General features: G+C 52.2%; 39 protein-coding genes. 19 read left to right on the forward strand and 20 right to left on the reverse strand.

The window, feature by feature from the left end; all coding sequences use genetic code 11:
- Positions 1-279: 279 nt before the first annotated feature.
- The 12 genes from ACTS3T_RS11750 to ACTS3T_RS11805 form a co-directional block, all read right to left on the reverse strand.
- A complete protein-coding gene (locus ACTS3T_RS11750; protein ID WP_377965211.1) occupies positions 280-1,833 on the reverse strand; it encodes an eCIS core domain-containing protein in 1,554 nt (517 codons plus the stop codon).
- A gap of 55 nt (positions 1,834-1,888) precedes the next feature.
- Positions 1,889-3,076: an eCIS core domain-containing protein gene (locus ACTS3T_RS11755; protein WP_377965209.1), complete on the reverse strand. Its 1,188-nt coding sequence runs from the start codon at positions 3,074-3,076 to the stop codon at positions 1,889-1,891.
- Positions 3,077-3,406: 330 nt separating this feature from the next.
- Positions 3,407-3,625, reverse strand: a complete 219-nt coding sequence (locus tag ACTS3T_RS11760) for a hypothetical protein (RefSeq protein ID WP_377965207.1) — start codon at positions 3,623-3,625, stop codon at positions 3,407-3,409.
- Positions 3,626-3,746: 121 nt separating this feature from the next.
- Positions 3,747-4,631, reverse strand: coding sequence for a hypothetical protein (locus ACTS3T_RS11765; protein WP_377965205.1), 885 nt, complete (start codon positions 4,629-4,631; stop codon positions 3,747-3,749).
- Positions 4,628-4,894, reverse strand: coding sequence for a hypothetical protein (locus tag ACTS3T_RS11770; RefSeq protein WP_377965203.1), 267 nt, complete (start codon positions 4,892-4,894; stop codon positions 4,628-4,630). The genes ACTS3T_RS11765 and ACTS3T_RS11770 overlap by 4 nt, the downstream gene beginning before the upstream one ends.
- A complete protein-coding gene (locus ACTS3T_RS11775) occupies positions 4,891-6,828 on the reverse strand; it encodes an ATP-binding protein (RefSeq protein WP_377965201.1) in 1,938 nt (645 codons plus the stop codon). The genes ACTS3T_RS11770 and ACTS3T_RS11775 overlap by 4 nt, the downstream gene beginning before the upstream one ends.
- 9 nt (positions 6,829-6,837) lie before the next feature.
- Positions 6,838-8,061, reverse strand: coding sequence for a Pvc16 family protein (locus ACTS3T_RS11780; protein ID WP_377965199.1), 1,224 nt, complete (start codon positions 8,059-8,061; stop codon positions 6,838-6,840).
- 2 nt (positions 8,062-8,063) lie between these two features.
- Entirely contained in the window at positions 8,064-8,792 is a 729-nt protein-coding gene (locus ACTS3T_RS11785) for a hypothetical protein (protein ID WP_377965197.1), read from the reverse strand.
- Positions 8,789-9,514: a T4 family baseplate hub assembly chaperone gene (locus ACTS3T_RS11790; protein ID WP_377965196.1), complete on the reverse strand. Its 726-nt coding sequence runs from the start codon at positions 9,512-9,514 to the stop codon at positions 8,789-8,791. The genes ACTS3T_RS11785 and ACTS3T_RS11790 overlap by 4 nt, the downstream gene beginning before the upstream one ends.
- A gap of 2 nt (positions 9,515-9,516) precedes the next feature.
- Complete coding sequence (locus tag ACTS3T_RS11795) at positions 9,517-10,041, reverse strand: phage tail protein (RefSeq protein ID WP_377965194.1); 525 nt, start codon at positions 10,039-10,041, stop codon at positions 9,517-9,519.
- A gap of 12 nt (positions 10,042-10,053) precedes the next feature.
- Complete coding sequence (locus ACTS3T_RS11800) at positions 10,054-12,696, reverse strand: phage tail sheath family protein (RefSeq protein WP_462935016.1); 2,643 nt, start codon at positions 12,694-12,696, stop codon at positions 10,054-10,056.
- Between the two features lie 328 nt (positions 12,697-13,024).
- A complete protein-coding gene (locus tag ACTS3T_RS11805; protein ID WP_377965190.1) occupies positions 13,025-13,381 on the reverse strand; it encodes a HesB/IscA family protein in 357 nt (118 codons plus the stop codon).
- Between the two features lie 318 nt (positions 13,382-13,699).
- Between ACTS3T_RS11805 and ACTS3T_RS11810 the strand changes: the two genes are divergently transcribed.
- From ACTS3T_RS11810 to ACTS3T_RS11825, 4 genes are all read left to right on the forward strand, one after another.
- The gene (locus tag ACTS3T_RS11810) at positions 13,700-15,394 is read left to right on the forward strand and encodes a DUF6930 domain-containing protein (protein WP_377965188.1); all 1,695 of its coding nucleotides are present in this window, start codon (positions 13,700-13,702) and stop codon (positions 15,392-15,394) included.
- Between the two features lie 73 nt (positions 15,395-15,467).
- Complete coding sequence (gene zds, locus ACTS3T_RS11815) at positions 15,468-16,904, forward strand: 9,9'-di-cis-zeta-carotene desaturase (RefSeq protein ID WP_377965186.1); 1,437 nt, start codon at positions 15,468-15,470, stop codon at positions 16,902-16,904.
- A gap of 8 nt (positions 16,905-16,912) precedes the next feature.
- Positions 16,913-17,365 carry an SRPBCC family protein gene (locus ACTS3T_RS11820; protein WP_377965184.1) on the forward strand — a complete coding sequence of 151 codons (453 nt, stop codon included), beginning with the start codon at positions 16,913-16,915 and terminating at the stop codon, positions 17,363-17,365.
- A 7-nt stretch (positions 17,366-17,372) separates the two neighbouring features.
- On the forward strand, positions 17,373-19,418 hold the full coding sequence (locus ACTS3T_RS11825) for an Eco57I restriction-modification methylase domain-containing protein (protein WP_377965182.1): 2,046 nt from the start codon (positions 17,373-17,375) through the stop codon (positions 19,416-19,418).
- Positions 19,419-19,524: 106 nt separating this feature from the next.
- Here ACTS3T_RS11825 and coaE read toward each other — a convergent pair whose 3' ends face one another.
- Entirely contained in the window at positions 19,525-20,109 is a 585-nt protein-coding gene (coaE, locus tag ACTS3T_RS11830) for a dephospho-CoA kinase (protein WP_377965180.1), read from the reverse strand.
- Positions 20,110-20,194: 85 nt separating this feature from the next.
- Here coaE and ACTS3T_RS11835 point away from each other — a divergent pair, with 85 nt between their 5' ends.
- From ACTS3T_RS11835 to ACTS3T_RS11845, 3 genes are all read left to right on the forward strand, one after another.
- Positions 20,195-20,644: an SRPBCC family protein gene (locus ACTS3T_RS11835; protein ID WP_377965178.1), complete on the forward strand. Its 450-nt coding sequence runs from the start codon at positions 20,195-20,197 to the stop codon at positions 20,642-20,644.
- A 5-nt stretch (positions 20,645-20,649) separates the two neighbouring features.
- Positions 20,650-21,282 (forward strand): HD domain-containing protein, encoded by a 633-nt coding sequence (locus ACTS3T_RS11840; protein ID WP_462935017.1) that lies wholly within the window; start codon positions 20,650-20,652, stop codon positions 21,280-21,282.
- 204 nt (positions 21,283-21,486) lie between these two features.
- The gene (locus ACTS3T_RS11845) at positions 21,487-22,161 is read left to right on the forward strand and encodes a response regulator transcription factor (RefSeq protein ID WP_377965174.1); all 675 of its coding nucleotides are present in this window, start codon (positions 21,487-21,489) and stop codon (positions 22,159-22,161) included.
- Here ACTS3T_RS11845 and ACTS3T_RS11850 read toward each other — a convergent pair.
- A complete protein-coding gene (locus ACTS3T_RS11850) occupies positions 22,158-23,039 on the reverse strand; it encodes a lysophospholipid acyltransferase family protein (protein ID WP_377965172.1) in 882 nt (293 codons plus the stop codon). The two genes, ACTS3T_RS11845 and ACTS3T_RS11850, sit on opposite strands and share 4 nt — an antisense overlap.
- 65 nt (positions 23,040-23,104) lie before the next feature.
- Between ACTS3T_RS11850 and rbsK the strand changes: the two genes are divergently transcribed.
- A complete protein-coding gene (gene rbsK, locus ACTS3T_RS11855; protein WP_377965170.1) occupies positions 23,105-24,046 on the forward strand; it encodes a ribokinase in 942 nt (313 codons plus the stop codon).
- Here the strand turns inward: rbsK and ACTS3T_RS11860 are convergent.
- Positions 24,027-24,458 carry a pentapeptide repeat-containing protein gene (locus ACTS3T_RS11860; protein ID WP_377965168.1) on the reverse strand — a complete coding sequence of 144 codons (432 nt, stop codon included), beginning with the start codon at positions 24,456-24,458 and terminating at the stop codon, positions 24,027-24,029. The genes rbsK and ACTS3T_RS11860 overlap by 20 nt on opposite strands.
- Positions 24,459-25,687: 1,229 nt before the next feature.
- Between ACTS3T_RS11860 and ACTS3T_RS11865 the strand changes: the two genes are divergently transcribed.
- Positions 25,688-27,409 carry an alpha/beta hydrolase gene (locus ACTS3T_RS11865; protein WP_377965166.1) on the forward strand — a complete coding sequence of 574 codons (1,722 nt, stop codon included), beginning with the start codon at positions 25,688-25,690 and terminating at the stop codon, positions 27,407-27,409.
- 92 nt (positions 27,410-27,501) lie between these two features.
- Here ACTS3T_RS11865 and ACTS3T_RS11870 read toward each other — a convergent pair whose 3' ends face one another.
- Positions 27,502-27,972: a tetratricopeptide repeat protein gene (locus tag ACTS3T_RS11870; protein ID WP_462935018.1), complete on the reverse strand. Its 471-nt coding sequence runs from the start codon at positions 27,970-27,972 to the stop codon at positions 27,502-27,504.
- Positions 27,973-28,372: 400 nt separating this feature from the next.
- On the opposite strand from ACTS3T_RS11870, the gene ACTS3T_RS11875 reads away from it, so the two are divergent.
- The 6 genes from ACTS3T_RS11875 (at position 28,373) to ACTS3T_RS11900 (ending at position 33,572) form a co-directional block, all read left to right on the forward strand.
- Entirely contained in the window at positions 28,373-28,720 is a 348-nt protein-coding gene (locus ACTS3T_RS11875; protein ID WP_377965162.1) for a slr0373 family blue light stress response protein, read from the forward strand.
- A 196-nt stretch (positions 28,721-28,916) separates the two neighbouring features.
- Positions 28,917-30,446, forward strand: a complete 1,530-nt coding sequence (gene ycf46 / locus ACTS3T_RS11880) for a stress-responsive protein Ycf46 (protein WP_377965160.1) — start codon at positions 28,917-28,919, stop codon at positions 30,444-30,446.
- A 153-nt stretch (positions 30,447-30,599) separates the two neighbouring features.
- Complete coding sequence (locus ACTS3T_RS11885; RefSeq protein ID WP_346291264.1) at positions 30,600-30,950, forward strand: DUF1257 domain-containing protein; 351 nt, start codon at positions 30,600-30,602, stop codon at positions 30,948-30,950.
- Between the two features lie 180 nt (positions 30,951-31,130).
- On the forward strand, positions 31,131-31,961 hold the full coding sequence (locus ACTS3T_RS11890) for a 3'(2'),5'-bisphosphate nucleotidase CysQ family protein (RefSeq protein ID WP_462935019.1): 831 nt from the start codon (positions 31,131-31,133) through the stop codon (positions 31,959-31,961).
- A gap of 264 nt (positions 31,962-32,225) precedes the next feature.
- Positions 32,226-32,915, forward strand: a complete 690-nt coding sequence (locus tag ACTS3T_RS11895; protein WP_377965156.1) for a Crp/Fnr family transcriptional regulator — start codon at positions 32,226-32,228, stop codon at positions 32,913-32,915.
- Between the two features lie 171 nt (positions 32,916-33,086).
- The gene (locus tag ACTS3T_RS11900; protein WP_377965154.1) at positions 33,087-33,572 is read left to right on the forward strand and encodes a tellurite resistance TerB family protein; all 486 of its coding nucleotides are present in this window, start codon (positions 33,087-33,089) and stop codon (positions 33,570-33,572) included.
- Between the two features lie 2 nt (positions 33,573-33,574).
- Here ACTS3T_RS11900 and nadA read toward each other — a convergent pair whose 3' ends face one another.
- Positions 33,575-34,540, reverse strand: a complete 966-nt coding sequence (gene nadA / locus ACTS3T_RS11905; protein WP_377965152.1) for a quinolinate synthase NadA — start codon at positions 34,538-34,540, stop codon at positions 33,575-33,577.
- Positions 34,541-34,804: 264 nt separating this feature from the next.
- Positions 34,805-34,984, reverse strand: coding sequence for a 50S ribosomal protein L32 (gene rpmF / locus ACTS3T_RS11910; protein WP_377965150.1), 180 nt, complete (start codon positions 34,982-34,984; stop codon positions 34,805-34,807).
- A 213-nt stretch (positions 34,985-35,197) separates the two neighbouring features.
- Between rpmF and ACTS3T_RS11915 the strand changes: the two genes are divergently transcribed.
- On the forward strand, positions 35,198-35,692 hold the full coding sequence (locus tag ACTS3T_RS11915; RefSeq protein ID WP_377965148.1) for a YchJ family protein: 495 nt from the start codon (positions 35,198-35,200) through the stop codon (positions 35,690-35,692).
- On the opposite strand, the gene ACTS3T_RS11920 is transcribed toward ACTS3T_RS11915, so the two are convergent.
- Together ACTS3T_RS11920 and ACTS3T_RS11925 are read right to left on the reverse strand one after the other, a co-directional pair.
- The gene (locus tag ACTS3T_RS11920; RefSeq protein ID WP_377965146.1) at positions 35,667-36,401 is read right to left on the reverse strand and encodes an alpha/beta fold hydrolase; all 735 of its coding nucleotides are present in this window, start codon (positions 36,399-36,401) and stop codon (positions 35,667-35,669) included. The two genes, ACTS3T_RS11915 and ACTS3T_RS11920, sit on opposite strands and share 26 nt — an antisense overlap.
- A 371-nt stretch (positions 36,402-36,772) precedes the next feature.
- Positions 36,773-37,117, reverse strand: coding sequence for a GIY-YIG nuclease family protein (locus tag ACTS3T_RS11925; RefSeq protein WP_377965144.1), 345 nt, complete (start codon positions 37,115-37,117; stop codon positions 36,773-36,775).
- Positions 37,118-37,162: 45 nt separating this feature from the next.
- On the opposite strand from ACTS3T_RS11925, the gene ACTS3T_RS11930 reads away from it, so the two are divergent.
- From ACTS3T_RS11930 to ACTS3T_RS11940, 3 genes are all read left to right on the forward strand, one after another.
- Complete coding sequence (locus ACTS3T_RS11930) at positions 37,163-38,008, forward strand: metal ABC transporter permease (RefSeq protein ID WP_377965142.1); 846 nt, start codon at positions 37,163-37,165, stop codon at positions 38,006-38,008.
- A gap of 103 nt (positions 38,009-38,111) precedes the next feature.
- On the forward strand, positions 38,112-38,750 hold the full coding sequence (lepB, locus tag ACTS3T_RS11935; RefSeq protein WP_377965140.1) for a signal peptidase I: 639 nt from the start codon (positions 38,112-38,114) through the stop codon (positions 38,748-38,750).
- A gap of 6 nt (positions 38,751-38,756) precedes the next feature.
- Positions 38,757-40,277 (forward strand): phytoene desaturase family protein, encoded by a 1,521-nt coding sequence (locus ACTS3T_RS11940; protein ID WP_377965138.1) that lies wholly within the window; start codon positions 38,757-38,759, stop codon positions 40,275-40,277.
- Positions 40,278-40,606 lie beyond the last annotated feature (329 nt).

A 40,606-nucleotide genomic window follows, 5' to 3' on the forward strand; every position in this document is an offset into this window, starting at 1 on the left:
AGTCTATTCCCACCGATTTAACCGAAGGGATTAAAACTATTCGCTTTCGATAAATATTGAACAGCCTTGGCTCTGCATACGTTTCGTCATTTTCATCTGTACCTTTTTTTTGAAGAATCGGTATTACGTGCAACCCAGTTTCGTAACCCTTACCTTAAATCTCTCTGCCAAAGTGGGAGAAGACTTTTAATCCGGTTCCCTGCCTGCCATTTTGCCGCAGGGGTTGGGGGACACTGACAAAAGGGGGGTTCACCCCAGCTTTAGCGGCTTCAGCCGGGTTTAGGGAATGCGCTGATCGATGCGATAGCGGCCATCCCGATTTTCCGGTAGTTGGCGGCGTAGCGCTTCGCAAACTTCTAGGTAAGTTTCAAACCCACGGTATTCGCCTTGTCCACTCTGCTGCCAGTGGGGGGGAGCGCTGCTGTCAGCGCCTCGTTCTCGCCAGAAAGATTCGCCGCAGTAGGGATCCCGCAGTCGGAAGCCTCGGGGATCGAGGTTATGTTCTTGGCGAATCAGGTTTTCGCGTTCTACGGTGCGAGAATGTCGGAGATATTGTCCGGCCTGGGGGCGCTCAACTACGGTTTCTAGCGCTCCCGATTCGGGATTGAATCGGCCTAAGGGAATGATGCTGGTTGCCCCGGTGGTTGTTTCTCGCTCAATGCCAGGAGCCTGATTTTCTAAGTCACCTTCCGCCTGGTCGCGCTCGTCTAACCAGGCATGGCCGCACAACTCATGACCCAAAATCAGCCAGGGAGGGTTTTCTTCTAAAGCGCCGCCCACCGTAGCAGACCCCCAAACCCGCCGACTGTTGGGCGAGGGCACAATCACCCGCTGATGGCCTTGCACGGGTCGTTGCTCGTCGTTGATTTCGATGGTCCAGGTATTGCTAAAGCCGACAAAGTCGCAGAGACAGGTTGAACCAGTTGGGGTACTGGAAGCGGCTGCGGGTGAAGGAGACTGTGCCCCAAAGAGTCCGGCAAAGAAGCCGCCGATCGCCCCAAAAAAGCCACCAATCGCGCCGACAATTGGCCCTAGCAGGGGCACCCGTCCACCGACGCTGCCAATGGTATTGCCCAGTTCGTAGCCCGCCCGTGCCCCTTGAATTAGCCCGCCTAGTGCCCCCGGGCAAAACCCGGTATCTAAGCTGACTTCACCGGAGGTACGATCGACGCGAGGATTGCCGCCAGCAGACAACGTTCTCAAATAAGTTTCTACGGTTTCGGCGTTGGTGGGTTGGCGGCCTGCTGCGTCGGGGGTGGGGATGGGCTGGCTGGGGCGATCGACGCGTAAACGCCGCATCAATAGCGGTTGATGGCTGGGGGTGAGGGTGGGTGGCGATGTCTGCCAGCGTTGGCCAATGCGATCGGCTTCTTGTTCGTAGCGATCGCCTGCTGACGAAAGGTGGGCAACGCTTTGGGGTGGGCGGTTCTGTTGCCCTTGCTGCAAAACATGAACTAGCTCGTGGGCTAGAAGCTGCTGGCTGGCAGCGCTTGTAGAGTATTGTCCGGGGGCAAAAACGATATGCGACCCTACGGTATAGGCCAGAGCGTTTACCGCCAGAGCCGACTGCTGGGCTTTAGTATCGGTATGCAGCCGCACCTGATGCAGGTCGGTGCCTAAGCGTGTAGACATTTCCAGGCGATCGCGTGGGGGCAAGGGCTGACCTGGCGATCGCAGCACTTCATGCACAATTGGCGGAATGGCCGCAGCGGGCGGGTGGCGACAGTTGGCACCCGACTTGGCTGCTGTCGCACAAGCGCAGCGCCGCTGAAGTGGGGCTGTCGGTAGCGTCAGCGTGGGTGGAGCGGTAATCGGAGGAGCTTTTGACCTCATGGGTAAACAAAACATCAGACCATCAACGAAGGCTTGGGTGCTAGCTCAGTTTCAGCTAGGTGACTTCACACTCGCCGACCAAAACGCGGTTGCGCTCAGGAGCGGCTGTGGAGGGAGCAATTTCTAAACCGTATCGACCCGGTCGTAGGTGTCGCAGGGTAACGGTTTGTTCGCTGCCAATGGCTAAGTTGCCCGACTGGACGGAAGAGGCTGGCCGCCCTACCCCTGAACCGCAATCATCAGCCCAGCCATTAAAGCTAAGAAAATATTGCGGGCTGTCGGCTCTTCTCCCTCGCTGATCGCGGGGTCTTTGGCTGGGGTCAGGAATTTGCTCTTCCCAACGAGCAGTAATTCTAATTTGCACTGAATCTCGCTCTACCAATAGCCCCCCCGGCCCAGGGTGGCCGTCTTCAGGAATGTGGGCAAAGCCGCGCTCACCGACAAAGGCTGTCCGTGGCCACGGCAACGCCTGACCGCGACCTTTAGCGCGACTACACGCTGGGCCTGTATCTAAGGGTTCTGCCCGATCGGGTTCAGTAATGGGGTCAGGCCGATCTGGCTCAATGCGTTGCCGTGCTATTTGCATTGGCTCTGTGGCTAAAGTTTGGGCGGGGGGCGAGGCTGCTGCTAGGGGTGGGTTGCCTGGTTGACGGGCAGCGCTGATAGACGTTTGCTGGATGATATGGGTTAGCTCATGAGCCAGCAAGCGCCGCCCGGTTAGCGTTTGGGGGGCAAATTGAGCCGCGCCAAAGACAATATGGTTGCCGACTGTATAAGCGTTGGCTCTGAGCTGGCTAGCCGATTGGGCGGCGATCGCGTCGGTATGAATGTGGACTTGCGCCAAACTTGCGCCAAACCGCGCTTCCATCCAGGAGCGTGTTTCAGCATCGAGTGGTCGCCCCGGCGATCGCAAAACATCATGCACAACGGCGGGAACGTTGCCGCCCCACCCCATAGCGTTGGGGGTGGCGGCAGGACTGGCGATCGCCCTAGGCGTCAGCTGAGCCGAGTTTTCTGAACTGGCTACGATTTGATTGGCGATGCGATCCGCTTCTTGTTCGCTGGGGTCGGCGGGCGGGCTGACTTTGAGCTGCGGCTGAATGATGAAAGCAGACGATGACAGCAATTCGTGGCTGACCGTAGGTGCCGATGTTAGCGGCTGAGGTGGCTTTGCCGATTTAGCCAAACCCAAAGCTGAAACTGCCACAGGCGATCGCTGGCAAGAAACTAAGCGTTGCTTCATTGGCTCCCCCACTCATAAGCGCGAGCTACCGCTATAGCCCCCTAGGGCTGAACCCCTTAAAGGGCTGAAAGCCTGTTACAGAAAGCTTTTATTTTGCCTGGTACCTTCAACCTTTTATCTAGGGTTAGACCTATAGCCGTAGCCCCAAGCGTTAAGATGCTCAAATAGCTACAAACCCCGGATAGAAAAGCTTTCCTGCTGCCCTTAGCCTTGGGCTATACCACAGTGATAGCCTAAGGCGGAAGGCGTTAGCCGCGATCGCAGCAAAGCTTTATACTGGCGCGATGGTCTTTGCCAGTGAAGGCTTAAAAAGCAACCCCATTTGGCGGCTTACTTTCCGGGGAAGAAAGCTTGAACGGTAGCAGTAGCTGAATTGACTAAAACTGTAAAAAAATCCCCAGGGCTGGGTTTGTCGCTGTCTAGGCGGCGTTGAAACTGTACTTGCCAATGTCCGCCCTGAACAGAAGCCCGAACTTGATAAAGAGAGACGTTATAGCCCTGTTCGCTGGCAAAGTGAATCGCCGTTTGAATCGCGTGGGTTTTTTCCATAGAAGAGTTATCCTGCAAGCGGTTTGTTGCTAAAGGCAAAAGCAAAACTTTGCTGTCAGCGGCTTGCAGCCATTGAAGGTCTTAACGCTTGTAGCGACAGCTATAGCGGTGTCAAGATGGCTCAAAGCAATCCCCCGGCAATGCCCCCAATTAAGGCACCAATGCCTGCGCCAATGCCTGCGCCTAAACCACCACCGATCAAAGCACCAATGCCTGCACCCGCCAGTGCCCCACCACCAATGCCTAGCAGCACCTTGGCAAGGCGACTGAGTCCTGGGCACCAGTTCGCTTTTTGGGTCTTGGTCAACCGAATATAGTCGTTGACGGTTTGGCGACAGCCGCCTGTTTTAGGCAACGCTTCGGCACAGGTCAAGTCAACCGTATGGGCTTTGCACTCACTTTCTTTGAGAAAAGCCTGATACTCAGCGACCGTCATTAAAGGATTATCGGGTGGATCTCCTTTCGGTAAATACCCTCTGGGTTGCCCCTGGCAGCCCGTCGGCCATTTGGCTTGCCAATCTGCTATGTGTGACTGCTCATGGGCCCGCACACAGCCTTCGGTGCCGCAAGCCGCGCCCGCCCAGTTGTTTAAGACTACCTCGTAGCCGCCACTGCCATTACACTGAATGGTGGCGCTGCCCTGCTCAGGCTCAGGTTTTTGGCGAGTGTCATGGGGGCGTTCGCCAGTGGCTTTGGTGGGCGCGGGCTGATTTTTGCGGTTCGTCTGTAAGCTGGGCTGAAGCTTTTCTAGCAAGCTAGAGCGACTGAGGGCTGGCGGCGAAAACAGCAACGGCCCTATTTCGTGTAAACGGGTCGGCTCTTCTGTCGTTTGAGATGAAGCCGACTGCGTTTGAGTCGCTAAGCGGCGCTGCTGGCAGGCTGAACATTTGCCGCTTAAACCAGCCGCTTTGCCACAGCCGCATTGAGATTTCTTCACCAGGGGCGAAGCGGCTGAGGCCAACGATTGCCCCGGCGGCTTGAGTAGCGCTTTGGTGCCACTACTCATGGCTGCAATCCCTGGTAGATAGATTGGGCAATGTGTTGGCCAATCGCTGAGGAAGAGGCGTCAGCCGCGATTTGCAAGTGACCGCCCTCTAATCGGCCAATTTGCTGGGTTTGGCTCAGGGTAGGGGGACAACCATGTTCGCTAAACAGGCGGGCGAGTTCTTGTTGAAGTGCTAGTTGCAGCTGATCGCGATCGACTGTAGTAAAGCCGTGCAGAATCAGGCGATCGATCGATAGCGAGAGGGGCGCTGTGTTTGAGTTCATAGCCAACCTCCAATTTCGGCGTCGGTTAACGTTTTATCAAGCTTGGTATATTCGGTTTTTGCTGCCCGCAGTAGATGAGACATTTGTAGCGGCACATTTTCATCGGCGGCGAGAAAAGCTGCATTGAGGGCTACATTGCGAATATTGCCCCCGGTAATATTGAGTCGGGCGAGTTTGGGATAGTCAAGGGCTTGGGTGGGCAGCGACGCTGGAAAAATGCGCCGCCAGATTTCTAGACGCTGGGCAACATCTGGAAAAGGAAACTGCACCAAAAAGCGCAACCGCCGCAAAAAAGCTGAATCAATTGATTTTTTCAGGTTGGTGGTAAGAATGGCTAGCCCTCGATAGGCTTCCATCCGCTGCAGCAAATAGCTCACTTCGATGTTGGCGTAGCGATCGTGGGCGTCTTTCACCTCGCTGCGTTTGCCAAACAGGGCGTCGGCTTCATCAAACAGTAAGATAGCGCCGCCAGCCTCGGCGGCATCAAAAACCTGCCGCAGATTTTTCTCGGTTTCGCCAACATATTTGCTAACGACCTGGCTGAGGTCAATGCGGTAGAGATCTAGCCGTAGCTCATGGGCTAGCACCGCCGCTGCTAATGTTTTGCCCGTACCGCTTGGCCCAGCAAACAAGGCACTAATGCCCAAGCCGCTGGCGCTGGGGGGCGAAAAAGCCCAGGTGTCATAGACTTTGGCTTGCTGCCGGACTTGAGCAGCAATCTCTTGCAGCATTTGCAGTTCCCGTTCGGGCAACACCAGGTCGGCCCAGGTCGCTACGGCTGTTAGCCGTTGAGCTAGGTGTTCTAACTGGGGGCGCGATCGCAGGCGGCAGCTATCCCAGAGCTGAGTGGCTAGTGCGGCGGTTGAGGTGAGCGGCTGTTGGCTGACTTCGGCCCACACCGACTCAATCGTGGCCGGACTGAGATTAAACTGCGATACCAGAGCGTCAATCTGGCCGTTGAGTTCAAGCGGTGAGAGGGTCTGTTGCCAGATCTGACGTTGCTCGGCCCAATGCGAACGGCTGACTTCTAAATATACGAGGGGGCGATCGCCTGTGAGTATTGGCGCTGGGCTGGCGATCGCCAGTCTGGCTTGTAAACTTTCCAGCCATGGCTTGACCGTTTGCTGCAAGGCGCTGGGCGTTAAGCCCTCACAGTCTAAAAACAAAGCACTGTGGCTCAAAAGCGCTTCTCGCTCCCACAGCCGCGCCAGGGCTTCTCGCTCACTAATGGCGGTAGGGATATCAATAGCTCGGATCTGATAGAGATGCGCCTCTAGCGTTTGGCAGGCAACAGCGGCGATCGCTTGGGGTTCTGCCGCTGTCTGGCTGCAAAATTGCACCAAGGGGCTAGGCTGAGCGCGCCAAACGTCAACCAGGCGCTGTACCAAGGGCTGACGCGAGGGTAACAGCCAATCGGGTGGGGCGACGAGCCGAATTAAACCTTGCAGGCGATCGTCTACGTAAGGCACGCCTGCTAAATAGTGCAGTACCCGCTCATCAATTCGTAAACGGCTTTGCGTCAGGCTATCGCTTTCAGTGACTTCAATTAGCCGCCAGCGTCGTAGCGGTGCAATAGGGGCGATCGCACTCCAATGCGCTGCTGGAAAAACCGCTAGCGCCAAGCTAAAGGTGGCATAGGTAAACCGATCACCCCCTTGTGCCGTGGCACAAAGCTGAGCTAACGAAGCGCTCAGTTCAACCCCAGCACACAGCAGCAGCACCTGTTGTTCAAAGGGGGTGAGCTGAAACACCGCGCTGAGATAACTCAAAGTTGACGGGGCTGATGGCTGAGACAGGGCGGATAGCGGTTCTCTATCTGCCGCCGCCGCTACTCCCTGCGAGGCTACATAATGACGCAACTGCTGACGAATACCGTCGAGAGCGGCAGCAAGGGCTTGTTGATTGGTGGTTTGCCAGTCGAGCGCAGCAGTCATAGGCGTTGGCTATAGCACTTGCAAAGTTGGCCCCGTGAATGGCCCCGTATCGGGTGTGAGACGGCTTTCTGCTCCATCGACGCGCAGCCGCACCAGGTAGGTGGCAGGCGTCAGGTCGCCAGGAAGGGCAATATTGAGCGTGCCTGTGGTTGGCGGATCTGCCGCCGATCGCTGAGGCACCGCAATGGCGCGATCGCCCAGGAACAAAACAACCCGCTGCTTCCGCCCGATAGGGGGAGCTACGGGTAAATTTAAGGTGGCTCCGGCGGTTACGCTGGCGGGCGGCGTCAGCGTGGGGCGTAGCATAAAAGCGATCGTGTTAGATTCAAAGCCTCGATGGGGTTCGTCAGGGCTGCTGGTGCCAAAATCAACCAGATGCAGCACCTGTACCGTGTTGATACCAGCCGATAAGTCCATGGGCAGCGTCACTGAAATTTGGCGATCGCTCATGTCAGTAGCTACTGGGGTAACAAGCTGCTCGTCGCCAAAGCGTAGCCGTAGATTCGCTGCTTTGAGATTTTCGCCCTGTAGGATCAACCTGCCGCCGGGTTCCAAAATTTGCGGCTGAATGGTGTTAATCAGTGGCCGCTTAAAAGGCTGCACGCTCAAATTAGCTGCACGCACAGGCAGAGCTGCCCGTGCAGGCAGTTCGCTTTCAATCAGCACTACCGAAACTTGATAAGCCGCTGTCGGGCGATAGTGAGTCTGAAACGCGGCCCATAGCTTAGAAACTTCTTCGGTACTCAAAGCCGCTGGCGTGACTTTAATCCCCTCAATCTGCTGTGCCAGTGTAGACACAGCCAGCACATTTTCCGGCGGATCAACGAGGGCGGCTAACCGAGCGCTGATCAGCTCTCGGGGTAAAACACCCACTTCATGTAAAAGCTGCATGCCATAGCCCAACATGATTTCTGAGCGAAAGGCTACCCGACTGTAAGCACTCAACAGGTAGTGCAGGTTGAGCGCCAAAGGGGGACAACTGATGCGATCGCCCTGGGAGTCTCTAGCTGGGTAGCCGATATTGCGCCAGCCCACATTGGGAGTGACCTGATAGAGAAACAGATTGAGCCTATCGACGTCGCCCTGGGTATCCGCTGGCACTACCAGATCGGGGGGCTGCACCGTTACATCCGGCACACTGCCACCAAAATCTCCAGAAGCAGCAGCCAGCCGATTGTCTAGCAGTCCTTTCAAAATGGCGGTGACAGCGCCAATTGCAAGCGCGGTACTCATGATTAGCCTCCAGAATGCGAGGCACGACGGGATTGAAGATAGTCTTCAAGGCAGAGATGGGTCGTTGGTTTAGATCGGCGCGGGGGCGGCGGGGCGGGGCTAGGGAGGGTAGCGCGAACATCAATGCGGCCAATGGTGATCTCAATAGGGGCGGCAACTGCGGACGGCGCGTTTTGATGAGGGAGAGCAGGGCGCGGAGATGGAGCCGCTAGCGGCGGATGGGTGGGGGGCAGAAGGGGGGCAGCCGCCGCTGCCGGAGGAGGTGGAGTAATAGGAGAGGCCGTTTGGGGTACAGAAGCCGCAGGCGCAGAAGGGGGATGCGGTAGTGACCAGGAAATAGGCGGTGGGGCAGGGGAAGAGGGGGCGACTGCAGTGGGGGATGGCGGCGGCACGGCGAGCGGTGGGCGATCGCTGGGGGGAAAGGCACCTAGCGGCTCTTGATTGGCCGTATCAGGCGCTAAAGAGATGACAGCGGGTTTGAGGGCGGGTGAGGCTGAATGGGGGACAGGAACAGGCGCGATCGCCTGCGAAGAGGGGGGGTGAGGGTAGGAAATTGGCGGTGAGCTAAGGGGAGGTTGAGAAGGGATAACCTGGGCCGGGGGGCGAGCAACGGTTTCTGCGGCTGTTAGGCTGGTGGCGGGCAGGGCTGTTTCAAACCGAGCGGCCAGCCGGGGTTGCAAAGTTGGAGCCAGGTTGAGGGTTTTGGCGGCAATCTGTTGCAGGTAGTTCATCCGTAAATCATCTCCAGATAAATCTGGCGGCGCTGAGGGCTAAGAGCCAAAATGTCGGCTTCGTGCCAGCCATAGGCAGACGCCAGCAAGTGAACCTCTTGCAACAGCCGCTGGGCTAAAGCATTGAGTTCAGCCCAGAAAAAAGTCACTACATCAAAGGCAACTTGCCACTGATGCTGACAGGTTGGGCAATCCAGCGCCAAGCGAATATCAGCTTGCGGGTCAGCTTGTTCCATTTGAGTGAGGATGGCCGTGATGACCGCTGCGGGCAGTTCAGCGGCCTCTATTGGCTGGGACAACTGTTTGACGCTTAGAAGGCAGCGCTGGAACAGGTGTTGGGTGGCGATCGCCAGATCGGGTTGGTCCGCGATCGCAGCTAAATCTTCACTGTTGGGCAACCGAAACTGCACCTGGTAGCCTGCGACTGCGACTGCAAGCGGCAGGTCAGCAGCCGACAGGCGAATATCGTCTGTCATCAAGGTCAGTTCTAAGCGATCGCCACAGTGAGGACAGGTCGCTACGCTGACAATCTCAGACCCCATGATCTGCTCTCGCAGGCTTAAAAGCTGGGCGTCGCGCTGACCCAGGCTGAGCTGGGCGAGCTGCTGCCAACTTGTCTGCGGACAAGCGGCGGCCAGCAGCAGCAGTGCCCGGTGCCGATTGGGCTGGCCTGAACCTTGTTCCCAAATCGTCAATAGCTCAGCAGCGGAGAGCGATCGCATGGTTAAGCAGGTTCAACAAAGCTGGGTTCGGTCGGTTCGGTAACGTCGTAGTCTCGCTCCCAGCCTTCGTTTTGCAGCGTCAGCATTTGAATGGCGATGGCATTGGCGTTAGCGTCTAGCTCTGGCAGGGCTTGAAATTCTGAAACCCAGCAACGATAGACTTTATAGGCGATCGCCACCTGTCCGGCTTCATTCATCATTTCGATAATGATGTCTTTGCGAAAGTCTTTCAGCGAAACTTCGGCTCCCAAACCAGAGCCATAGTTCCAGACTTTATTCGCCCACTGCTCAAAGTCTTTATCGTGAGTAACGCCGCGCTCTAGGGCGATGGGTTCATACTTACTCTGCCCAGGCGACTTGCGCACCGTGCTGGGGTCGCCGCCTTCGCGATGTTCCACTACTTCGGTAGTGCGTTTGAGGGCACCGACTTTGCTAATGCCAGCCACATAGCGCCCGTCCCACTTGACGCGAAACTTAAAGTTTTTGTAGGGGTCAAAGCGTTGAGCATTGACACTAAACTGAGCCATGATGCGCTCCTCCTAGGTTTGAATCTGGCCAGCAAGCTGCTGTAATTTAATGAAGACAAATTCGGCTGGCTTCAGCGGCGCAAACCCAACCAAAATGTTAACCATGCCGCGATCGATGTCGTTTTGGGTGGTGGTTTCTTTGTCGCACTTCACCAGGTAGGCTTGGCGCGGTGTCTGCCCCTGAAAAGCACCCTGCCGAAATAAGGTATTCATAAACGCCCCCACATTGAGGCGAATTTGGGCCCAGAGTGGCTCATCGTTGGGTTCAAAAACCACCCACTTCAGCCCCCGAAACAAGGTTTCTTCAATAAACAGCGCCAGCCGTCGTACCGGGACATATTTATACTCAGAGCCAATGGCATCTGCGCCGTCTAAGGTGCGTGCGCCCCAGCAAATCGTGCCGTAAATGGGGAAGGTGCGCAGACAGTTAATCGCCAGCGGATTGAGCGTACCGTTTTCGGCATCTGTGAGCGGCGTCTCTAGCTTAAAAACGTTGCTGAGCGTGGCTTCGGTGCCAGCTGGCGCTTTCCAAACACCGCGATCGCTGTCCGTTCGGGCATAGAGTCCGGCGAGCGTACCGCTAGGCCCCACGGCTCTAAGCTTGAAGTCATTCAGCGGGTCGGGCATTAAAACGCGGGGAAAATAAAAGGCGGCGTTTTGGCTGCGCAAATTATTGTTGGCATCGAGCCAGTCTTTTACTTCCTGAACGGCGTCAACGCCTGTGGGAGGGTCGATTAGCAAGAAGGCTCGCCGTTCTTCACAGAAGTCTCTAGCCGCTGCCAGTACGGCAAAAGCGTCGGTAGCCGATAAGGCATCTGTTCCAGCTATGACAGCGGTTCTGGGAATACAAAGGAGATTGAACAAATCCACATCACGTAGCGCATTCATCCCGGTTTTAGCGGTAGAATCGCCAATCAAAGCAGTGCTATTGGGCGGGCTACCATCAGCACCGACGGTACCTATGCCCTGTGCGGTACTGGCGATCGCGGCTCCAGCCCCTAGGGCGTAGCTTTGGACGTTGGCGGCGGCGGTATCGAGTCCTAATTCTGCCACGGTTGAACTGTCGGTTACCGGGGCGGTGATCGTGACGCTATCGCCCGCATTGCCCGAAAGAAGGACTAAACGCCCTGGCCCAAAGGGATAAATCGCCACGCGGGCAGCGGTAAAGCTAGTGGCTGCATTGGCATTGCGAATTGCCGTTTCTAAAGCCGCTGCGATCGCGCTTAGGGTATTGGCTCCGGTGGCGAACGTTGCCGTTTCGGGGGTACCAGCCGCAAAGGCCATCGCCACCGTGTCTCCGGTTGAAACCAGCGGCGTTGAGCTAATAGGCTCAGAAACGAACGCGGCAACAGTGGTGGCAGTCGCGCCTAGCCCCAAGTCGTCAACCAAGGTATCGGTTCCTGATTGGGCAACGCTAACGGCGGTGGCGGCTGTCCCTGCCAGCACAATTAGCCGTTCGTCAGCGGCACCCGCGTCGCGGTAGGCAATCACCCGCGCATTGGCAAAAGCCTCGGCGTCGCCAGCCGCACCGGGATCGCTAGAGGCCGCCCGTATGCGAGTTTCTAGCTCCGTTCGTGCTTGATCAATATCGCCCATCGTCGCTAGACTGAGCGTTATTGGGCCACTGCCGCCGACGGTGATTTCGATCTGACCACTCAGCGGCCAGCCAGCCCCGCTCAAATCTGCAGATAAAACCCCAGCCCGCGCTTCACCTGCTAGCAGCCCCAGCTTAGCCGCCGTTGGATCGCTCGCGGCGGCAAAAGTCAGGCGATCGCTAGCCGCCGTGGGGCCAGCTAAAATTCTCAAGCGATCGTCTCCGATGGCAACGCTCGCCTGTGAAAAAGCTTTGAGATCTGGACGAGCTGCCTGAATCGCAGCGGCTAATAAGGTGCGGGCTTCGGCTAGGGAGGTGGGCGTAGCCGCTAGTCGGGCAATGCCTGAGTGACTGCCAATGGTAACGCTAAGCTGGCGATTGGGATTGGTAATCGCCGGAAAGGGGTTGAGGGGAGCCGAGACGGTTCCTGTTTGGGCAGGACGGCTGCTACCTGTGGGCGTCACTCTGATCAGCTTGGAGCCGGAAAACTCATCATTAACCACGGCACCGACAAACCGCGCCAGATCGGTTGCATCCATAGTTAGGCCGTTAAAAACCTCGGAACGAACGATCACTTCCTGGCCGTTGCTGGTTTCGATTAAGGCAACGCTTAAGTTGAAGCGATCGCCCGAAAGGGGCGTCGGATAGTCAATATTGACGCGCAGATTGTTGCCCCAGGTGCCAGGATTGATCAATTCAGGGTGGGTCGTTGGGTCACGCTGTCCGGCTTGTACGGTCAACGCGGTTGCGCCGCCCATGCTGGCCTGAATTTGCACATCGGCTGCGGCAACGTCACCGCTGGCAGTGCGCACGACCCAAGCTTCAGTGCCGCCATTTAAGAAAAACTGTTGAATCCCATAGCTGGCTTCGCTGCGACGATTGAGGCCACCAAACTCACGTTCAAAGTCGCCCATATTGAAAATTTGGACGGCTTTATTCATCAAGCCTTGAGAAAAATAACCCACAAAAGCCGCAATTGAGGTGGACACCCCCGCAATAGTACGGACACCACTGGGAATCTCCTCAATGTAAACGCCCGGATAGGTCGGTGTAATCGGCATGGGACGCTCTCCTAATTCAAGTACGACACCGCCAAGCCATAAAGTTAAGCAAGGATTGTGATGGCATGAGAGATGATATCTGGATCTAAATGCGGCGATCGCCAGAAATTTCAGCTCAATTAAAAATCAGTAGATGTGCCTCTCTACTCAGTCATGAAAGCAATTTCTCAACGAAGAAACCACAAATTGTAAGAAACAAGCACTATTCGTAAAAAAAGATCATCTAGGCGACCTTTCAGAGCAAAGAGCCGGATTGAGTCCAGCATAAAAAAATCCAGGCAATTGCCTGGATTTAAAAATTATTTTTGTGGAGCTAAGGCATCAAGGCTTAAGTGCCAAAAGATTTGCCACAGCCGCAGGTTTGGTTAGCATTAGGATTGGTAAACTGAAAACCTCCCCCAATTAACGCATCGCTGTAATCGAGCATCAGCCCGTAGAGATAAAGGAGACTTTTGCGATCGCAAATTACCTTAAAGCCCTCGTAATCGTAGACTTCGTCTTGTTCGGTAATGCTCTCAGGATCCGCAAAATCCATCATGTAGCTCATGCCAGAACAACCGCCTTGGCGAACCCCTACTCTCAAACAGAGATCTTGTCCCCCTTGGCTTTGACGCAAATTGAGGACGTGCTTCAGCGCCGCCTCCGACATCTGAATGCCTTTTGTAGGTTGGGTTACTTGTGTCATCGGGTTTAAAGAATTCCTTTCCGCTATCGATTCAAGTGAGGTTATGCCTGCAATCTTAGTTCAACCTCAGACCCTAACCAGTTAGAATCACTGCACACCTATCTTTCTAGGATAGCCTAGAGAATAGGTATCGTTTGGCTAGAAACGGTGCCTGCTCACATTCAACCAATTAAACAAATTTATATCGTGACTAGAAAATTCCCTATATCAGCCGCCGCTACCGCCGCCCTTTTGAGTTGCTGATGGCTATCAGGGCGCTCCCTCTGTTCGCAAATTCTTAATTTTTAAGACATTACTGATTATTAAGTCATCTGCTTTATGAGTTCGCTGAATCGATTTACCAGCCGTCGCATCAACCGTCTTCCGAAGCTGCCAGGGGTTTGGGAGGGCGATCGCCGCAGGTTAGAAGTGGGTGCCTTGGCTGAAGAACATGAAATGGCTGAAGCCAGTGGTGAGGGCGACTGCATTTTGTGGGTAGATGGCACTCAAGGGGTGGTGCGATCGATTAGCGTGGTTCCGGCTGAAACAGGTCATGAAGCTGTAGTTAGAGCCTTGCTGCAAGCGATCGAGCGGCCTCAAGGGCCAGCCGAACCCGGACGCCCGCAAAAAATTGTTGTGCGCGATCGCGAAATTCATTTTTTTCTACGAGGAGCGCTTCAAGAACTGGATATTGAGATTGACTATGTTCCCAGCTTGCCGCTAATCGACGAAATCTTTTCGGGGTTAATGCAGTATGTCCAGCAGAGTACCCCCAAGCTACCTGAAGCCTATGCAGAACGCCTGATTGATAAAGCGCATCAAATCTGGCAAGACGCCCCTTGGCATGTGCTAAACGAACAGCAAATTATTGCCCTAGAAATTAACCGCTGGGATATTCAAACTTTATATGTCTCGGTTTTGGGTATGGCTGGGGTCGAATATGGCCTGCTGATGTATCGATCTTTAGAATCGCTCAAGCAGTTTCGCCAGCGGGTTCTCAGCGTTCAAGGTTCTTCTAAGCAACTGCAGCAAGCTTTTTTAGAACAAGACTGTTTATTCGTTAATTTTGAGCTGATCGAAGACGACGACGAAGTCGAAATGCCGCCCTCAATGGCTCAGTTTTCGGCGCTGTGGAAAGGTATGGCTCCCAGCGCGGTAGAACCCGAATTTGGTAGCTTGCATCCGCTAGAAGGATTACGCAGTACCTTGGCTGTAGAAGAAGCTGCGACCACGATAGTGGCGCTAGAAGCTTTCCATCGCTTTCTGGCCAAGCACTATCGCACCCTAGAAAAGTCGCTTTTTCCGGCTATGAGCGGCCAATATCGCATTCCCAACCCTGAGGAAAATGCCAAACCCGCTACGGTGACCATTACCGTCCGTACCCTACCCGAAGTTGCCACAGAGTTAACCCAAGAAACTGAGCGGGCTGAGCGCTCTGGGGAACTACGGCTAGACGCAGGCGAACCCATTTTGCGCGATGACTATGTGCCCGAGGGAGCCATCATCATTTTGCGCCCCCTGCCGCACGCCTGGATTGATACGCTCACCCAACATCCTAAAACGTATCACCAGCCCAGTTTAGAAGCGGAAGAGCCTCTCTCGGCAATAGCTGTTGAAATTCCGGTTGTGCTGATTCAAACCTCGCGCCCTAAAGCCCAGGCGCTGATTCACGATCTGAAGCAGGCAGGGGGAATTCGCTCCGTTTGCTTCAACCAGGGCAATGATCCCATCAGCGACCAACAGTACGACTTGGGTTTGTTGCAGACGGGGGATGGTGAGTTTCATCTGTTTGGTGAATTTCTTAAAGGCGACAAAACAGACGAGCGCCGCTTGAAAGCTTGGCGACAGTGGCAAAAAGACAGCCAGGGGCGCTGTGGGGTGGTCATTGCGGCTGGGGTGACGGGAGCGGCTAGGGGGCAACCAGAACCTAAACACCTGATGGCCTTGTTTGAGGCGCGATCGCGATCGCCAGAAGAACTCAACCTCAGACCGCTTCAACTTCAGTTTGCCGTCGATTGGGAAGTTGACTTTTAGGGTCTGAAGTCTGCCGTAAACGTCAGCGCACTATTAAAATGTGTGAAGCTAACGTTAATTAGACAGGTTGAGCATGCGAGTTGCAATTGTCGGGGCTGGGTTGGCGGGTCTAGCTACAGCCGTTGATCTGGCCGATGCCGGACATGAGGTCGAAATTTTTGAGGCCCGTCCGTTTGTTGGTGGCAAAGTCGGTAGTTGGGTTGATAAAGACGGCAACCATATCGAAATGGGGCTGCATGTCTTTTTCTACAACTATGCCAACCTGTTTGCGCTAATGCAAAAAGTGGGCGCTTTAGACAACTTGCTAGCCAAGCAGCATACCCACACTTTCATCAACCGGGGGGGAGACGTTAGACAGCTAGACTTTCGCTTTCCACTGGGAGCGCCGTTTAACGGGCTGAAGGCTTTTTTCACAACGCCTCAACTTTCCTGGCAAGACAAGCTGCAAAATTCTCTGGCGCTGGCGACCAGTCCTGTGGTACGCGGTTTGGTGGACTACCAGGGGGCGATGAAGCAGATCCGAGCTTTAGACAAGTTTAGCTTTGCTGATTGGTTTCGCCGCCACGGCGGCTCGAATGGTAGCCTCAAACGGATGTGGAATCCGATTGCTTATGCCCTGGGTTTTATTGATACTGAACAAATCTCAGCCCGCTGTATGCTGACGATTTTTCAAATGTTTGCGACTAAAACAGAAGCTTCTCGCCTCAACTTGCTGGCAGGTTCTCCGGCTGAATATTTGCACAAGCCGATTGTGGATTATTTGACGGCACGCGGCGTAAAAATTCATACCCGACGGCAAACCCGCCAAATTTTGTTTACTGGCGAAGGTGACCATATTCAGGTGACTGGGTTGGTGGTGGCTAACGGCGATAGCGAAGAAACCATTACAGCAGATGCTTATCTGGCGGCTTGTGATGTGCCTGGGATTCAGCGGTTGTTGCCAACTGCGTGGCGATCGCTGCCAGAATTTGACAACATCTATCAGCTCGATGCCGTACCCGTGGCTACGGTGCAGCTTCGCTTTGATGGTTGGGTTACCGAATTGAACGACGCCGAGGCTCGACGACAGCTTGAGCGAGCCGCCGGACTCGACAACTTGCTCTATACGCCCGATGCCGATTTTTCTTGCTTTGCTGATTTGGCTTTGGCTAGCCCTAAAGACTACTACCGTCCGGGCGAAGGCTCTTTAATGCAGCTTGTGCTGACGCCTGGCGATCCGTTTATTAAGCAGAGCAACGAAGCGATCGCTCAGCACGTCCTCAAACAAGTGCAGGATCTTTTCCCCTCGTCTCGTGAGTTAAACATGACTTGGTACAGCGTTGTCAAACTGGCTAAGTCGCTCTACCGTGAAGCGCCCGGTATGGATCCTTACCGACCCGCTCAGAAAACGCCCATTGCTAACTTTTTCTTGGCTGGTAGCTATACGCAGCAAGACTATATCGATAGTATGGAAGGGGCAACCCTTTCCGGGAAGCAAGCGGCGGCGGCGATTTTAGCAACAGTTGGGTAATAGGGAGTATGAGCGACTGGCTGGAACACAGCGTATATGTTGATGTTGACGTTCCGATTGAAACTGCCTGGAGCCTTTGGTCTGACTTAGAGCAAATGCCGCGCTGGATGAAATGGATTGATTCTGTGCAGGTGTTGGCAGACGATCCTGAACTCTCGCGCTGGAAACTGGCTTCTCGCGGCTTTGAGTTTAGCTGGTTGTCGAGAATTACCAAACTGGTGCCCTATCAAATTATTCAGTGGGAGTCGGTGGATGGCTTGCCAAATCGAGGAGCCATTCGGTTTTACGACCATAAAGGCCGGAGTACGGTGAAGCTAACGATCGCTTATGCGATTCCTGGCCTGATTGGCAAATTGATGGATAATCTGTTTTTGGGGCGCGTTGTTGAATCGACTATTCAGGCTGATTTAAACCGCTTTCGTGACTATGCTTTAGCAGCCCAAGCCCAAGCCCAGCAGTAATGGCGCGGTGGACAATTCATTTGCCTTTGAAAAACGCTACGAAGAGTTTGAGTCGCAGCACGCTCACTTAGTTGCGGGTCTTGAGGGCATAGCTGACCTCAAAGAGCGGCGCTGGTATGCCACAGTGCTGCTGGGGCGGCTAATTTTAATCTACCTGCTGCAGCGGCGTGGCTTTATTGGCGACGGCGACGAATGGTACCTGCAAAATAAGCTGGGGCAAAGCCAGCAGCGGGGCGCGCATCAGTTTTATACCCAATTTCTTCAAGTCTTGTTTTTCCAGGGCTTTTGCTTGCCCACAAACGAGCGCCCCGCTGAGGTTACTCGCCTGCTGGGGCAGGTTCCCTATCTGGGCAGCAGCTTGTTTTGGCCGCACTGGTTGGAAGAACAATACCCCGACCTTAAAATTGGCGATCGCGTTTTTGAGGGGCTGCTGAGCTGGCTGAGTGAAAATCCCTGGCATCTGAGCGAAACGCCGCTGCCTGAGCAACAGCCCGCTGCGATCGATCTGCGGCAACTGGCGCAAATGTTTGAGCAGTTTTGGCAGGCTCAGCAGTTCAATCGTTTTTATCTCCAACCCGAAGTGTGGGCGGCGTTGTGGCAGCGATCGCTATCGGGCTTTATTGTTCAACAAGTTAACCAGCAGTTGCAAACGACCTTTACCACCCTGGCCGACTTGCGCAACGGCTTAAATGAACCCGTCTGTGAATATTTAGTTCAGGGTATTTTGCCACAGCTTTCCGTTTTAGATCCGGCTTGTGGCACGGGTTCGGGCTTGCTGGTGGCTTTGCAACTGCTAGTTGAAATTTACCAACCTGTCGTCACCTATGCCCAAAAAACGCGATCGCCGCAGCTAAAAACCTGGGTCAAAACTTGGGGGCTGGATCTGGCTACTAGCGCCTACAGCCTGAAAAAGTGGTTGCTGAGCCAGTGTCTCTATGGCATCGATCGATCAGAACTGGCGGTTGAAATTGCCCGACTGCAACTGCTGCTGTCGCTGATGGCTTCAGCGCCTACCGTTAGCGCGATCGAACCCTTGCCCCACCTTGATTTTAATATTGCGGCGGGGGATGCGCTGGTGGGTTTTGTCAGCGTAGATGAAGCCGGATTTGATGAAATTCCCCCGCTCTCAAGTGGGCGACGGCGGCGATCGCCAGTGGCTTTACAAGGCAATCTGCTACAGCCGCTAGCCGCAGAAACCTACCGCATGATTCTGGCCGAGAAAAATATTAGCTTAGAGCATTACCGCGATCAAACGTCTTTGATGGCTGAAGTGGGCAGCGTACCGCGCTACGTTCAGGCAGAATTTTTGCGCGATCGCATTGATGAATTAAACCAGCAGGCTCAGGCTAAACTCAATCAACTTTTGCTCAACGACTTCAGCCAGAAACACGGCATTCAGTATCGCTTTAGCCAGGGAAAATGGCAAAAACGGTTGCTCAACCAGGCCGATATGGCGGTGCTAAACCCTATTCACTGGGGCTTTCAGTTTCAGCAAATTTTATCGCGTCAGGGTGGCTTTGCCGTCATCTTGGGGCATCCGCCTTGGGGGGCAATTGGCCCCACTGCAGAGAGCTTTTGCCAGGAGTACGCTACGCTACTGGCTCAAGAACAAATCAGTCCCCCTGACTTTCTCAAGCAGAAAAAACCGTATCTAGACAATCAGGCGATCGCCACTGCTTGGCAACAGTACGAAAGCCGCTTTGGGTATGTCAACGAGTATTTGCGGGTAAGCGAACAGTATAGACATCAAAATGTGGGCAAGTCTTTTCGTAAGCGCCTGAGTCAGGAACTACTCTATCTGGAGCGCTGCTGCGATTTATTGCGCCCAGACGGTTTTTGCACGTTACTGCTACCTGCCCACATGCCCCACGAAGCCGATGCCCAGCCGGTGCTGAAGGCGTTGCTCCAGCAAACTCAGCTTGACCCAATTGTGATTTACCGCAACGATCCGGCCTGGTTTGTCGGCCTCAAGCCAACTTTTCAGTTTTGTCTGCTGACGTTTCAAAAAGGCGGCAGCACCGCTCAAGTAACCGTGATTGACCAGCGAGGCTGACCCACCCAGAAGCGATGGATAGCTGTCGCCACTAGCGTTAAGCCACGCAAATTTCTGTCAGATGCTAACTGAAAAGCTTTTATGCTGCCCCTGCCTTTAGCGATAGTCAAAGTGCCTGATCGACTTGAGCATAGAGCGATTGGCGATCGCCGTCATTGTGAAGCACCACATCGGCGCTGGCAACTTTGGCGGCTAAAGGCATTTGGCTGGCAATGCGGGCTTGGGCTTGTTCGGGTGAGAGGCGATCGCGGCTGATCAAACGCTGGCGCTGGATCGCTTCAGAACAAGTCACGACCCAGATTTCGCTAACCTGGCGGGTGAGGTCAGCTTCAAACAGCAGTGGAATGGCCTGAACAACACTTTGATCGTCAGGGAACTGCTGCATAGCTTGCGTAAAGCGATCGCGCACATAGGGATGAATCTGCGCTTCAACCCAGGCTTTTTCGGCAGGCTGATTAAAAATGATTTCGCCGAGCTGAGCGCGGTTGAGCTGTCCTCCCGGCAGCAAAATTAGCGACCCATAGCGCTGAGCGATCGCCTGCAAAATCGGTGAACCCGGTTCAACGGCTTCTCTGGCGAAAAGATCCGCGTCCAGAATGGGAAGCTGATAGCGTTCCGCCAGGTAGCGGGAGACGGTACTTTTACCCGTGGCAATGCCACCTGTCAAGCCAATGATACGTCTGCAAGTCATGAGCAGTTGCTAGCAATCCGCCCATAGGGTAAGCCGAAAACTTGAGCAACTAGCAATAATTGAAAAAGATTCATGATCAACTTCCATGCAGCAGTTCGAATATTCCAGCCTGATTCATGCGCCTGTAGTAGCCGTATGGCGATTTCATGAACGCCCTGATGTTTTAGACTTGCTAACGCCCCCCTGGCAGCCAGTTGAGGTCGTGCGGCGCGAAGGCGGTTTGGCTGTAGAGGCAATTACAGAATTTCGGTTATTTTTGGGGCCTGTGCCGATAACCTGGCTGGCGCGACACGTAGAATGTGAGGAATTTCGCCTGTTTACAGATATTCAAGCCGAAGGGCCATTCGCCAGTTGGCAACATCGACACATTTTTACTCCACAGGGAGACAAAACCCGTCTGACTGATGCAATTGAATACAGTTTGCCCCTAGCCACCCTGACTGAATCGCTGCTAGGCTGGTTTGTCCGGCAGCAGCTAGAGGCTTTGTTTCGCTATCGCCACGAGGTAACGCAGAAAGCGTGTCGGCAGTGGTAACGCTAATGTCCACCCGGATCGATTTACATCAGTCTTGGCAAAGAATGTGGCAGGGGTTGGGTGCTTGTGGCGATGGCTGGCGAACCTACCAGAGTTTGCTAGCTAGTTACTCAGAACCTCAACGACAGTACCATTGCCTGACCCATCTCATTGAATGTTTGGAGTGGTTTGAGCAGGTACAGTCGCTGGCGCAGCAGCCAGCCGCGATCGAATCCGCCTTATGGTTTCACGATGCAATTTATTTGGCTGAGCGGTCTGATAACGAAGCGCAAAGTGCTTTGTGGGCCAAGAAAGCTTTGCTGGCAGCAGGTGTGGTGCCCCCGGCTGCTCAGCAAGTTGCTAGCCTGGTGCTGGCAACCAAGCATACAACCCCGCCGACGAGTGCTGACCAGCAACTAATGGTAGATATTGACCTGGCAATCTTGGGGGCTAGTGAAGCTCGATTTGCCGCCTACGAGCAGCAAATCAGGGCAGAATACCGTTTTGTGCCAGCGGCGGTTTTTTCTGCAAAACGGCGAGCAATCTTGAAAACCTTTCTGGCGCGACCTCGCCTTTACCACACCGAATATTTCTACACCATCCTGGAAGCGGCTGCTCGATCCAACCTTCTACGGGCGATCGCGGCGCTTGAATCCTAAAGCGCTTTGCTTGACGCAGGCTCATCAAGAATTGGATCATAAAATAGAAGCAGACTGTCATCTATAGCAGGTAAGACTGAGCCGCTAAACGCTTGAGTAGTTTTGCAGCGCTGTCGCCCTAAGTCTGATGGCATAAGTCACTTGCGCTTCAGCCTCTGTCGCCAGTGTTGAAGCATCCGTGCAATCCATAGAGGAGATCCATCCATGAGCGCCAAAATCTTGCTGGTGGAAGACGAAGAGAAGCTAGCGAAGTTTGTGCAGATGGAGCTGAGCTATGAAGGGTACGAAGTGGCTGTGGCCAATGATGGTTTAGCCGGGTTAATGGCAGCGCGTGACCAAGAGCCTCATTTGGTAATCCTCGATTGGATGATGCCGGGGCTAAGCGGTGTAGAAGTGTGTCGGCGTTTGCGCAGCACGGGCAGTAAGATACCGATTATTTTGATGACTGCTAAAGACAGCATTGAAGATCGCGTAGCTGGTTTAGATGCCGGGGCGGATGATTACGTGGTGAAGCCCTTTAGCATTGAAGAGCTGCTGGCGCGGGTGAGGGCGCACTTGCGCCGTAACGAACCCACTGAAGCTGAAATCTTTCAGTTCGACAACTTGAGCCTGAATACGAAAACCCGTGAAGTTTTTCGCGGACAGCGCAGCATTGAGTTAACGGCCAAAGAATTTGACCTGCTGGAATATTTGATTTCCCATCCCCGTCAGGTGATTACTCGCGATCGCATTTTAGAAGAAGTCTGGGGCTATGACTTTATGGGAGATTCCAACATTATTGAGGTTTATATTCGCTACTTGCGCTTGAAGCTTGAAGCCGAAGGGGAAAAACGGCTGATTCAAACTGTGCGAGGAGTGGGATACGTGCTGCGAGACTAAGCGGTTTCTATGACCAGTTGATCGAGCGCTTGTTGCATGTGCTGGCGAACTTGCTGGTAGCAAGCGCTCACATAAGCGCGATCGCGGGCTGCTTGCAAGCCGTAGCGCTCAAACAAAATGGGTTCGCAAACGCGAGTATGAATGGTGATGGGCAATGGAATATTAGGCAGCGGCCCAATGGATAGCCCCCAGGGTAGCCCCAAATAAATAGGAAAGACTTCTGGATCCAGCCCATATAGCCAGGGAATTAAGCCCCAATTGTGCAACTGTTTAACCCAGGGGTAAAGGTCAGCCAGCACTATCAGCGTATCGTGTGCCCCTACCGAAATGACTGGCACAATGGGAACTTGCTCTCGTAAAGCCAGTTTGATGAAAGCGTGGTTGTTATCTAAACAAATTTGATGGCGAAGCTGATGGGGGCGAAAGAGATCTTTAGCGCCTCCCGGATAAACCAGTACGCTAGCTCCCTGCCGTAGCGCCGCGATCGCCATTTTAGGATGGGCTTCGATAGCACCGACGCGAGCCGCTATCTGCGATAGGCTTGAGCTGAGCTGCCATACATGCGGGTGCATTAATCCATAAACCGGGCGCTCGGTGCCAAAGCGCTTAAACCAGTCATACATCATGGTCATCATATCGGGTGAAGCCAACCCGCCATTATGAGAGCCAACAAGCAACACCGGCTGCTGCGGCGGAATGTGTTGCCACCCATCCGTTTGTACCCGAAAATAATAGCGATGTAGCCAGCCCCACAGAGGTAACCAGCGCTCGATAAATTCTGGGTCGCGGCAATCTAAACACCAGCCAAAGCGATGGGGTTCAGATGTCGTTTTTGCTGGAATCGCCGTGGTTGGTTTAGAGGGGGAAAAATTTTGCATTTTTCCATCTTCTCGCAAAATGAACGATAACAAATCAACCGGATTGCCTATCCAATTTTTAGGCTATGTCGATTCTTGTGTTTGGCAGTCTCAATCTCGATCTGGTGGTACAAGCACCCCGGCTACCCCTGCCCGGCGAAACCATTCTAGGCGATCGCTTTGAGCAAATTCCGGGGGGTAAGGGAGCTAACCAAGCTGTCGCCGCTGCCCGATTAGGAGTGCCAACCCGGATGATTGGCCGGGTTGGTAAAGATGACTTGGGTCAACAACTGCTACAAAGCTTGCAACAGGCTCAGGTAGAAATTGCCGCTGTGCAGATAGACCCCACCACTGCTACCGGAATCGCTGCGATCGCGGTAGGTTCTCAAGGCGAAAATCAAATTATTGTGGTGCCTGGGGCTAATGGCCAGGTAGGAGCAACCGAGCTAGGGTATTTAGAACGCTTTTCGAGTACGGCTCAGGTGCTACTGCTACAGCTAGAAATTCCGTTAGCCATTGTTGAGCAAGCGGCAGCGATCGCGCGGCAAGCTAACCTGAGCGTCATTTTAGACCCTGCCCCTGCCCCTGCTGGGTTGCCAGAGAGTCTTTATCCCCTCATAGACATCCTCACCCCTAACCAAACCGAAGCCGCCCAGCTAACTGGCCTTGCCGTTACCGACAAAGAAACCGCTGAAGCAGCTGCCCATCAGCTCCATCAGCGGCAAGTTCATACGGTTGTCATCAAGCTAGGGGAACAGGGGGTTTATTGCAGCACCCCTACCCAAAAGTTCTTTTTGTCAGCCTACCCCGTGAAGGCAATCGATACGGTGGCGGCTGGAGATGCCTTCAACGCTGGATTAGCAGCGGCTCTTTGTCAGGGCCAATCGTTCCTAGCGGCTGTTCAACAAGCTAACGCCGTCGCTGCGCTTTCAGTCACCCAACGGGGGGCACAACCTGCTTTACCAACGTTTAAGCAACTTCAAGCTTTTTTAGCGGCAACACCGCCGCCTACTCTCCACCAATACTGAGTGGGGTACCAACGATTTGCGCTTGCGTCAGGTCAATATTTTCTATTGAGGCACCTGCTACATCGACGTGGTACATCTGGGCGCGGGTAAAGTTAACGCCATCTAAGTCGGTGTTGATGAGGCTAGCATTGGTAAGCAGGGCGTCAGTCAAATTGGCCCCTTCTAGATTCGCTCCGGTCAAATCAGCCCCTTCCAAGTTTGCTCCTTGCAAGTTTGCGCCGCTTAAGTCGGCGTCGCGCAAATCAGCGCCAATCAAGTGGGTTTCACTCAGGTCTACCCCCACCAGGTCGCAAGCTTGGCACGCTCGAGTTACTAACAACCGCTCCAGATGCTCTGGGTTTTCGGCTCGTGCGGTGCTACTAAAAACTAAGGGAACCGCTAGCGCTAATACGCCTAAAGCAATTCGTTTCATATTGTCCCCTCCAAAATTAATCAATCAACCCGCTCACTCAGATCTCAATCATCTGCTTGAACGAGAGAACGCTTTTTCCAGTTAAGATTGAACTTCAATTCAAAAACAACTTTTTACGGATAAGTGATGCGCTACTGAGTTCAGTGCATTCTTATTTCAAAAGCAGCTCGTTAAGTCTCACTATAAGGGGCGTCCGCAGCCCTGCAATCCACCCTTGAGTAGATCTCGAAGCGAAGCAGAGAGAGGTTTTATATCTTCTGGCTGACTTTATTCTCTCATAGCTGCTTGATGTAAATGAGAAATAAAAGTAGCTCCTTAAGAAAAAGACAAGTTTAGATCAATTTGAAAATCTTTTGACGAAAAAATTTACCAGATATAGCCAGTTTTAGAACCGCAATGGGTAAAAGTTTCGTCACAATGGAAGCGTCGGTTTAGCTAAACATCCAGGCGACCTTAGACTCTCTAGTCTAGGCTGAGAAACTGCTTGCACTAGAGCCTCGATCTGAGCAATGGGCTCTCCTAACGGGCACAGGCAGGTGCATCTACTCCCTGTCGTTTGTATAGGCTGGTGATGAGGCAATGTCACTTGTATAGGCTGGTGATGACCTCGCGATCGCCTGTAAAAATTGAGCTTCGATTTTTAGTTCGCTTCAAATCATGAGCAAACTTTGCTCAAGTCCACTGACGAACGTTTACTTAAAAACCTATCTCCAGATTGGAGGATTATTTTTGTGCTTTGTGATACCTGCCAACGGCAGCAGGGCTGTCTTCCTTCCTTGCTAGCCCAACAAGATCAGCGCATGCAAAAGCTGCTACAACAGCTAAAAAAATGCGATCGCCGAATTCTTAAAAAACCTGTTTCTATGGCACCTCTACCTGGCTAAAGTCAAAGGTGCAGGGCTTCGCTTCTTAGACCTGGGGCTTTGCCGTCTAGCGTCGCTATTGCTGAGAAGTTGACGCCTCCTCACAAAACTAGCTGGCTAATGCCAGGTGCTAGCGCTGCCCTTAACCAGTAAAAGCTGTGGCAGTCTAAATTTGCTACAGCTTTCTGGTAATGCCTGATGGTCCTTTATCACTTCATATTCTCAGGGAAATTGCTGAATTTTTAGCCAATATCCGCTTAGCTGCGTCAAATCTTCAAGGATAAAAGATATAGTTCCCTCAGAGTACTGTCCTCGTTGATGATGAATGTGGGTTCTGGTTGTGGGTTTTCCAGCGCTAAGTCGCTTGTGCAATTCAACTGGTTAGTTTCTAAAGCCAGATATTGGCTCAGCTGCAGTTTTTTAGGGCTGGGATTCAGCTTAAGCCAAAGTCTAGCGGCTGCGCCGCCCGCGATCGCTGCAGAACGCATTTATCTAACTTTTGGCTTGTTCGAGCGCGTCATAGAAATTGAAGACTTAGAAACGCTAGCTCGTGACGGCGAACTGCCTAAAAGCTTAGAGTATTACGCTCGATTCTTAACGCCAGAGCAGCTCGAAGAATTTAGCACGGTACTGACTGAGCCAGTTGATATCAACACTGTTACCGTTTCTCAGTTTTTGCATACGCCTCAAGGGGCTTTTTTATTGCAGCAGCTCGGGGAAGTAATTAATACGCCCGCTCGTCTGTCAGGCTTTTTGCCTTTGAGAGCCGCTCTAGTGTTAGCGGCTGCCGATCCGCAAGAAGGGTTGACCCTGCTCAATGTACTACGCTACTTTCCTACCCAGGGCGTTCGGATTGACCTGTTGCGCGGTTTGGCTGTAGCTCAAGGGATTGACCGCGCCGTCAATGAAGCCAACACGGCGATCGCTACTGTCCAAAATCTGGCGCTGCAAGCGGCTCAGCAGCAAACCTTGCCCGATGAAGCTACTCTGCCCAGAGAAACCTGGCGGCGAGGACCTTTCAGCTTGCGCCAGGTTTCGCTGACGGTACGCCGCTTTCATCCACCGACGGATCTTTATATTCCTCAGGTTAACCCGATCGCCTCCCGCGAGTTTCCCGGTCGTTTTCCGGTCGTGGTGATTTCACATGGGCTAGGCAGCGATCGCACCACCTATGCTTACCTGGCTCGTTATCTCACTTCCTATGGATTTGTCGTGCTGGCGGTTGAACATGGCGGCAGCAGCGCTGAACAGCTTCTGGCCTTAGCAGAGGGACGAACGACGCAGGTTGTCCCCGATGTTGAATTTATCGATCGTCCCCAAGAGGTGAGCTTAGCACTGGATGCTTTGACCAACTTTGCCCGCTCAGATGCTTACCTTCAACGTCGCATCAATTTAGATCAAGTGGGCGTCATCGGTCAGTCATTTGGTGGCTTTACTGCTTTGGCTCTAGCAGGCGCTACTTTCAACCAGGCTTCACTGGCAGCTAATTGTCCGCCTGAACTCAGTAGCTTCAATGTTTCGCTGTTGTTGCAGTGTCAGGCGCTAGCGCTATTCCAGCCCAGCAGTAATGGAGAAATAACCATTGCGCCTCGCTTAACTGAAGAAACGGCTGCTTTTGCTGATCCTCGCATCAAAGCCGCGATCGCAGTTAATCCAATGGGCAGCATTATTTTTGGGCCAGAGGGCTTAAGCCAAATTGAAACCCCCGTTTTATTGGTAGCTGCCACCTCAGATACTGTAGCCCCAGCGCTAAGCGAACAGATTATTCCGTTTACTTGGCTCAAAACGCCCGATCGCTATCTGCTGCTGATGCAAAATGGTACCCACTTTTCCACCATCGCGCGTTCTGAAAATGGTAGCGAGGTCTTGCCACTGCCCGGAGACATTTTGGGCGTGCGGCCTGATATTGCTCAGGCTTATCTAGAAGTTATCAGTACTGTCTTTTTTCAAACTTATCTGCGGCAAGACCCTCGCTATCGCCCTTTTCTTAGCTCAGCTTTTGCGGCTCAGCTTAGCCAACCGCCTATGCCCTTAAGTCTGGCGCAGTCGTTTAGCGCTCAGCAACTTTCCCGCACTGAAGCCCCCTAACGGGCTAGCAAATGCCAGCGCGATCGCTTTTTAGCCCGCAACCCAGCCTAGATGCCTGAGGCACCTAGCTGCTAGCAAAAAACTGGCTAATTCTAGCTTGCTTGATGCTGAAGTGCTTGCTGATAGCAGCGATATGCCTTGGTCAGTTGTCCCAAACGATGCAGGGCAACTCCTTTAAACAACCAGGCTTGGGCATGGGTAGGCGCTATTTCAAGCGCGCGATCGCACGCAGCCAGCGCTGTTTGTGGCTGATCTAAATGCAGCCAGCAAACAGCTTCTGAAATACTGACTTCCGGCCAGCTAGCAGCAAAAGTCAACGCGCGTTGAAAGCTGGCGATCGCCTGGTGGTAGCAGCTCAAGTTAGCCAGCGCGTCGCCCCGCAGGTACCAAATCTCTTCGTCGTCGGCTCCTTCAGTCAGCAGCACATCAGCCGTATTGAGAGCCGCTCGATACTGACGCAGCCGAATCAAAGCCTGAACTGAGGCATATAAAGGATTAGAAATAGCGCGATCGCCTTGGGAAAAATCTGGTTGAAGCTGCTGAGGAGATGAAGTCGTTAACAAAGGATTAAGGTGCTTTAAAAACTTTTGGGGCATTGGGAGCAAACACCCAGTTTTCTAGACGAACAAATCACCGCTTGGACAAAGCTTTGCAGAAAACTTATCCAAATGAATGAACCCTGAAAAGGCTTGAAACCCTGTAGCCGCAGCTTAGGTGATACCCTCTAACCACCAGAATAGCCATGCCACCCTATACAAACAAAAATCTTTTGCATAAGTTAATTATTGCTTTGCGGCAGCGGCTAGGTCAGCCCTTTATTTCCAGCAGCACCTAACCCTTGAACGGCTCGATTGTAAACAAATATTTCACTATTGACGTCAAAACAGCTTGCCGTCTTGACAGCATCCAGAAAGAGCTATTACATTATCACTCATACCCGGGTACTCCTTATTTAAGAGCAATATGTCGGACAAGCAAAAGGTCACACTCTATATTTCTCCAGACCTGCATCGCCGCTTAAGGGTTCGGTCTGCCCTTGATGGAGAAGCGATGTCTGCTATAGCTGAAAGAGCCCTCGACTTTTATCTGGCTCATTCTGAAGTAGTTGATAGTATTCCGGGTAGCCTCGATGGTCATAGCCATCAAGTTTACAGCTGCCCGCAGTGTACAACATCCGTCGTGATTCGTGATGGAGACTTGGTTTCATTAGCCAGTCAGCCTACCGTTGAAGACGAAGGATTACCGGGTGCCGTGCAGGATTTGGTTTCCAGTTCTCACCTGCCGGACAGCGGGGAGCTTGTACCTTGCTAAAGGGATTCAAAAGTTCAGGCTTGAGACAGACCCATTAGCATTATCAGTCTTACTCAAGGTCGAAACTTTGTATCCCAGCTAAGAATATTTTCAATCTGCTCGTGGACTGTCTGCAATTGATACCTACGTATCAGATTTTCCCAAAATTCTTAGCTAATTTACAACCAGTTGGTATTGTCTCCTAGGGGCGATGGTTATGAGAGAAGAACTTAGTGTTCTATTAAAGGCCCAGTATCCTCTAATTTATTTAGTCACCTTTGAAGAAGAGCGAGCTGAGCAGACCATCGCCGCCTTAGCACAGCAACGGCCTCAGCGACGGGTCTATACCTGGACAATGACGCACGGCATCATAGAACACGGTCAGCCGCGCAACGCCGTTCAGCATAACAATACCGTTTCTCCCGAAGCCGCCATAGAGTGGGTGATTCGGCAGCGTGAACCCGGTATTTACGTTTTCAAAGATCTGCACCCGTTTCGAGATTCTCCAGCCGTTACTCGCTGCTTGAGAGATGCGATTACCAGCTTTCGAGGCACTCAAAAGGCCATTATTCTGATGTCTCCGGTTCAAGAAGTGCCGATTGAGCTAGAGAAAGAGGTAGTGGTTTTAGACTATCCTCTGCCCAATATGTCAGAGCTAAATCAGGTTCTCTCTAAAGAGCTAGAAAACGCCAAAACGGCTAACATTTCGACGGAAGTGCGTGAGAAGTTGCTAAAGGCCGCTTTGGGTTTAACCCGAGACGAAGCTGAAAAAGTTTATCGCAAGTCTCGCGTCATGACCGGGAAGCTCACGGAAGGCGAAGTTGATATCGTTCTTTCAGAGAAAAAGCAGCTAATTCGCCGTAACGGTATCTTAGAGTACATTGAAGAAGATGCCACCCTTGATTCGGTGGGCGGTGTTGACATTCTCAAGCACTGGCTCCGTCAGCGTTCCAACGCTTTCTCTGAGCGGGCGAGGGAATATGGTTTGCCTCAACCTAAAGGCTTGCTCATCTTAGGTGTTCCTGGCTGTGGTAAGTCCCTTGTGGCAAAAACTACGGCTCGGCTTTGGGGCTTACCCCTATTACGGCTAGACATGGGCCGAGTTTACGATGGTTCCATGGTAGGCCGATCTGAAGCCAATCTGCGCAACGCCCTGAGAACGGCAGAATCGATTTCACCCGCGCTGCTATTTATTGATGAAATTGATAAAGCTTTTGCGGGGGGTGCTGGCTCAGCCGATTCAGATGGTGGGACGTCAAGCCGGATCTTTGGCTCCTTCTTAACCTGGATGCAGGAAAAGAACTCTCCTGTTTTTGTTATGGCAACGGCTAACCGAGTAGAGCGTTTGCCAAGCGAGTTTCTTCGCAAAGGGCGGTTTGATGAAATTTTCTTTGTCGATTTACCCAATGCCGAAGAACGCAAAGAAATTTTTAGAATTCATCTGCAGAAACGTCGTCGAGATATTTCACGCTTTGATCTCGACCAGCTAACCAGTGTATGTAAAGGCTTTTCCGGAGCGGAAATTGAGCAAGCAGTGATTGCTGCTATGTATGAGGCGTTTGCCCAAAATCGCGAGTTTACCCAACTCGATATTATTGCAGCGATTAAAGCAACGCTGCCGCTCTCAAAAACTATGGCAGAGCAGGTAACTGCCCTTCGGCAGTGGGCCGGGAAACGGGCTCGCTCTGCAACTCCACCCGACGAACGGGAAGAACGCGAAATCGAATACAAGCGGATGGAGTTTTAACAGGCTTTCTCTCCTGCTCCCAACAGGAAGAAAGGCTAGCGATCGCTAGCAGTTTGGGTCATTCAGTCTATTGCTTTAAGCCTGTGGCTGATTGACAAGTATCAACTCTCAAACCTCGTTGTCTCTCTCAATTTCTCTACAGGAGGAAACAGAATGTCTCACTTTAGCACACTACGCACCAAGATCACCGAATCTGAGATTCTCAAGGCTTCCCTGCGGGATCTCGGTATCACGGTTAAGACCGAAGCTGATGTTCGTGGCTACAACGGCCAGCGGGTTCGCGCTGACATCGTTGCAGTTCTCGAAGGTGAGTATGATTTGGGTTGGTCTTGCAATGCAGACGGTTCTTATGACCTGATTGCCGATCTCTGGGGCGTAGCTAAAAAGCACAATCAAACCGAGTTAATCAACTCTATTAATCAGAAGTACGCCATCAACAAGACGCTGGCTGAAGTTAAGCGTCCTGGTCTGCAGAACGCCAATGTTAAGCTGGTACTCCAGTAAACTTCTGAAGCGTTCCCGATTTTTTTGGGGCTAGCCAATCTGGCTAGCCCATTTTTTTGCTGAATTCCTTTAGACTTGCAAAGGACTTACCCGGATACAAAGACTGGCCGCAAATTTGTCAGTTTCCTAAAAATGACGAAACTGTTATCTTCACATCAACAGGAAAAGATTCAATCGCTGATGAGAGAGGCCGGCCAAAAAGCTCAGCAATTCTCCAGTCAGGATTTTGAAGTATTTGAAAAGGGCATTGAGGATTATGTAACCAATGTCGATCGCCTTTTGGATCAAATGCTGGCTTCTGAGTTTGCTGCCCTTTTTCCCAACGACGGGGTGATTACTGAGGAAAACACAGCTTCTCGCCAGGTCTATAGCAAAGACAAGTCTTGTTTTTGGTTAATTGATCCCATTGATGGCACGGAAGACTTTATTCATCGCCGCCAGAACTATGCTGTGATGGTGGGATTGCTACAACACTATCAGCCAGTTCTGGGCTGGATTTACGCCCCGGCTCATCAGCGATTGTACTGGGGTGGTGCTGATTGGGGTTTGTTTCGATCGCTGGCAGGTCAATCTCCAGAACCCCTGCTGCCTAAAATGGCTGAGCTAGAACCCCAGCGCTGCACTATTATTTTGGGCGATCGCGACCAGCGACGTTTCGGTAAAGCAATCGCTCAGCAAATTCCGACTGTGCAGTTTTATTCGTTAGGCAGCTTTGGCCTCAAAGTGATGGAGGTTGTCCAGGGACGGGCTGGCCTTTATGTGTACCTTAATGGTCGAGTAAAGTTGTGGGATACGACTGGGCCAGTTGCTTTGGCAAAGGCAGCTGGTCTTACCTGCTGTGATTTGACGGGAGCGCCGCTAGTGTTTAGTCCCGATCAAGTCGAGCCAAAGACCCTGATCCATCGTCAGGCGATTTTGATTGGTTGGCCCGATTGCGTTCAAGCTTTTCGACCCCAGATTCAGCAAGCAGTGGCTGAAGTTTTACAGGCTGAAACTCTATCAAAACCTTAAAAACCTGAGAATTCCCCATAAAGCTGCCCAGTCTCGCCTGAGATAGGGCAACATAAATAAGTGAGCCTGAGTGCTTTTGCCGCGATCTCTCTAATCAGTACTCACGACAAAAGCAAATTCAGGATAAGCGCGATAAGCCTTCTCCCAGGTTTATCGGTACTATGGGCATAAGAAAACAACGCGACCTTCTCCCACTTACGCAGAAGGCTCGCAACTGTGTCTAACTCGCTCACCCTTTAGTTCACGCTAGCTTAAATTTTTCCCATGCAGCCTGAAGCTTTTAGCGAGCTTTTTACTCTCTTTAACGCCGCCAGTCCTGATACGATTGACTGGCTCTTGACGATTTCAACCACTCACGAATACCCTGCTGGTCGTGCTGTCCTCATGGAAGATGCTTGGGGAAATGCTGTTTACTTTGTTGAATCTGGTTGGGTAAAAGTCCGACGCCATGTAGGGGATGAGTTTGTTACCTTAGCCGTGTTGGGTAAGGGCGATTTTTTTGGCGAGATGGCGATTTTAGATGAGTCGCCTCGCTCCACAGACGTGGTAGCGCTTTCAAGCGTCAAGCTATTGAGTATTTCAGCGCAGCGTTTTATTCAAACGCTGTTTAAAGATTCCCAGTTGCACCACCGGATGCTGCAACTGATGGTTCAGCGTCTGAGGCAAACTAATTTTCGGTTTCAAATTCGCAATCAACCTCCTGCCGTCAAACTGGCTAATACGCTGGCAAGCCTGAGCGATGCTTACGGGCAAGTGACCGATCGCGGTACCGATATTTTTAACATTCCGCTGGCAGATTTGGCAGACGTCGCTGATATCTCAGATGACGAAGCCAAAAAAATTATGGAAAAGCTCAGCGAAAAAGGCTGGCTCAAAACCGATAGCGAACAAGGCAAAATTCACATCTACAACACTAAGCAGCTAGTAGACTTAGCCGGAAAGACGGGCAGATAATTACCGGGGGAGTTGCAGCAGTCTAGCCGCAAGCGGACATCTGTGAAGCGGCAAACAAATCCGCAATCCTTTAGAGATTAGGATCATCCAGCCGTGATTGGCGCTAACCATGATAGTTTGTGGGCATGTCCTGCGATCGCTTCATAGGACACTGCTGGATTAGGACGTACTATGGGCTTGCAACCACCTCCCCCCCCTTCTATTTCTCCTCGCCAGATGAATATGATGCGCATTGTGGCATCCATGGCGTGGTCTGACGGTAATTTAGAAACCAACGAAGTTGAGCTAATGCTCAACCGCTTTAGCAGTCTTTTTGCTAGCGATCAGCAGCAGCAGCAACAGCTTCAAGAAGAACTGCACGCCTATTTAATGCAAAATATTCCGCTGCATGAGCTAACGCCCAAGCTCAAAACTGAGGCTGAGCGAGAGCTAGTTTTGCGGCTTGGCTATGAGGTGATCAGTGCAAGTGTGCGATCGCCCGGAGAAGCCGCCATCAACAATCAAGAAGCGGACGCTTATCAGCAGTTAGTTAAGCTGCTAGATTTGCCACCTGCGATCGTCAAGCAAGTTGAAGCCGAAGCCGAAGCCGATTTGCAAAACGAAATGAATCTAATCGATCGCTTAACTGATGAGCTAAAGCAGTTTTTACAAAGTTAGGGCTAGGCACTCATTTTTAGCATTTGTTGAATGGGGCGCAAGGCAGCTTGGCGCACTGCTTCCGGCAAGGTAATTTCAGGCTGGCGGTGCTTCATCGCTAAATAAAGCTTTTCTAAAGTGTTGAGGCGCATGTGAGGACATTCGTTGCAGGCGCAGTTGGCTTGCGGTGGAGCCGGAATAAACAGTTTGTGAGGTACTTGTTTTTGCATTTGGTGAATAATACCTGGCTCAGTCACCACAATGAACTGTGCCGTATCACTTTGCTGCACATATTGAAGCAACGCCGTTGTTGAACCCACAAATTTGGCTTTTTGCAGCACAGATTCTTCACACTCTGGATGGGCAATCACATCTGCTTCCGGATATTGCATCTGCAACTGAACAATTTTTTTCTCTGAAAATGTTTCATGCACGATACAGCTTCCCTGCCAAAGCAATAACTCTCGCCCCGTTTGCTGCATCACATAGCGACCTAAATTGCGATCGGGTGCAAAGATAATTGGCTGATCAGCCGGAATTTGATTGACAATTTTCACGGCGTTGGAACTGGTGCAGATAATATCGCTCATGGCTTTGATTTCAGCCGTGCAGTTAATGTAAGAAACAACGACGTGATCGGCATGAGCGGCTTTGAACTGCGCAAACTCCGCCGCTGGGCAACTGTCTGCCAACGAGCAGCCTGCATTCAAATCGGGTAAAAGTACAAGCTTATCGGGGTTGAGAATTTTGGCAGTTTCCGCCATAAAGTGAACCCCAGCAAACACAATAACATCCGCATCGGTATGGGCTGCTTTTTGAGAAAGCCCTAAAGAATCACCGATGTAGTCAGCCACATCCTGAATGTCAGGTTCTTGGTAATAATGAGCTAGAACAACGGCATTGAGGCTTTTTTTGAGCCCTTCGATCGCAGCAAATAGATCAATTGATGGCTGAACAGGTTTGTTTCTAAGAGTTGCAGTAGTAAACACAGAATACTCAACTTTTCGTAGATTCTATTATTTTGGCTATCTTGAATTATAGTTTTTTTCACCAAAAACAAGCAACTAACGTACTGAGGTTGACGGTGCTGCTTTCTCCCCGCTGCCTTACCTGTAAGACAGCAGCTATATTTTCTGCAAAAAGCAAAAAGCCTTCATAAAACTGCTATTGTCAGAGCCAAAAGCAGCCTACGAAAGCTTGAGAATACATTATTGGCTAATGAGCGTTTCGCTCAGCGGCGAATACGTCAGGATTTACGCTTCGTCGTCTTCGTCGTCTTCGTCTAACTCGTAGACGAAGCTGCTAGAGCGACCCGTTAAGATTGATTTACCCAGCGATAGGGCTTTTTTAGCTTCTAAGGAGGCCTGCCGTTTCCAGTTTGAACGGCGTATGCTGCGCTTAGATTTTGAGGTTTTCTTCTTAGGAACCGCCATAACTGAAAGACTGCAGACTTACTGACAACCTTTCAATTCTAAAGCATTTCACCCAAAAGTAGACAATGTTTTTTAGTGAAGCTGTTAGCTAACCGGGGTAGTCAATTGGCTGGCGGTGGGTAGACAGGCGCTGCTACAACTGTTGCATTGATTGGCTAGCTGTTTGCTCTGGCAATGCTAGTAAAATAGCGACACCTGACTCTAGAACCCCTTATGCCAGTTATCTTTGAGGTGACATCTGGCTTGCCCTGTGCCTGCAGTAGTGGCAAAGCTTATGCGGTCTGCTGCGAACCTTATCTTTTAAGGCAAGCTGAGCCGCCAACGGCTGAAGCTCTGATGCGAAGCCGCTACACAGCCTATTGCCGGGGCAAAATTGACTATTTAGTGGCTACCCGTCACCCCCGTCAGCGGCGATTTGACGATCGCCTCACCCTGAGCCAAAGCATAAAAAATACTACCTGGCTAGGGCTAACTATTTTAGAGACTTGTCAAGGTCAGCCAGCGGCTGACCTTGACTATGTCGAGTTTGTGGCTATCTACAAGGGCGATGAGGTCGGTCAGCTCCACGAAAAATCTAAGTTTGTTAAGCATCAAGGACGGTGGTTTTATTGGGCAGGCAAGCTTTTACCACCGCTTGCCCCTAAGCGTAATGAACCCTGCTGGTGTGGAAGTGGCAAAAAGTTTAAGCAGTGCCACGGCAAGGGATAGCGGCTGTAGAGAGGCTTTGCCAATAGCTGTAAATTTCTTGGGCGACCCGCTGGGGATAGTCGTAGTGAAAAAAGTGTTTGCTGTCTGGACACTGCCACAGGCGATCGCCCGGTTTTAGCCACTGTTGCCACTGCGCTTGCTGGTGGGTATCTACAATGGCATCGTTCGTTCCCTGACAGACTAACAGCGGGGGTTCAATGCCACCTGGGGCGATCGCTGTGTGATGAGCCAGCGAGTGAGGCGCAAACCCGCAATCTAACTCTTGAGCCAGGGCTTTAACCAAAGCGGCGGCAACGACATAGCTCTGAGGTCCAAACAAGAGCCGCGCCATCTGTCCTAAAATAATTGCCCGACTACAGGGTAAAAACTGGCGCAAAGCATAGTAATGGGCGTGCCAACTGACGGCTGGGTTAGCCCCTACCGCCAGTAAGGTAAGCGACTGAACACGGTGGGGGTAGTAACGAGCGTAGAGCAGTCCTATTGCGCCGCTGATGCCGTGTCCTAACAAATGCATTGGGCGATCGCACTGTTTTAGGTAGTCGTGCAACAGCGTGATTGCTGTTTCCACACAGCAAGGTTCATCCTCAGTTTGCCGATATTCCCAGCAGCGAACCTCTGCCTGACTTGCTAGCTGCCCAATTAACCGCTGATCAAAGCGCTTTAGACTAGGGCTGACGGTTAGCCATAGAACGTTTGAGATCTGAGTCATAAGCCTCAATAAAACACAGCATGAAGGAAAGAAAACTAGGGACAAACCTGCATTGACGACATAAAGCTGGTTTGTCCCTAGCACTTCTGAAGCGCAACTTGTGAAGGTGTTTCAAGCGGCTGAGCCGATCAGCAAGCCATCTGCAGCAGCCGCTTGAAGACTATTCGCTTATTGAGAAATAAACGCAATAAGCGAACAAAAACAGTATATAGCCTTCTGGCTTTATTGAGAAAGATTTTCGATATAGCTAAACGTAGAAGGTCAAAAGAAAAGGCTGAAAACTTTTGAAAGAAAAGTTTCTAGCAACTGAAGTGTCTCAACGCTTGGGGCGACAGCTAGCGTGACTGAGTTTTGCTAAGCCGTTGTTGGCGTTATTGAGTTTTACTTTCGATAGTGCTGAATGAGTTGGTGTCTTGGGCTAAATCATTGAGCAGTTGTTCGCGCCCTAATAAATCGGTGGCTGCGACTAAATCAGTCGCGGTATGAAAAGTAAAGTGGCGATCGCCGCGCTGTTTGATCCATTCAGCTTGTAAGGCCGTGTCTGCATATTGCCCTTGGCTAAGTTGAGTTAGCACGGGTTGCCAGCGAGCTTTGAGCTGATGAGTTTCGCCCAAATACAGCCGCAAAGCCCCGATGTTGGCAACCGCGTAAATTCCTGATTTCATAACGTTGAAGTTGGTATAGCCGCGCCGACTGGCTACCCTCAGGGTACCCATTCCTGCTAAGACAGATTCTGAAGACCTAGATTTTAGTTGCTCGTTATGGACTGGCTACTGGATCCCTTGAGCTACGATTTCATGCGCGATGCTTTGATGGCGGGAATATTGATTGGCATTTTATGTCCGGTGGTGGGGACTTACTTAATTGTGCAGCGGATGGCTTTGCTGGGTGATGTGGTGGCGCATGCGCTGTTGCCAGGACTGGCGATCGCCCATTTTTTGGGCATCCCGCTGTTGCTGGGTGCTTTCGGATTTGGCATGTTGGGAACGTTCATGACCAGTTGGATTCGCTCTCAGTCACGCATTCAAGTAGATACCGCAATGGCGATTACCTTTTCCAGCTTTTTTGCTTTAGGCATTACCCTGCTCTCGGTGTTGCAAAGCCAGCTAGCGCTAGATGCGCTGTTGTTTGGCGATATTCTCAGCACAACTTTGGCGGATGTTGGGCAAATTGGCTTAATTACCTTGGCTGTGCTGGCGGCAGTACGGCTTTTCTACAAAGAGCTGTTGTTTTTTACCTTTGATGTGCTGGGGGCAGAGGCGGTTGGTTTGCCAGTCGGCGTGATCAATTTAGGGCTAATGGCGGCGATTACGCTAACGATTATTGCTGGCATGAAAACGGTGGGCGTAATTTTGGTGATTGCCCTGATGGTGACCCCCGCAGCTACAGCTTATCTACTGGTTAAAGAATTGCACTGGATGATGGTGCTGGGGGCAGGCTTGGGGGCGTTGGGTAGCTTGACGGGAATCTATATCAGCTATTACGCCAATCTTCCTTCTGGGCCTGCGATCGCGCTAACGGTGTTTAGTTTATTTTTGCTGACCTTGTTGTTTAGTCCCAGCCAGGGGATTTTGACTCGGCTGTATTTGGGGTGGCGACAGGGCTAACGGCTGCTACCATCGTCAGGCAAAGGCCAAACACAGGGTATGATCAAGGGGATCTCAATAGCCATAGCGGTTGCCACCTGAGCAATCTGTCTTTGCCGATAGCATGACCGTTGATAAAGACCCCGCCGCTGAAGTGGTTTCTGTCTCGCCCGAAGACCCAGAGACCTCACCAAGCGTTACCACGCCGTCTGCCCCGTCTAAGCCTTTTTGGACGACGCTGTGGCAGCAACAACGCGAAAACATTAAAATTCTGGCGATCGCCCTCAGCATTGCGCTTGTTTTGCGGCTGTTTGTGGCAGAGCCGCGCTACATTCCTTCCAACTCAATGGAGCCGACTTTGCACGTTGGCGATCGCCTTCTGGTTGAAAAGGTGTCTTATCGCTTTCATCCGCCTCAGACCGGGGACATTGTGGTATTTTATCCACCCCCCCAATTGCAAAAGCTCGGTTACGAACCCCATCAGGCTTTTATCAAACGAGTGATTGGTTTGCCAGGGCAAACGGTGGCGGTGCATCGTGGCAAAGTGTATTTAGATGGGGTGCCTCGGGCTGAAGCCTATATCGCAGAAGCGCCCCAGTACGAAATGATTCCGGTAACGGTGCCGCCAGGACATCTATTTGTAATGGGTGACAACCGCAACGACAGCAATGACTCCCATGTCTGGGGATTTTTGCCGATTGAAAATTTGGTTGGCCACGCTCAGTTTCGCTTCTGGCCGCTTTCTGAGATGGGTCAGGTCTGATCTGCAATGGAGCATGACGCCGACGTTATTGTGATCGGCAGTGGCATTGGCGGGCTGGTCGCTGCTGGACTACTGGCTCGCTATGGTCGTCAAGTCTTGGTTTGCGAAAGCCATACAATTGCGGGGGGCGCGGCTCATAGCTTTACTCGCCAGGGCTTTCACTTTGATTCTGGGCCTTCTTTTTTCTGTGGGCTAGGAGATTCGCGATCGCTCAATCCGCTGCAACAAGTTTTGACCCTTTTAGGAGAATCGCTGCCTACGGTTGCCTATGATCCGCTGGGGCATTATCACTTTCCCCAGCAAACGTTGCCCATCTATGGCAACTTAGAGCGTTATCTCGCCGCGATCGCCGCGATCACACCCACCGGAGCCGAAGAACTTAAAGCTTTGGCACAGCGATTTTTAGCCCTCTACGAAAGGCTGCGTCCTGTGCCGCTGCTAGCCCTGCGAGCCGACTGGCAACTGGGGCCAGTATTGCTGAGTCAGTGTCCCTGGGCGGTTTTACGTTTGTTGCCACAGTTGCCAGCAATACAAAGTTCGGTGGGTGATTTGATGGCGGGGATCGTTCGCGATCCTTTTGGGCAACGCCTGGTTGATTTGGAATGTTTTTTGCTGTCTGGCTTAAAGGCCGCAGATACCGTAGCGCCAGAAGTGGCTTTTATGTTTGGAGAGCGCGATCGCAGCGTTGTTGACTATCCGCTGGGAGGCAGTGGGGCAGTGGTTGCTGCGCTAGTGCGGGGTCTGGAGCGCTGGGGTGCTCAGATTCGCTTAGGTACCCCTGTCGAAAAAATTCAGGTTGAGCGGGGTCAGGTTCGGGGGGTGCAGCTACGCAGTGGTGAGACGCTGAGCGCACCAGTGGTGATTTCGAATGCGACCCTTTGGGACACTTACCAGCAGCTACTCGCTCCCACTGATTTGCCAAGTGCCTATCGCCAGTCGGCTTTGCAAACCCCTGCTGTCGATAGCTTTATGCATCTGCACCTGGGCATCCGGGCAGACGGCTTGGCAGGGCTAACGGTTCATCATGTGGTGGTGCTGGATGAAGAACAAGCGCTGACCGCACCGGGGAATACCTGCATGATTTCCATTCCTTCGGTGCTCGACCCGCAGCTAGCACCGGACGGGGCGCATGTGATCCATGCTTACACGCTAGAACCGTGGCAACCCTGGCAGCGCGATCGCCAGTATGCGGCGAAAAAGTCGGAACGGGCTGAGCCACTGTATCGAGCTTTGGCAAAAGTTATTCCTGATATCCGCGATCGCGTAGAAGTAGAACTGATCGGTACACCGCTGACTCACCAGCGGTTTTTGCATCGCTACCGAGGTACTTACGGGCCAGCGATCGCGGCTGGCGCTGGGCTTTTCCCCAGTTGTCAGACGCCTATTAAGGGGTTATATCGGGTGGGAGACAGTACGCTTCCTGGCATTGGAGTGCCAGCAGTAGCGGCTTCTGGCATTTTATGTGCCAACACGCTGGTTTCGCCGCAGCAAACAGCGACTTTGCTGCGGCAGAGCCGCTGTAGTTAAAGGCAACAGCTGAGGGCAGGAGGAAGCTTTTCTGTCGAGGGCTTGCAGCTATTTGAGTGTCTCAGCACTTTGGCGACGGCTATTGCCCGCTTTTGTCAGCCTAGAAAAAATCGACGAATTTACCTCGTTTTGGTCTACGAAAAACCAAGGTTTGCCCCCCGTCGGATAAAAGCGGTCTAGAAAGCTGAACTTGCTATTCTATTGCTGGCGCACAGCATTTTGGGGTTATACCGATTCTTCAAAAGAAAGGTACAGATGAGACTGACGAAACGTATGCAGAGCAAAGACTATTCAATTCAAAATCGAAAATCCAAAATCGAGAATTGATA

Source organism: Almyronema sp. (assembly GCF_052168255.1).
GTDB lineage: Bacteria > Cyanobacteriota > Cyanobacteriia > Phormidesmidales > Phormidesmidaceae > Sphaerothrix > Sphaerothrix epifaneia.

Excerpts from the sequence above, each read along its gene's own strand:
- ACTS3T_RS11760 (WP_377965207.1), bottom strand. The coding sequence starts at position 3,625 with ATGGAAAAAACCCACGCGATTCAAACGGCGATTCACTTTGCCAGCGAA.
- ACTS3T_RS11850 (WP_377965172.1), bottom strand. The coding sequence starts at position 23,039 with ATGCAAAATTTTTCCCCCTCTAAACCAACCACGGCGATTCCAGCAAAA.
- ACTS3T_RS11755 (WP_377965209.1), bottom strand. The coding sequence starts at position 3,076 with ATGAAGCAACGCTTAGTTTCTTGCCAGCGATCGCCTGTGGCAGTTTCA.
- ACTS3T_RS11900 (WP_377965154.1), top strand. The coding sequence starts at position 33,087 with ATGGGCTTGCAACCACCTCCCCCCCCTTCTATTTCTCCTCGCCAGATG.
- ACTS3T_RS11840 (WP_462935017.1), top strand. The coding sequence starts at position 20,650 with ATGTCCACCCGGATCGATTTACATCAGTCTTGGCAAAGAATGTGGCAG.
- ACTS3T_RS11835 (WP_377965178.1), top strand. The coding sequence starts at position 20,195 with ATGCAGCAGTTCGAATATTCCAGCCTGATTCATGCGCCTGTAGTAGCC.
- ACTS3T_RS11885 (WP_346291264.1), top strand. The coding sequence starts at position 30,600 with ATGTCTCACTTTAGCACACTACGCACCAAGATCACCGAATCTGAGATT.
- ACTS3T_RS11940 (WP_377965138.1), top strand. The coding sequence starts at position 38,757 with ATGGAGCATGACGCCGACGTTATTGTGATCGGCAGTGGCATTGGCGGG.
- ACTS3T_RS11920 (WP_377965146.1), bottom strand. The coding sequence starts at position 36,401 with ATGACTCAGATCTCAAACGTTCTATGGCTAACCGTCAGCCCTAGTCTA.
- ACTS3T_RS11895 (WP_377965156.1), top strand. The coding sequence starts at position 32,226 with ATGCAGCCTGAAGCTTTTAGCGAGCTTTTTACTCTCTTTAACGCCGCC.
- ACTS3T_RS11860 (WP_377965168.1), bottom strand. The coding sequence starts at position 24,458 with ATGAAACGAATTGCTTTAGGCGTATTAGCGCTAGCGGTTCCCTTAGTT.
- ACTS3T_RS11800 (WP_462935016.1), bottom strand. The coding sequence starts at position 12,696 with ATGCCGATTACACCGACCTATCCGGGCGTTTACATTGAGGAGATTCCC.
- ACTS3T_RS11915 (WP_377965148.1), top strand. The coding sequence starts at position 35,198 with ATGCCAGTTATCTTTGAGGTGACATCTGGCTTGCCCTGTGCCTGCAGT.
- ACTS3T_RS11785 (WP_377965197.1), bottom strand. The coding sequence starts at position 8,792 with ATGAACTACCTGCAACAGATTGCCGCCAAAACCCTCAACCTGGCTCCA.
- ACTS3T_RS11790 (WP_377965196.1), bottom strand. The coding sequence starts at position 9,514 with ATGCGATCGCTCTCCGCTGCTGAGCTATTGACGATTTGGGAACAAGGT.
- zds (WP_377965186.1), top strand. The coding sequence starts at position 15,468 with ATGCGAGTTGCAATTGTCGGGGCTGGGTTGGCGGGTCTAGCTACAGCC.
- ACTS3T_RS11795 (WP_377965194.1), bottom strand. The coding sequence starts at position 10,041 with ATGGCTCAGTTTAGTGTCAATGCTCAACGCTTTGACCCCTACAAAAAC.
- ycf46 (WP_377965160.1), top strand. The coding sequence starts at position 28,917 with ATGAGAGAAGAACTTAGTGTTCTATTAAAGGCCCAGTATCCTCTAATT.
- ACTS3T_RS11845 (WP_377965174.1), top strand. The coding sequence starts at position 21,487 with ATGAGCGCCAAAATCTTGCTGGTGGAAGACGAAGAGAAGCTAGCGAAG.
- ACTS3T_RS11925 (WP_377965144.1), bottom strand. The coding sequence starts at position 37,117 with ATGGGTACCCTGAGGGTAGCCAGTCGGCGCGGCTATACCAACTTCAAC.
- ACTS3T_RS11770 (WP_377965203.1), bottom strand. The coding sequence starts at position 4,894 with ATGAACTCAAACACAGCGCCCCTCTCGCTATCGATCGATCGCCTGATT.
- coaE (WP_377965180.1), bottom strand. The coding sequence starts at position 20,109 with ATGACTTGCAGACGTATCATTGGCTTGACAGGTGGCATTGCCACGGGT.
- ACTS3T_RS11810 (WP_377965188.1), top strand. The coding sequence starts at position 13,700 with ATGAGTTCGCTGAATCGATTTACCAGCCGTCGCATCAACCGTCTTCCG.
- ACTS3T_RS11775 (WP_377965201.1), bottom strand. The coding sequence starts at position 6,828 with ATGACTGCTGCGCTCGACTGGCAAACCACCAATCAACAAGCCCTTGCT.
- ACTS3T_RS11805 (WP_377965190.1), bottom strand. The coding sequence starts at position 13,381 with ATGACACAAGTAACCCAACCTACAAAAGGCATTCAGATGTCGGAGGCG.
- ACTS3T_RS11765 (WP_377965205.1), bottom strand. The coding sequence starts at position 4,631 with ATGAGTAGTGGCACCAAAGCGCTACTCAAGCCGCCGGGGCAATCGTTG.
- ACTS3T_RS11875 (WP_377965162.1), top strand. The coding sequence starts at position 28,373 with ATGTCGGACAAGCAAAAGGTCACACTCTATATTTCTCCAGACCTGCAT.
- rpmF (WP_377965150.1), bottom strand. The coding sequence starts at position 34,984 with ATGGCGGTTCCTAAGAAGAAAACCTCAAAATCTAAGCGCAGCATACGC.
- ACTS3T_RS11930 (WP_377965142.1), top strand. The coding sequence starts at position 37,163 with ATGGACTGGCTACTGGATCCCTTGAGCTACGATTTCATGCGCGATGCT.
- rbsK (WP_377965170.1), top strand. The coding sequence starts at position 23,105 with ATGTCGATTCTTGTGTTTGGCAGTCTCAATCTCGATCTGGTGGTACAA.
- ACTS3T_RS11820 (WP_377965184.1), top strand. The coding sequence starts at position 16,913 with ATGAGCGACTGGCTGGAACACAGCGTATATGTTGATGTTGACGTTCCG.
- ACTS3T_RS11750 (WP_377965211.1), bottom strand. The coding sequence starts at position 1,833 with ATGAGGTCAAAAGCTCCTCCGATTACCGCTCCACCCACGCTGACGCTA.
- lepB (WP_377965140.1), top strand. The coding sequence starts at position 38,112 with ATGACCGTTGATAAAGACCCCGCCGCTGAAGTGGTTTCTGTCTCGCCC.
- ACTS3T_RS11780 (WP_377965199.1), bottom strand. The coding sequence starts at position 8,061 with ATGAGTACCGCGCTTGCAATTGGCGCTGTCACCGCCATTTTGAAAGGA.
- ACTS3T_RS11890 (WP_462935019.1), top strand. The coding sequence starts at position 31,131 with ATGAGAGAGGCCGGCCAAAAAGCTCAGCAATTCTCCAGTCAGGATTTT.